The 56,770-nt window shown below is 74.1% G+C and carries 49 protein-coding genes and 2 pseudogenes; 28 read left to right on the forward strand and 23 right to left on the reverse strand.

Translation table 11 applies throughout. The features are described from left to right. Positions 1-895: 895 nt before the first annotated feature. From AB0442_RS20965 to AB0442_RS21000, 8 genes are all read left to right on the forward strand, one after another. Positions 896-1,372: an SRPBCC family protein gene (locus tag AB0442_RS20965; protein ID WP_366164438.1), complete on the forward strand. Its 477-nt coding sequence runs from the start codon at positions 896-898 to the stop codon at positions 1,370-1,372. A gap of 816 nt (positions 1,373-2,188) precedes the next feature. Next, complete coding sequence (locus AB0442_RS20970; RefSeq protein ID WP_366164439.1) at positions 2,189-3,370, forward strand: polyprenyl synthetase family protein; 1,182 nt, start codon at positions 2,189-2,191, stop codon at positions 3,368-3,370. Positions 3,371-3,397: 27 nt separating this feature from the next. After that, positions 3,398-4,954, forward strand: a complete 1,557-nt coding sequence (gene crtI / locus AB0442_RS20975) for a phytoene desaturase family protein (RefSeq protein WP_366164440.1) — start codon at positions 3,398-3,400, stop codon at positions 4,952-4,954. Next, on the forward strand, positions 4,951-5,901 hold the full coding sequence (locus tag AB0442_RS20980) for a phytoene/squalene synthase family protein (protein ID WP_366164441.1): 951 nt from the start codon (positions 4,951-4,953) through the stop codon (positions 5,899-5,901). The genes crtI and AB0442_RS20980 overlap by 4 nt, the downstream gene beginning before the upstream one ends. Continuing rightward, positions 5,898-6,920, forward strand: coding sequence for a DUF5914 domain-containing protein (locus tag AB0442_RS20985; protein ID WP_366164442.1), 1,023 nt, complete (start codon positions 5,898-5,900; stop codon positions 6,918-6,920). The genes AB0442_RS20980 and AB0442_RS20985 overlap by 4 nt, the downstream gene beginning before the upstream one ends. Beyond that, on the forward strand, positions 6,917-8,101 hold the full coding sequence (locus AB0442_RS20990; RefSeq protein ID WP_366164443.1) for a lycopene cyclase family protein: 1,185 nt from the start codon (positions 6,917-6,919) through the stop codon (positions 8,099-8,101). The genes AB0442_RS20985 and AB0442_RS20990 overlap by 4 nt, the downstream gene beginning before the upstream one ends. After that, on the forward strand, positions 8,098-8,817 hold the full coding sequence (locus AB0442_RS20995; RefSeq protein ID WP_366164444.1) for a methyltransferase domain-containing protein: 720 nt from the start codon (positions 8,098-8,100) through the stop codon (positions 8,815-8,817). Before AB0442_RS20990 ends, AB0442_RS20995 begins: the two co-directional genes overlap by 4 nt. Beyond that, positions 8,814-10,349, forward strand: a complete 1,536-nt coding sequence (locus AB0442_RS21000; RefSeq protein WP_366164445.1) for an NAD(P)/FAD-dependent oxidoreductase — start codon at positions 8,814-8,816, stop codon at positions 10,347-10,349. Before AB0442_RS20995 ends, AB0442_RS21000 begins: the two co-directional genes overlap by 4 nt. Before the next feature lie 362 nt (positions 10,350-10,711). On the opposite strand, the gene AB0442_RS21005 is transcribed toward AB0442_RS21000, so the two are convergent. Together AB0442_RS21005 and AB0442_RS21010 are read right to left on the reverse strand one after the other, a co-directional pair. Then, positions 10,712-11,377, reverse strand: a complete 666-nt coding sequence (locus tag AB0442_RS21005; protein WP_366164446.1) for a TMEM175 family protein — start codon at positions 11,375-11,377, stop codon at positions 10,712-10,714. Next, positions 11,374-12,192 (reverse strand): MarR family transcriptional regulator, encoded by an 819-nt coding sequence (locus AB0442_RS21010; protein ID WP_366164447.1) that lies wholly within the window; start codon positions 12,190-12,192, stop codon positions 11,374-11,376. The genes AB0442_RS21005 and AB0442_RS21010 overlap by 4 nt, the downstream gene beginning before the upstream one ends. Positions 12,193-12,283: 91 nt before the next feature. Between AB0442_RS21010 and AB0442_RS21015 the strand changes: the two genes are divergently transcribed. Continuing rightward, positions 12,284-13,066, forward strand: coding sequence for a type 1 glutamine amidotransferase domain-containing protein (locus tag AB0442_RS21015; RefSeq protein ID WP_366164448.1), 783 nt, complete (start codon positions 12,284-12,286; stop codon positions 13,064-13,066). Positions 13,067-13,163: 97 nt separating this feature from the next. On the opposite strand, the gene AB0442_RS21020 is transcribed toward AB0442_RS21015, so the two are convergent. From AB0442_RS21020 to AB0442_RS21045, 6 genes are all read right to left on the reverse strand, one after another. Next, on the reverse strand, positions 13,164-14,048 hold the full coding sequence (locus AB0442_RS21020; RefSeq protein WP_363547120.1) for a MurR/RpiR family transcriptional regulator: 885 nt from the start codon (positions 14,046-14,048) through the stop codon (positions 13,164-13,166). A gap of 143 nt (positions 14,049-14,191) precedes the next feature. Beyond that, on the reverse strand, positions 14,192-15,499 hold the full coding sequence (locus AB0442_RS21025; protein WP_366164449.1) for a cyanophycinase: 1,308 nt from the start codon (positions 15,497-15,499) through the stop codon (positions 14,192-14,194). A gap of 145 nt (positions 15,500-15,644) precedes the next feature. Further along, entirely contained in the window at positions 15,645-16,871 is a 1,227-nt protein-coding gene (locus tag AB0442_RS21030) for a M20/M25/M40 family metallo-hydrolase (protein ID WP_366164450.1), read from the reverse strand. After that, complete coding sequence (locus AB0442_RS21035; protein WP_363547127.1) at positions 16,868-17,632, reverse strand: amino acid ABC transporter ATP-binding protein; 765 nt, start codon at positions 17,630-17,632, stop codon at positions 16,868-16,870. Before AB0442_RS21035 ends, AB0442_RS21030 begins: the two co-directional genes overlap by 4 nt. A gap of 4 nt (positions 17,633-17,636) precedes the next feature. Then, positions 17,637-18,602, reverse strand: coding sequence for an amino acid ABC transporter permease (locus AB0442_RS21040; protein WP_366164451.1), 966 nt, complete (start codon positions 18,600-18,602; stop codon positions 17,637-17,639). Between the two features lies 1 nt (position 18,603). After that, positions 18,604-19,557, reverse strand: coding sequence for an ABC transporter substrate-binding protein (locus tag AB0442_RS21045; protein WP_366164452.1), 954 nt, complete (start codon positions 19,555-19,557; stop codon positions 18,604-18,606). A gap of 355 nt (positions 19,558-19,912) precedes the next feature. On the opposite strand from AB0442_RS21045, the gene AB0442_RS21050 reads away from it, so the two are divergent. Beyond that, positions 19,913-21,187, forward strand: a complete 1,275-nt coding sequence (locus tag AB0442_RS21050) for a cyanophycinase (RefSeq protein ID WP_366164453.1) — start codon at positions 19,913-19,915, stop codon at positions 21,185-21,187. 88 nt (positions 21,188-21,275) lie between these two features. On the opposite strand, the gene AB0442_RS21055 is transcribed toward AB0442_RS21050, so the two are convergent. Next, on the reverse strand, positions 21,276-22,724 hold the full coding sequence (locus AB0442_RS21055) for an aspartate ammonia-lyase (RefSeq protein ID WP_366164454.1): 1,449 nt from the start codon (positions 22,722-22,724) through the stop codon (positions 21,276-21,278). A 257-nt stretch (positions 22,725-22,981) separates the two neighbouring features. Here AB0442_RS21055 and AB0442_RS21060 point away from each other — a divergent pair, with 257 nt between their 5' ends. Further along, positions 22,982-23,974: an ABC transporter substrate-binding protein gene (locus tag AB0442_RS21060; RefSeq protein WP_366164455.1), complete on the forward strand. Its 993-nt coding sequence runs from the start codon at positions 22,982-22,984 to the stop codon at positions 23,972-23,974. A 286-nt stretch (positions 23,975-24,260) separates the two neighbouring features. Next, complete coding sequence (locus AB0442_RS21065) at positions 24,261-24,632, forward strand: MarR family winged helix-turn-helix transcriptional regulator (RefSeq protein ID WP_366164505.1); 372 nt, start codon at positions 24,261-24,263, stop codon at positions 24,630-24,632. Positions 24,633-24,695: 63 nt separating this feature from the next. Here the strand turns inward: AB0442_RS21065 and AB0442_RS21070 are convergent, their stop codons facing one another. From AB0442_RS21070 to AB0442_RS21080, 3 genes are all read right to left on the reverse strand, one after another. Continuing rightward, a complete protein-coding gene (locus AB0442_RS21070) occupies positions 24,696-25,400 on the reverse strand; it encodes an SDR family oxidoreductase (RefSeq protein ID WP_366164456.1) in 705 nt (234 codons plus the stop codon). A gap of 138 nt (positions 25,401-25,538) precedes the next feature. Further along, positions 25,539-25,829 carry a DUF3040 domain-containing protein gene (locus tag AB0442_RS21075; RefSeq protein ID WP_366164457.1) on the reverse strand — a complete coding sequence of 97 codons (291 nt, stop codon included), beginning with the start codon at positions 25,827-25,829 and terminating at the stop codon, positions 25,539-25,541. A 217-nt stretch (positions 25,830-26,046) separates the two neighbouring features. Beyond that, positions 26,047-27,375: a glycosyltransferase gene (locus AB0442_RS21080; RefSeq protein WP_366164458.1), complete on the reverse strand. Its 1,329-nt coding sequence runs from the start codon at positions 27,373-27,375 to the stop codon at positions 26,047-26,049. A gap of 533 nt (positions 27,376-27,908) precedes the next feature. Between AB0442_RS21080 and AB0442_RS21085 the strand changes: the two genes are divergently transcribed. Next, positions 27,909-29,597, forward strand: coding sequence for a glycosyltransferase (locus AB0442_RS21085; RefSeq protein ID WP_366164459.1), 1,689 nt, complete (start codon positions 27,909-27,911; stop codon positions 29,595-29,597). Between the two features lie 230 nt (positions 29,598-29,827). After that, positions 29,828-30,515, forward strand: a pseudogene (locus tag AB0442_RS21090) (IS5 family transposase). A gap of 22 nt (positions 30,516-30,537) precedes the next feature. Here AB0442_RS21090 and AB0442_RS21095 read toward each other — a convergent pair. From AB0442_RS21095 to AB0442_RS21115, 5 genes are all read right to left on the reverse strand, one after another. Beyond that, positions 30,538-30,921 (reverse strand): hypothetical protein, encoded by a 384-nt coding sequence (locus AB0442_RS21095; protein ID WP_366164460.1) that lies wholly within the window; start codon positions 30,919-30,921, stop codon positions 30,538-30,540. A gap of 488 nt (positions 30,922-31,409) precedes the next feature. Further along, the gene (locus AB0442_RS21100; RefSeq protein WP_366164461.1) at positions 31,410-31,649 is read right to left on the reverse strand and encodes a hypothetical protein; all 240 of its coding nucleotides are present in this window, start codon (positions 31,647-31,649) and stop codon (positions 31,410-31,412) included. Between the two features lie 12 nt (positions 31,650-31,661). After that, positions 31,662-32,138, reverse strand: coding sequence for a class I SAM-dependent methyltransferase (locus AB0442_RS21105; RefSeq protein WP_366164462.1), 477 nt, complete (start codon positions 32,136-32,138; stop codon positions 31,662-31,664). A gap of 240 nt (positions 32,139-32,378) precedes the next feature. Then, positions 32,379-34,850 (reverse strand): FtsX-like permease family protein, encoded by a 2,472-nt coding sequence (locus AB0442_RS21110; RefSeq protein WP_366164506.1) that lies wholly within the window; start codon positions 34,848-34,850, stop codon positions 32,379-32,381. After that, positions 34,847-35,581, reverse strand: coding sequence for an ABC transporter ATP-binding protein (locus AB0442_RS21115; protein ID WP_366164463.1), 735 nt, complete (start codon positions 35,579-35,581; stop codon positions 34,847-34,849). Before AB0442_RS21115 ends, AB0442_RS21110 begins: the two co-directional genes overlap by 4 nt. Positions 35,582-35,666: 85 nt before the next feature. Between AB0442_RS21115 and AB0442_RS21120 the strand changes: the two genes are divergently transcribed. Then, on the forward strand, positions 35,667-36,275 hold the full coding sequence (locus AB0442_RS21120; protein WP_363547160.1) for a response regulator transcription factor: 609 nt from the start codon (positions 35,667-35,669) through the stop codon (positions 36,273-36,275). Here AB0442_RS21120 and AB0442_RS21125 read toward each other — a convergent pair. The 3 genes from AB0442_RS21125 to AB0442_RS21135 form a co-directional block, all read right to left on the reverse strand. Further along, positions 36,171-38,447 carry a histidine kinase gene (locus tag AB0442_RS21125; RefSeq protein ID WP_366164464.1) on the reverse strand — a complete coding sequence of 759 codons (2,277 nt, stop codon included), beginning with the start codon at positions 38,445-38,447 and terminating at the stop codon, positions 36,171-36,173. The two genes, AB0442_RS21120 and AB0442_RS21125, sit on opposite strands and share 105 nt — an antisense overlap. Positions 38,448-38,571: 124 nt before the next feature. Further along, complete coding sequence (gene murF, locus AB0442_RS21130; protein ID WP_366164465.1) at positions 38,572-39,945, reverse strand: UDP-N-acetylmuramoyl-tripeptide--D-alanyl-D-alanine ligase; 1,374 nt, start codon at positions 39,943-39,945, stop codon at positions 38,572-38,574. Between the two features lie 217 nt (positions 39,946-40,162). After that, on the reverse strand, positions 40,163-40,645 hold the full coding sequence (locus tag AB0442_RS21135; protein ID WP_366164466.1) for a hypothetical protein: 483 nt from the start codon (positions 40,643-40,645) through the stop codon (positions 40,163-40,165). Positions 40,646-41,062: 417 nt separating this feature from the next. Between AB0442_RS21135 and dacB the strand changes: the two genes are divergently transcribed. Continuing rightward, positions 41,063-42,643 (forward strand): D-alanyl-D-alanine carboxypeptidase/D-alanyl-D-alanine-endopeptidase, encoded by a 1,581-nt coding sequence (gene dacB / locus AB0442_RS21140; protein ID WP_366164467.1) that lies wholly within the window; start codon positions 41,063-41,065, stop codon positions 42,641-42,643. 290 nt (positions 42,644-42,933) lie between these two features. On the opposite strand, the gene AB0442_RS21145 is transcribed toward dacB, so the two are convergent. Both AB0442_RS21145 and AB0442_RS21150 read right to left on the reverse strand, forming a co-directional pair. Further along, positions 42,934-43,680, reverse strand: a complete 747-nt coding sequence (locus tag AB0442_RS21145) for a hypothetical protein (RefSeq protein WP_366164468.1) — start codon at positions 43,678-43,680, stop codon at positions 42,934-42,936. Positions 43,681-43,974: 294 nt separating this feature from the next. After that, positions 43,975-44,343: a metalloregulator ArsR/SmtB family transcription factor gene (locus AB0442_RS21150; RefSeq protein WP_366164469.1), complete on the reverse strand. Its 369-nt coding sequence runs from the start codon at positions 44,341-44,343 to the stop codon at positions 43,975-43,977. A 256-nt stretch (positions 44,344-44,599) separates the two neighbouring features. Between AB0442_RS21150 and AB0442_RS21155 the strand changes: the two genes are divergently transcribed. From AB0442_RS21155 to AB0442_RS21200, 10 genes are all read left to right on the forward strand, one after another. After that, complete coding sequence (locus tag AB0442_RS21155; RefSeq protein WP_363548606.1) at positions 44,600-44,950, forward strand: zinc ribbon domain-containing protein YjdM; 351 nt, start codon at positions 44,600-44,602, stop codon at positions 44,948-44,950. 298 nt (positions 44,951-45,248) lie between these two features. After that, positions 45,249-45,440 (forward strand): hypothetical protein, encoded by a 192-nt coding sequence (locus tag AB0442_RS21160; protein ID WP_344627071.1) that lies wholly within the window; start codon positions 45,249-45,251, stop codon positions 45,438-45,440. Beyond that, a complete protein-coding gene (locus AB0442_RS21165; RefSeq protein ID WP_366164470.1) occupies positions 45,440-45,787 on the forward strand; it encodes a metalloregulator ArsR/SmtB family transcription factor in 348 nt (115 codons plus the stop codon). The genes AB0442_RS21160 and AB0442_RS21165 overlap by 1 nt, the downstream gene beginning before the upstream one ends. Positions 45,788-45,867: 80 nt before the next feature. Beyond that, entirely contained in the window at positions 45,868-47,499 is a 1,632-nt protein-coding gene (locus AB0442_RS21170; RefSeq protein WP_366164471.1) for a SulP family inorganic anion transporter, read from the forward strand. 1,125 nt (positions 47,500-48,624) lie between these two features. Further along, a complete protein-coding gene (locus AB0442_RS21175; RefSeq protein ID WP_366164472.1) occupies positions 48,625-48,987 on the forward strand; it encodes a hypothetical protein in 363 nt (120 codons plus the stop codon). A gap of 377 nt (positions 48,988-49,364) precedes the next feature. Further along, positions 49,365-50,594: a DUF4132 domain-containing protein gene (locus AB0442_RS21180; protein WP_366164473.1), complete on the forward strand. Its 1,230-nt coding sequence runs from the start codon at positions 49,365-49,367 to the stop codon at positions 50,592-50,594. A gap of 167 nt (positions 50,595-50,761) precedes the next feature. Continuing rightward, a complete protein-coding gene (locus AB0442_RS21185; RefSeq protein ID WP_366164507.1) occupies positions 50,762-51,574 on the forward strand; it encodes a class I SAM-dependent methyltransferase in 813 nt (270 codons plus the stop codon). A 212-nt stretch (positions 51,575-51,786) separates the two neighbouring features. Next, positions 51,787-52,272: an Imm1 family immunity protein gene (locus tag AB0442_RS21190; protein ID WP_366164474.1), complete on the forward strand. Its 486-nt coding sequence runs from the start codon at positions 51,787-51,789 to the stop codon at positions 52,270-52,272. Positions 52,273-52,611: 339 nt separating this feature from the next. Beyond that, positions 52,612-53,265, forward strand: coding sequence for a GPP34 family phosphoprotein (locus AB0442_RS21195; RefSeq protein WP_366164475.1), 654 nt, complete (start codon positions 52,612-52,614; stop codon positions 53,263-53,265). A gap of 229 nt (positions 53,266-53,494) precedes the next feature. Continuing rightward, positions 53,495-53,866 (forward strand): hypothetical protein, encoded by a 372-nt coding sequence (locus AB0442_RS21200; RefSeq protein ID WP_366164476.1) that lies wholly within the window; start codon positions 53,495-53,497, stop codon positions 53,864-53,866. Between the two features lie 1,350 nt (positions 53,867-55,216). On the opposite strand, the gene AB0442_RS21205 is transcribed toward AB0442_RS21200, so the two are convergent. Beyond that, positions 55,217-55,798: a hypothetical protein gene (locus tag AB0442_RS21205; RefSeq protein WP_366164509.1), complete on the reverse strand. Its 582-nt coding sequence runs from the start codon at positions 55,796-55,798 to the stop codon at positions 55,217-55,219. On the opposite strand from AB0442_RS21205, the pseudogene AB0442_RS21210 reads away from it, so the two are divergent. Together AB0442_RS21210 and AB0442_RS21215 are read left to right on the forward strand one after the other, a co-directional pair. Further along, positions 55,755-56,075: pseudogene (locus AB0442_RS21210) on the forward strand (transglycosylase SLT domain-containing protein); the annotation flags it as partial. The gene AB0442_RS21205 and the pseudogene AB0442_RS21210 overlap by 44 nt on opposite strands. 280 nt (positions 56,076-56,355) lie before the next feature. Further along, positions 56,356-56,727: a hypothetical protein gene (locus AB0442_RS21215; RefSeq protein ID WP_366164477.1), complete on the forward strand. Its 372-nt coding sequence runs from the start codon at positions 56,356-56,358 to the stop codon at positions 56,725-56,727. Positions 56,728-56,770 lie beyond the last annotated feature (43 nt).

Genomic DNA, 56,770 nt, shown 5'->3' on the forward strand with positions numbered 1-56,770 from the left:
GCCGTATCGGCCTCGTACTGGACGTACTCGGGCGATGCGGCGGTGCGTCCGGTCGGGAGATCCGGCGTCGCGCGCGCGGCGGGAATCGTCAGACAAGCCCTACGCCACGCGGCCGACCACGGCGGCACGGGAACGGCGGGAACGGCGGGGACGGCGGGGACGGGGGAAGCGGGCTGCGTCACCGTGACCCCGCCGTACCCGCCCTGCCTTCCCGGACCGGGCCCGGTCGTTACCCTCCGGTGCGGCCGGCGTGCCGTCGAACGCCGCCGTCGGACCGGGCCGGGCGCAGCGGAGCGGGTGGTCACGAGGGATCGGACCACCGGGGGGACGGGGTACGCCTCCGTCTCACGGCCGGCGGCCCGACGGGGGACGGGGGTCGGGCCCGGAGGGATGCGGCCCCGTACCTGCGTGGACCGGCCGGCGGGCACGTGTGGCCCTGCTCCGGCCACGGCGGGGTGGCGGGGCAACGCGTCCCATCGCCTCGGCCAGCCTCCGCAGGAGGGTCTCGTCGGCAACGGCCTCCAGCACCGCCAGAAGCACATCCAGCATGAAGCCGTCCCCGGCGGCCACCGCCCGGCAGATCCGTTCCACCAGGTCCTGCGGCCCCGGACCGTGCCCACGGGTGGAAGTCATCCCGTTCCCCCCGGTGTGGTCCGCCGCCCCCGGCGTCCCGGACCGGCCCGGGAAGGCGGTGCCCGACGGCGGACCGTCGGTCACGGCCGACCGGTCGGGGGCGGTGGTGCGCTTCACGCCGGTCATCGGTACTCCTCCTCCGCCTCCGCCTGTCGCACACGTGGCCGTGGCACCCCTGCTTCGTCGCCGGCGCGCCTTCGGATGGCGCCACGCGGTCCTGCGCGGCGAAACGGTCCGCGCCGGACGGCATCTACCCTGAGGTATGGCTCGCATCGTGCTGACCCGCCGGTCCCCGCTCACTCCGGCGGTCTGTTGGGAGCGCCTGACCGACTGGCCCCGGCACGGTGACCGGGTGCCGTTCACGGAGGTCTCCGTCGTCCACGGCTCGGGCCGGCAGGCCGGCGACACGATCCTGGCCCGAACGGCCGTGGGACCGGTGACGTTCGACGACCCGATGGAGATCGTCGCGCTGGAGTCTCCGGGGCCCGGCCGGCCGGGGTTCTGCCGCTTGGAGAAGCGCGGACACGTGGTGCGCGGATGGGCCGAACTCGGCGTCCGGCGGACGCCCGGGGACAGCGGCACCGACGTGACCTGGGCCGAGGAACTCACGATCGCCGCACTCCCCGGCGCCCTCGAAGCGGTCGTCGCTCCGGTGGGGCGGGTGGTCTTCGGCCGTGTGCTGAACCACCTGCTCAGCCCGACGGAAGACGGCCGCAGAAGGCATCCCGCCCACCCGTAGGAGCCGAGGGGCGCGAGATCGCCCACCGCCTCGGCCCTCCGGGTGACCGACGGGCCGATCATCCGGCGGATCCGGGCGGGCCGACCCGGCGAGCCGCCCCACCGGCGTCCCCCGGCACCGCGGCCGGCGGAGGAGGTCGTCCTGCGCGACCGTGCTGGGCGTGGTGCCGCCGGACCCGCCCACGCCGGTTCCGTCGAGGGCGATGACGCACCGCCCCCGGGCCGGGGTGTCGGTCCACTCCTGCACCCGGGACGGTGTCACCGTGGTGCGCCACCTCGTCCGACACTCCGTCAGGACCCGTCGGTCCGGGCCGATCCGTGGTCCGGCCTTGTCCCGACTCGTTTGCCCGCAGACTCCGAACCGCCGGGAATACGGCCGCATGACGCCCCGCACCACATGCTCGAGCGGCTCACCGTCCAGCGCCTCTTCGACCCGCTTCCCGCGGCCCGCCGTGCCGGTGTCGATCAGGGCCGACCCGTCCCGGTCCCGTCGCAGGCGGGCCGGACCCACCGCGAAGCGGAGCGTGCGCGGCCCCGGCACCACCTCGGCCGCGTTCACGCGTCCCCCGTCCGCGTCCCGCGGCCTTGCGCCGGGCCTGCGTCCACCAGGTCCGCGTCCGCTGACGGCCCACGCCTGCGGCAGCGATGCAGGACCGCTGCGACTGTGCCCGGAATGCCACGGCACCGAGAGTGGGATGCGCCGCCTCCGGGTCGGGCACGTTACGGCCCTGGTCGGAGGATCGGGGTCGGCGTACCGGGGAGGCGCCGAGAACACCGCGTCCGGTCCGTTCGACCGCCGCACGATGGAGGTGCCGCGATGCGAGCCGCAGGACTTTGCCGGGCGCTGCGCGCCGCCCCCTCGTCGAGGCCGTCCACGGCCCTGCCGGACGACGCTGCCTTCTGCCGCGAGGTGACGGACGCGATGGCCGGCTCCCTGCGGCCCGAACGCCACGGCGAGGACGGTGCGACCGCCGTGCAGCCGTTCACGGACTCCCTGGTGACGGGCGGGAAGCGGATGCGGGCGCGACTGCTGCGACACGCCTGGCTCGCCTGCCGGCGGCGGGGACGGAGCGCGGACACCCACCCCCGGGTGGTCGAGCTGGCCGCCGCCCTCGAGCTGATCCAGGCCTGTGCGGTCGTCCACGACGACGTCATGGACGCGTCCGCGCTGCGGCGCGGCGGGCCTGCGCTGCACGCCTCCGCGAGTGCGCAGCACCGCGCGGGCGGGTGGAGCGGCAGCAGCGACCGCTACGGGATCTCCATGGCGATCCTGGCGGGCGATCTTGCGCTGGCCCGCGCGGACGACCTGGCCGCCGCCGTGGCCCGGGAGATCGGAGGGCGCGGAGGAGCGGTGCTGGAGACCTGGCGGCGCATGCGGGCCGACATGGTGGCGGGCCAGGCGCTCGAACTGCGGCTCCAGGCGGAGCAGTGCGGATCGTCCGAACTGGCTCTCACCGTGGCGTCGTTGAAGAGCGGCGGCTACAGCGTGCAGCGGCCGCTCGAACTGGGCGCCGACCTCGCGGGGGCGACGCGCGGCCGGAAGGCCGCGCTGAGCGGGTTCGGGCAGCGCGTCGGGCTGGCGTTCCAGCTGGCCGACGACCTGCGGGACCTGTTCGGCGACGCGGCGGAGCTCGGCAAGGACCCCGGCGGTGACATCGCGGAGGGGAAGCGGACCTACCTGGTCCTGCGGGCCCTGGAGACCGCGGCGGCACGCGGCATGCGGCACGAGGAGGAGCTGATCCGCTCGGCCCTGGCGTCGGGCCGCGCCGACGGCGCCGTCGTCGAGCGGGTACGGGCCGCCGTGTCGGAGACCGGCGCCGACCACGAGGTGTGCGCCCTGGTGGCACGGCTCCGCGACGAGGCGTGCGGGTTCCTGTCCGCGGAGCGCTTCGACGACTGCGCGCGCGGCCGGCTGCTGGCCGTCGCCCGGCGGCTCACGGCGGTACCGCAGGCGCTCGGCCCCCGGCCGGCGCACGCGGCCGCCGCTCCCCCGCTCTGACGCATCAGGTCCGGAAGGGACAGCGCGATGAAGACCGTCAAGACCGTCACGGGCAGGACGGACCACGTGGTGGTGGTCGGTGCGGGCCTCGCGGGCCTCTCCTGCGCCCTCCACCTGCTCGGCGCGGGCCGGCGCGTCACCGTGCTCGAACGCGGCACGCAGCCCGGCGGCCGTGCGGGCGTCCTGCGGAGCGGGGGCTACCGCATCGACACCGGGCCGACCGTCCTGACCATGCCGGACCTGCTCGACGAGGCCCTCGCCGCCGGGGGGAGCTCACTGCGCGAGCGGCTCGACCTGGTCCGGCTCGATCCCGCCTACCGGGCGGAGTTCGCCGACGGGACGGCGATCGACGTCCACAGCGACCCTGACCGGATGGAGGCCCAGATCCGGTCCGTCGCCGGCCCGGCGGAGGCGGCCGGCTACCGGCGGTTGCGGTCGTGGCTGGAGAAGGTGTACCGGGCGCAGATGCACTCGTTCATCGACGCCAACTTCGACTCGCCCCTCGGCCTGCTGGGCGCCGACCTGGCCCGGCTGGCCGCCCTCGGCGGCTTCGGCCGGCTCGGCCCGAGGATCGGGTCGTTCCTGCACGACGACCGGCTGCGGCGGATCTTCTCCTTCCAGTCGCTGTACGCCGGTGTGGCACCGGCCCGGGCGCTCGCGGCCTACGCCGTCATCGCGTACATGGACACGGTGGCCGGGGTCTGGTTCCCGCGCGGGGGGATGCACGCGGTGCCGCGTGCGCTCGCGTCCGCGGCGGCGCAGGCCGGCGCCGGGCTGCGGTACGGGCGGGCGGTGGTGTCGCTGGAGCGCGGCCCGTCCGGCCGGGTCGTCGCGGTGCGGACGGCCGACGGCGGTAGGACTCCCTGCGACGCGGTGGTGATCACCGCCGACCTGCCGGCGGCGCACCGGCTGCTGGGCCGCCGGCCGCGCAGGGCCGTTCCGCTGCGCTGGTCGCCGTCCGCGTTCCTGCTGCACCTCGGCACCGACCGGCGGTGGGACCGGTTGACCCACCACACGCTGTCCTTCGGCGCTGCCTGGGAGTCCACGTTCACCGAGCTCACGCGCAGCGGACGGGTGATGAGCGATCCGTCCCTGCTGGTGACCAATCCGACGGCCACCGACCCGGCGCTCGCACCCCCGGGCCGGCACCTGCACCACGTGCTCGCGCCCTGCCCCAACCTGCAGACGGGACCGATCGACTGGGCGCGGACGGCCCCGGCCTACCGCGACAGCCTCCTCCGGGAGCTGGAGCGCCGGGGACTGGAGGGGCTCGGGGACGCTGTCGTGTTCGAGCGGGTGGTCACGCCCGCGGACTGGCTGGCGCAGGGGCACGGCGCGGGCACGCCGTTCTCGGCGGCGCACACCCTCGCCCAGACCGGGCCGTTCCGGCCGCGCAACCTGGTGCCCGGCGAGGAGAACGTCGTCCTGGCCGGGTGCGGCACGACACCGGGCGTGGGGGTGCCCACCGTCCTGGTCTCGGGCAAGCTCGCCGCCGCCCGGATCACCGGCGGCACCCGGGCCACCGGCGCCCGTACGCTCCCAGGGGACGCCGGGCGGGGCGTCCGGAGCGGGGCGAGGCCATGAGGTCGCGCGAGCCCGTTCCGGCGGGTGTCCGTGAGCCGGCCGTGCGCGAGGCGTACCGGTACTGCCGGGCGATCAACGCACGGTACGGCCGTACCTACTTCCTGGCCACCCGCATGCTCACGCCCGACCGCCGGCCCGCCGTGCACGCCCTGTACGGGTTCGCCCGGTGGGCGGACGAGATCGTGGACGACCGGACGCGGCGGGTACCCGTGGAACAGCGGGCCGCGGCGCTGCAGCGGCTGGAGGACGACCTGCGCGCGGCGGTGGCGACGGGGTGGAGCGGGCAGCCGGTGTGCCTGGCCGTCGCGGACACGGCACGCCGCTACCGCATCCCGTACCGACACTTCGCGGACTTCCTCGCCGCCATGCGCCAGGACCTCGCCACCACCGACTACGCGAGCTTCGCCGACCTGATGGGGTACATGCACGGGTCGGCGGCGGTGATCGGCCTGGAGTGCCTGCCGGTGCTCGGCACGGTCACCGACCCCCGGACGGCCGCGCCGCACGCGGCGGGGCTGGGGGTGGCGTTCCAGGTGACCAACTTCATCCGCGACGTGGGCGAGGACCTCGACCGCGGGCGGATCTACCTGCCCGCCGACCAGCTCGCCGCCCACGGTGTCGACCGGGAGCTGCTGGTCTGGTGCCGGCGCACCGGCCGGGGCGACACCCGGGTCGTCGCGGCACTGCGGGAGCAGATCGCCCACGCCCGGGGGCTCTACCGGTGGGCGGCGCTGGGGGTGCCGATGCTGGCCGACGAGTCCCGGCCGTGCGTCCGGACGGCGCTGGTGCTGTACCGCGGGATCCTCGACGAGATCGAGCGGGCCGGTCCGACGGCGGTCCTCCACCGGCGGGTGTCGGTCCCCACCCGCCGGCGTGCCCGGGTGGCGGCCGCAGGGGTCTACGGGGCGATGGCCGCCCGCCTGGCGCACGGAGGTGGTGCCGCATGAGCGGCCGACGGCGGACGGCCCGGAGCCTTCCCTTGCGGCGGGTACGCCGACAGCGGTGGCTGGACCAGGAGCCCACGTGGAAGGAGGCCGGCGTCGCGACGATCGAGGCCGCGGCCGACCGCGCCGCCCGGCGGCCGACCGGCAACTGGTACGTCGTCGGCTCCTCGGGGGCGGTCCGTCCGGGCCGGGCCGTCCCCCGCCGGGTCGCCGGCCGGGAGCTCGTGGTGTGGCGCGCTCCCGCGGGCGACGTCCACGCGGGACCGGGTGGCTGCCCCCACCTCGGCGCCCCGCTGTGCGACGCTCCCGTCGACGGGCACGACCTGGTGTGCCGGTGGCACGGGATGCGACTCGGCCCCGCCGGCAGCCCGGCGTGGCCGACGAACCCGTGTCACGACGACGGGGTGCTGCTGTGGGTGCGGCTGGACGACCTGGGCGGCGAGGAGGCCACGAAGGCTCCCCCGGCCGGGCACCGCCCGGACCCGCGGACGGCACTGACCGCGGTGGTCTCGCTGGCGGGCAGGTGCGAGCCGCGGGACGTGGTCGCCAACCGGCTCGACCCCTGGCACGGCGCCTGGTTCCACCCGTACTCCTTCGGCGCCCTGACCGTCCTGGAGAGCCCTCCGGCGACGCTCCCCGTGACGGAGCCCGCCGACGCGGACCGCTTCCTCGTCCGGGTGGACTTCCGGCTGGGACGGCAGCTGGCCGTACCGGTCACCGCTGCCTTCACGGCCCCGGGGCCGCGCACGGTGGTCATGGAGATCGTCGAGGGCGAAGGCGTCGGGAGCGTGGTCGAGACGCACGCCACGCCCGTGTCCGGCCCCGGCGAACCGGCCCGCACGATCGTCACCGAGGCGGTCGTCGCGGCCTCCGCCCGGCGCGGCTTCGCGGTGGCGCGCGCGCTCGCACCGCTGGTGCGGCCCGCCGTCCGCAGGGGCTCGGCCCGGCTGTGGCGCGACGACCTCGCCTACGCCGAGCGGCGTCACGCACTGCGGACCCGGCAGGGGGGCACGGAAGCGTGAGGACCGTCGACATCGCCGTCATCGGCGCCGGCGCGGCCGGGCTGGCGTTCGCCCACCACCTGTGCGCGGGGCCGGGCGGACCGAGCGTGGTCCTCGTCGAACCGGACACCGGCGACCCGCGCCGGCCGGCACCCCGGACCTGGTGCTACTGGGAGGACGGGCACGGCGCCTTCGACGACCTCCTGACCGCCAGCTGGGCGTCGGTGGACGTCTGCTCCGGTGACGGAGTGCGCTCCCGGCACCCCCTAGGGCCGGCGCGGTACAAGATGCTGGGTTCGGAGGTCCTGGCCGGGGCCGTCGAGGAGCGGCTCGCCCGGACCCCGGGCAGCGGGCGCCTCGTCGGAGCCGTCTCGCACGTGCGCGCGGGGCCGGCGGGTGCCCGTCTCACCCTCGAAGGCGACAGGACGGCGCTGCGCGCAGGGTGGGTGTTCGACTCGCGTCCGCGGCCGCCCGTCCGGGCTCCCCGCACCGCGCTGGTGCAGCACTTCCGCGGCTGGACCGTGCGCACCGAGCAACCGGCCTTCGACCCCGCCGCTCCCCTGCTCATAGACTTCCGGGTGCCGCAACCGGACACGGGCCTGGCCTTCGGGTACGTCCTCCCGACCGACAGCCGTCGCGCCCTCGTCGAATACACCGTCTTCGGCCGCGAGCCGTGGCCGGAGGACGCCTACGACCTCCCCCTCACCGGCTACCTGCACGACGTCCTCGGCGTGCGCGCACACCGCGTCGAGGCGGTGGAGGCCGGGACGGTGCCGATGACCGACGCGCGGCACCTCCGCGTCGAGGGGCCCCGGCACTTCCGCATCGGCGCGGCCGGCGGCGCCGTCCGCCCCTCCACCGGCTACAGCTTCGCCGCCAGCCAGCGCCAGGCCCGCGCCGCCGCCCGCGCCGTCCTGGCCGGCCGCCCTCCGACGCCGCCGCGGCCCTACCCCCGGCGGCACCTGCTCATGGACGCCGTCCTGCTCCGCGCGCTCGACCGGGGCCGGATCGGACCGGACTTCTTCACCGGCCTCTTCCGGTCCAACGGCACCGGCGACGTGCTGCGGTTCCTGGACGGCACCTCGACCCCCGCCCAGGAGCTCGCCATCGGCCTGCGCAGTCCGCTCCGGGCGATGCTGCGCAGCTCGCTCGACACCGCCCGCCCCCGCCTCCGCGGCCCGGCCACCCCGGAGCCCCCATGACCGTCCTCCACGGCACCGACCTGGCCGCCGCCTTCGACCGGTCCGCCGCCGCCTACGACCGGCTCACCGCCCTGAGCCCCGGCTACCACCGCCAACTCGCCTCCGCGGCCGCCCTGCTGAGGCCGGCCACCGGTCGTCCGGACCGGGTCCTCGACCTCGGCTGCGGCACGGGAGCGTCGACCCGCGCCGTCCTCGCCGCGGTCCCGGAGGCCACCGTCACCGCGGCCGACGCCTCCACCGGCATGCTGCAGCGGGCACGCGCCAAACCGTGGCCGGTCGCGGTCGGCTTCGTCCACGCCCGGGCCGAGCACCTCGGCACCCCGCCCCTCCGCGGCCCCTACGACGCGGTCCTCTCCTGCTACCTGCTGCGGAACACCGCGGATCCGGACGGCGTGCTGGCCGGCATCCGCCGCGTCCTGCGCCCGGGCGGCCGCCTGGTCGTGCACGACTACACCCTGCGCGGCAGACGCGTCGACACGGTGGCCTGGAACGCGCTGTGCTACGGGATCGTCATCCCCCTCGGCGCCCTCGGGCCCGGCGGTCCGCGACTGTACCGGCACCTGCGCCGCAGCGTCATCGGCTTCGACCCGGTCGGCGTCCTGGCCGCCCGGATCGCAGCGGCGGGGTTCACCGGCGTGCGCGTCCACCCGGCCCGGGGCTGGCAGGCAGGACTCGTCCACACCCTCACCGCCGACCGTCCGGAGGACCGGCCGTGAACCGCCCTCTCCCACCGGGCGCCCGCGACCGCCGCGCCGTGCTGTGGCCCGCCCACCCGGGAGCGCCGTGCGCGGCTTCGCCGGCGCCCCGCGCAGCCGTGGTCGGCAGCGGGATCGCCGGCCTGTCCGCCGCCACCGCACTGGCCGAACGCGGCATCGGCGTCGACCTCTACGAGCGGCACCCGCACCTCGGCGGGAGGCTCGCGGGCTGGCCCACCCGGCTCGCGGACGGCACCGGCGTCACGATGAACCGCGGCTTCCACGCCTTCTTCCGCCAGTACTACAACCTCCGGGCGCTGCTCAGGCGCATCGACCCCTCCCTCGGTTTCCTGAAGGCCCTGCCCGACTATCCGCTGCGGCACCGGACGGCCGGCACCGACGGCTTCGCGGGGCTGCCCCGGACACCTCCGTGGAACGCGCTGGCCTTCGCCCTGCGCAGCCCCGCCTTCGGCCTCCGGGACATGGCGCGGATCGACGCCCGGGCGGCCCGGCAGCTGGCCGGCGTCACCGTTGCGACCGTGTACGACGCCCTCGACCACATCAGCGCCGACGACTTCCTGGCCGCCGTCAACTTCCCGCCGCGGGCTCGGCACCTGGCGTTCGACGTCTTCTCCCGGAGCTTCTTCAGCAGCCCGGACGCGCTGTCGGCGGCCGAGCTCGTCCTGATGTTCCACATCTACTTCCTCGGCTCCGCCGAAGGGCTCCTCTTCGACGTCGCCGGCGAGCCCTTCCCGGTGTCGCTGTGGCACCCCCTCGCGGCCCGCCTCGCGGGGTCGGGTGTGCGGATCCACACCGGTGCCGCCGTCGAGGGCGTCCTCCCCCGCCCCGACGGCCGCTTCGAGGTCTCCGCAGCGGGCGGCACCGTCCGCTGCGACGCCGTCGTGCTGGCCACCGACCCGGGCGCCCTGAGCGCTCTGGTCGCCGGCTCGCCCGGCCTCGGCAGCACGGCCTGGCGCTCCACCGTGACCGGCGTCCGCACGGCCCCGCCCTTCCTCGTCAGCAGGCACTGGACCGACACCGCCGCCCGCCCCGACCGGGCCGGGTTCCTCGGCACCGCGGGCTACGGGCCGCTCGACAACGTCAGCGTCGTCGAACGGTGGGAGGGCGAGGCGGCGCGCTGGGCGGCGAAGAGCGGGGGTTCCGTGATCGAGCTCCATGCCTACGCCGTCCCGCACACCGCCGACCGCACGCAGACGGAGCGGGAGCTCGTGGCCCGGTTGCGCCGGCTGTACCCGGAACTCGCGACGGCCGGGATCGTCGACAGCCGGCACGTCTGGCGGTCGGACTGTCCGCAGTTCGCGGTGGGCGGGTACCGGCAGCGCCCCGACATCGGCACCCCGTACGAACGCCTCGTGGTCGCGGGCGACGGTGTCCGCTGCCCTCTGCCGACCGCACTCATGGAACGGGCCGCGACCACCGGGTTCCTCGCCGCCAACAGGCTGCTGCGGTCCTTCGGCCTCCTCGGCCACGACCTGTGGTCCGTGCCGGTACGCGGCCGCAACCCGCTCCTCCGTGCCCTGTCGCGGGCCTGACCGGACGTCACCCGCGGCGAGGCCGCCGTGCTCCGCCGGGTCCTGGACCCTTACGAGCGCGCTCCGCCGACCGGTGCCCGCCGCACCGAACCGCCAACGACACAGAGGGGGTCTTCGCCCGCGGCACCGCCCACGCCCTCGGCTCGGACGACCAAACCGCCGTTCACGTGACCACGCCCCGATGGATGGCCCCCGGGGGTCACGGGGCGTTCGGCAGGGGGACGTCATGTGGATGCTTGCCGTGGTCGCCGGGCCCGCCGCGTCGGGGTGTGTCCCGCCGTGCCCGCCGTGTCCGTCGATCACCGGATACTGCCGGTGCGCCTCGCCTGCGCCTCGGGCCTGCGGGTCGTGTTCGGTGCTGGTCAGCGTGTGGCGCGGGCGGGTGCGAGCTGGTCGAAGCAGTAGTAGACGGCGAGGAGCGCATGGGTGGCGAGCATCGCGACCGGGCTGACGTAGGCCAGGCCGACGGTGGCGAGGTAGCCGAGCCCGCCGATGCCGAAGCGACGCAGCGCGGCGCGCAGTGCCTCCGGCGGGATGGGCCGGTGCAGCAGCCGGGCGTCCCGGGTGAAGGCGAGGAAGAGCAGTGAGAAGGCGATGCCCATCGCGACCATGGTGCCGGCGTAGATCGCGGCGGCGGTGTGGGCGTCGCTGTCGTCCGCGGTGAGGTACGTGGCGAGCAGCCGTGTGGGGAAGGGGATGACCGAGACGGTGAGCAGCAGGAAGAGGTTGGCGAACAGGGTGCGCCGGTCGACGCGGCGCGCGAGCGCGCACATGGCGTGGTGGTTGATCCAGATGATGCCGATGACGAGGAAGCTGACCAGGTAGGCGAAGTAGGAGGGCCACTGGTGGGCGAGGGCCGCGGTCAGGGACTCGCCGTGGAGGCTGTCGGGTTCGGGCACGTTCAGGTCGAGGACCAGGAGGGTGATGGCGATGGCGAAGACGCCGTCGCTGAACGCTTCGAGGCGGTTGGTGCTGAAGTCCGCTGCCTGCGCCGGTGCGTCGGTCGCGGGCAGGTCGTCGCCGGTCATGGGTTCTCCGAAGCGGACTGGTCCGGGTCGATGGTGATGTCGAGGGGCTGCTCCGCGCGCAGGATTCGCAGGATCACGGGGCCGCTGGTGGTGGGGTTCAGGTCTTCGCAGGTGCGGATTTCGACGGTGTCGCGGTGGGTGAGGAGGTCTCCGGGGCGGATGCCGGCGTGTGCGGCCGGGCCGTCGGGGGTGATTGCGGTGACGAGCAGGCCCGGGTGGTCGCTCAGGCCGACGGCGGTGCGGCGTCGGCGGGCGATGCGGGCGGGTTCGAGGGTCATGCCCCACAGCCGGGTGGCGTGGGGCCCGGTGTGTTCGAAGGAGGTGAGGAGTTTGCGGAGCAGTGCGGCGAGTCGGGTCTGCTCGTCGGGGGTGAGGGCGGAAAGGAGGAGTTCTTCGCCGGCGAGGTGCAGGGGTGCGATCCGGTCGAACAGCTCCAGGCCTTTGCCGGTGAGGCGGACGGTGTGGCTGCGCTTGTCGTCGGGGTCGGGTTCGCGGATGACGATGCCGCGCTGTTCGAGGCGGGTGAGGCGCACGCTCACGGTGCCGGAGGTCAGGCCCAGTGCGGCCATGAGCCGTGCTTGGCCGAGTTGGTAGGGGGCGCCGGCGCGGCGCAGGTTGACCAGGGCCTGGAAGTCGGCGGGGGTGAGGTCGAAGCCTGCGAAGACCTCGGCCAGGGCGGTGTCCAGGTGGGTTCGCACGCGGGCCAGGCGTGTGATCACTCCCACCGGGGCCACCGGCAGGTCGGGGCGTTCCCGCCGCCACTGCTCGAGAACGGCGTCGACGCTGTCGTGGATGCCCTTGTCCGTGTCCGCCACCCGTTCAGGATAGAGGAATACTTCCATTGGCAGGATTGCTTGGACTCAAGCAGTATTGCTCGGGGGCCCGTTCCGTTCGGAGGTTCTCGCCATGTCCGACACCACGGCCGGCGTCGCCGCGATCTCGTCCGACCACCACGTGCGGGTCGACTCCCGCACCGACCTGCCGCGGGAGGTCCTGATCGTCGTCGCCAACCCGACCGTCAGCAGCAACAACAACTGGCCCGTGGGCTTCTGGGGCGCCGAGCTCACCCATCCCCACTACGAGCTGACCGAGGCCGGCTTCCGGGTCACCGTCGCCTCCCCGGACGGCGGGAGGGTCGAGATGGACGCCCTCTCGGACCCCCGCGACCCCTCGAAGTGGGCCGCCGAGGACCTGATCACGATGGGCTTCGTCCACACCCCCGAGCTCGCCGCCCTCCTGGCGGACACGCCCGCCCTGGACACCCTCGACCCGGGCCGCTACGAGGCTCTGCTGATCGCGGGCGGCCAGTCGCCGATGTTCACCTTCCGCGACAACAAGACGCTGCACCGGGCCATCCGCACCTTCTGGGACGCCGAGAAGATCGTCGCGGCCTACTGCCACGGCGTCGCGGCCCTCGTCGACTGCACGCTGGCCGACGGCACCCCGCTCGTCGCCGGACGCACCGTCACCGGCTTCTCCAACACCGAGGAGGACTACGGCGACCGTGCGGCAGGCGTCCGGATCATGCCGTGGCGCGCCGAGGACGCCCTGCGCGAGCGCGGCGCCAACTACATCAGCGCCGGCCTGTTCAAGCCCTTCGCCGTCCGCGACGGCCGTCTCGTCACCGGCCAGCAGCAGTACTCCAGCCGCAAGGTCGCCCAGGCGGTCATCGCCGCCATCGGCGCCTGATCCCTCGCCCCGAAGGAGACCAGCCGTGAACGTCGACGGCGTCGCCGACCTCCGTTCCGGGACGGCGGTCTGCTGAGCACCCGTGAACGTGCGGCCGTCAGGTCAGACCGAGCCGGCGGGCGGTCTCCTCACCGCCCTGCATGTGGCCGTGCGCCTTGTCCCCGAGCTCGGCGACGATTCCGGCGACCACGGTCTCCACCACGGCGAGCGTGGGCACCAGGCTGTCGTAGGGCGAGGGGGCCCCGACCTGGCTGGAGAGCACCACCTCCGCCTGGGTGCTCACGGGCGAGAGCCAGGTGTCCGTGAACAGCACGACCCGCCCGCCCGCCTCGCGGACCAGCTCGGCGATGGTGACCTTGTCCTCCTCGTAGCGGCGGTAGTCGAACACGACGAGGACGTCCCGCCGGCCCAGGGAGGACAGCTGAGCCGTCCGCTCCACGGGCCGGTCGGGCAGGATCCTTACCTCGTCGCGCATCTGCATCAGGTGCAGGCCGAGGTACTGGGCGAACAGATGGCTGAAGCGGCCACCGACCAGCGTGATGCGGCGCTTGGGGTCGGCGAGGAGTTGCACGGCCCGCTCCAGGTCGTGCGGGGTGACTTCGGCCAGGGTGCGGTCGACAGCCGAGGTGAACACCTCCCTGCCGTGGGCGAGCAGGCCTGCCGGTCCCGTCCGGTCCACCGAGTCGTCCTCGGTGGGGGCGCCGTAGCCACCCGCCGTGTAGAGGGTGAGCGGGGAGGCGTTCCGCTCGTCGAGCTCCGCGCGCAGCGCCGCCTGGAAGTCCGGGAAGCCCCGGTAGCCGAGTCGGTTGACGAAGCGGATGACCGTGGGGGCGCTGACGTCGGCGCGTTCGGCGAGGGTGGCGATGGTCTCGAATCCGGACGCGGGCCAGCCTGCGAGCAGGACCCGGCCGACCTTCCGCTCGGCGGGGCTGCATTCGCCGAGTCGCTGCCGAATGTCCTCGGCGAGGGTGACGGGGGCCATGGGGGTCCTTTCCCGGTCTGCGGCTCGGAGAGGCCGGCGGTGGCCGGCCGCCCCGTGCGGCCTGGGCGGCGGGAGCTTGATCGTGATCCCCGCAGCCTAGCGAAGTGCCGGGCTGCGGGGAGGTGCTCGGGTGGTTCGGGCGGTCAGTCGGTGGCGGGGGCGATGCGCACGTCGAGGTCGCTGAAGGAGGCGGCCGTGGTGCCGTCGGCACTCCAGGCGCGGCTGTCGCCCCGCTTGCGGAAGGTGATCTCGAAGGCCGGTCCGGTCTCGAAGGTGGTGGCGGTCGCTGTGCGCCGGTCGGCGGCGGTGAGGGCCCGGGCGGTGCCGGAGAAGGAGTAGGGGGTGCCGTCCGGGTCGTCGACGGAGTGGAAGACGTCGTGGTTGGCCGGCACGGTGTTCTGCGGGCTCGGCGTGAGCGGCTTCTTGCCGTCGGCCGGCTCGGTGTGCCAGGTCCGGGCGTCGTACCGGTCGCCGTCGGTGAGGTAGCTGTAGCGGACGCCTTCGATGGTCCACCGACCACCGGTGGTGCCGGTGCGGGCGCGGCGCAGGTCGAACACGGAGACGCCGTGGGTGCCCAGGACGCGCAGGGACTCGTCGGCGGATCCGGCGTGCTCGACCTCGAGGGCGGTGTTCTCGTCGAGGGCGAACACCCGGGTGTGTCCGGTGTCGGCCGCGAGCCGGATCGCACGGCCTTCGCGGCCGTAGGTGCCGGTGTGGGTGTCGATGAGGCCGGAGCCGAAGAAGCCGAAGCCGCCCTCGGGGATGTAGCCGAGACGGCCGGGGTCCTCGAAGTAGCCGGGTGTGCTGCCGTCGCGCAGGGCCGGATAGCTGTCGCCGCCGCTGACCATGTCGGGGCCGGAGGCGATCTGCGCGCCGGCGCTGGAGCCCGCGACCACGGCGCCGGCCCGCAGTTTGGCGCGGATCGCGGCGAGGACCTTGGAGTCGGTGTGGGCGTCACCGTGCAGCAGGCCGGTGATGTAGCGGTACTGGTCGCCTCCGCCGAAGAAGAAGCCGGTCATGGCGTTCACCCGGGCGACCACGGCGTCGGAGTCGGCGGCGTCGACGTGTTCGATGTCGATCGGGATCCACTGGGCGTCGGCCGCTCCGTGGCGCCTGAACAGGTCGGCGTAGTACCTGCCGTTGCACACGGAGTTCGAGCAGCGGTCGGGGTCTGCCGCGTCGGGGTCCTGGCTCTCGGGAACGGAGGCGGCGGTGAGCACGCCGATGCGGGCCCGGCCGGCACCGCCCGCCTTGGTGATGATCTCGTGGTAGATCTCGGTGTTGTCGTCCTTGAGACCTCCGCCCACCAGGATCAGGGTGCCGCCGCCCCGGTGGTCCGGGCGGGCCGGGGTCTGCGGGGCGGCGGAGGCGGTGGGTGCGGCTGCTGCGACGACGGCCAGGGCGGCGGCCGCGGCGATCGCCGCGCGCGGGGGCAGGTGGTGTCGGTTCATCCGGGTTCTCCCGTGGGGGTCGAGGGGGTGGGAACCGTGCGGTTCCGGGTGCGCGCGGCCCGCCGGCTGCGCGCACCCGGTGCCGGCGGCCCGGCCGGCCGGCGGGTGCCGCTGCGTCCGGCCGGGCCTGTCCTTGGGGGCGTGCTCAGGTGCGGCGCAGGCGTTCGATCAGGGATGCCAGCAGGGCGATCCGGCCGGGCACGCCGGCCACGTCGAGCCACTCCTGGGGGGTGTGGTCGGCGCCGCCGACGGGGCCGAGGCCGTCGAGGGTGGGGATGCCGAGGCCGGAGGTGAGGTTGGCGTCGCCGACCCCTCCGGTGGAGGCACCGTCGATGTCCAGGCCGAGTTCGGCGGCGGCCTCCCGGGCGAGGGCCAGGACGGCCTGCGCGGCGGGGGTGTTCTCCATCGGCGGGCACAGGTCGACCTGGTGCACCCGGGCGGTGGTGCCGTCGACGACGGTGCGGGCGGAGGCCTCGCGGATTCCGGCGATCGCGGTGTGCAGCCCGGCGGTGGTCGTGGCGCGGACCTCGATGTGCAGTTCGGCCTCGGGGCAGACGATGTTGGTCCGGGTACCGGCCCGGACCACGCCGACGTTGAGGGTGACACCGGGCCATCGGCCGTTGAGCGCCTGGAGGGCGACGACGAGGTGGGCGGCGGCGAGGGCGGCGTTGGCACCGCGCTCGGGTTCGATGCCCGCGTGCGCCGCGCGGCCGGTGACCGTCACCAGGAGGTCGGCCACGCCCTTGCGTTCGACGACCAGGTCGCCGTTCTCCCGGGCGCACTCGAGCGCGAGGGCGTAGTCGGCTCCGGCCGCGACGCGTTCGGTGATCGGGCGGCTGGCGGGCGAGCCGATCTCCTCGTCCGGGGTGGCGAGGACGATCAGCTCGGCGAACGCGGTCCGCCCCTGCCGGACCAGGAGGTCGGCGGCGGTGATGCCGGCGAGCAGTCCTCCCTTGTCGTCGCTGACGCCGGGGCCGTGGGCCAGGTGGCCGTCGGTGCGGAAGGGTCGGGCCGCGGCCGTGCCGTCCTCGAAGACGGTGTCCATGTGGCCGACGAGTACGATCCGGGCCCCGCCGTCGGCGGCCGGCAGCGTGCCGGCGAGACGGCCGATCAGGACGTCGCCGCACGGTCGGCCGTCGGGCAGACGGGTGGGGATGCGCTCGGTGGTGAAGCCGATGCGGTCCAGCCGATGCTCGACCCAGTCCGCGACCCGGTTCACGCCCGCGGCGCTGTAGGAGCCGGAGTCGAGGGCGACGAGGTCGGCGAGGTCGGCGAGGTAGTCCGGCAGGGCCGCCTCGGCGGCGGCCCGCAGGACGGCGGGGCCGGCCGGTCGGCGGTCCGTGGTGGGCGCCTGCTCGGCGGGGGCGCTCACAGGACCTTGGACAGGAACGCCTTGGTGCGTTCCTGCTCCGGGTCCACCAGGACGGTCCGGGGGTCGCCGGCCTCGACCACGACGCCGTCGTCCATGAACACGGCGGTGTCGCCGACCTCACGGGCGAAGCCGATCTCGTGCGTGACCACGACCATCGTCATGCCGTCGGCGGCGAGGTCCCGCATGACGTCCAGGACGTCGCCGACGAGCTCCGGGTCGAGCGCGGAGGTCGGCTCGTCGAACAGCATCAGTTTCGGCTTCATCGCGAGCGCGCGGGCGATCGCGACGCGCTGCTGCTGGCCGCCGGACAGCTGGGAGGGGTAGTGGCCGGCGCGGTCGCCGAGGCCGACCCGGTCCAGCAGGCGCTGCGCCTCGGCGCGGGCGTCGGCCTTGTTGACGCCGTTCACCCTGACGGGCGCCTCGATGACGTTCTCCAGGGCGGTCATGTGCGGGAAGAGGTTGAAGCGCTGGAAGACCATGCCGATCTCGCGGCGGCGTTCGGCGACCTCGGACTCGCGGAGTTCGTGGAGGCGGGTGCCGGCCTGGCGGTAGCCGACCAGGTCGCCGTCGACGGTGAGGCGGCCGCCGTCGACCTTCTCCAGGTGGTTGATGCAGCGCAGGAACGTGGACTTGCCGGAGCCGGAGGGCCCGAGCAGGCAGCACACCTGGCCGCGTTCGACGGTGAGGTCGATGCCCTTGAGGACGTCGAGCTTCCCGTAGTGCTTGCGCACGCCCTCGGCGTGCACCATGGGCTGGGCCATCGGTTCAGCCCTTCCGTTCGCGGTTGGTGGTGAGGAGGTCGGTGACGCCGACGAACATCCGGCGCAGCGGTGAGACCTGGGCCATGCGGGTGGTGCCGCGGCCGTAGCGGCGCTCCAGCCAGGCCTGGGGGACGGACAGGACGGTGGTCAGCGCGAGGTACCAGAGGGCGGCGACGACGAGCATCGGGATGACCTGGTAGTTCTGGGCGTAGACGTCCTGGATGTTCGACATCAGGTCGTGGGCGGCGATCACCGAGACGTAGGCGGTGGTCTTGAGCATGTTGATGGTCTCGTTGCCCATCGGGGGGATGATGACCCGCATGGCCTGCGGCAGGACGATGCGGCGCATCGTCAGGGCGGGCTTCATGCCGAGGGAGTGGGCGGCCTCGGTCTGGCCCGGGTCGACGGACTGGATGCCGGCGCGGACGATCTCGGAGGCGTAGGCGGCCTCGTTGAGGCCGAGGGCGAGCAGGGCGGCGATCGACGGGGTGAGCAGGCTGTTGGTGTCGAACTGCACGAAGGTGACCGTGGTGAACGGGATGCCGATCATCACGTGCTTGTACAGGGCGGCGGCGTACGCCCAGAAGATGATCTGCACCAGCAGCGGGGTGCCGCGGAAGAGCCAGACGAACAGTGAGGAGAGGGCGTACAGCACGGGGCTGGCGGACAGTCGCATGACGGCGACGAGGGTGCCGAGGGCCAGGCCGATCGCCATGGCTGCGGCGGTGAGCCACAGGGTGGTGACGAGGCCGTCGAAGATGAGGTCGGCGAAGAGGTAGTGGCCGACGACGTCCCAGTGCAGGTTGGGGTTCTTGGCGAGGGAGCCGACGAGTCCGACGAGGGAGAGCAGGGCGAGGGCGGTGGCGGTCCAGCGGCCCCAGTGGCGTACGGGGACGGCGGTGAGTTCGTCGGCGCGCACGGCGGCTTCCTCGGTCCGGGTCGCGGGTGCGGAGGCGGGAGAGGCGGTCATGTCAGTCCACCGCGCCGTTCTTGGTGGCCTGCTTGACGGCGATGGACGCGGCGCCGTACTTGGCGTGGATCGTGGCGAGGGAGCCCTCGTCGATCAGCTGCTGGAGTGCCTTCTGGACGGCGTCGGTGAGCTGCGGCAGGTTCTTGGCGATCGCGATGCCGTTGGGTGAGGCGTTGTAGCCGCCGAGTGCGGCGGGGTCGTCGACGACCTCGAACGCGGCGCCGTCGTCGGCGGTCTTCGCGGTCCATCCGGCGGCGGGCTTGGTGAGGACGTCGGCGACGACCTTGCCGGAGCGCAGGGCGAGCTGGGCGTCGGAGTCCTTGGGGAAGGCCTGGAGGTGGATGGCGTTCCTGCCGAGCTCGCGACACCTCTCCTGGTGCTTCTCGAGGAGCTTCTGCTGGTTGGTGCCGGTCTGGACGGCGACGGAGCGGCCGCACAGGTCGTCGAGGGTGACGATCTTCTGCGGGTTGCCCTTGGCGACCATGACGCCGGTGCCGGAGGCGGAGTAGTCGACGAAGTCGACGACCTGCTCGCGCTCCTTGTTGTCGGTGATGGCGGAGATCGCGGCGTCGTACCTGCCGGCCTGGATGGCGGGGACGATGCCGTCGAACTTCTGGGCCTGGAACTCGAACATGACGCCGAGCTTCGCGGCGAGGGCCCGGCCGAGGTCGAGGTCGAGGCCGGTCATCTCCTTGCTGCCCTCGGAGACGTACATCTCGAACGGGGGGTACGGGATGTCGGTGGCGACGCGGACCCTGCCGGACTTCTTGACCGCTTCCGGCAGCGAGGCGTGCAGGGCGGCGTCGGGGGCGATCGTGACGCCCGCGATCGTGACCGGGGCGGCCGCGGGGGGAGCCGGCTCGCCGCCTCCACCGGTGCAGGCGGACAGGGCGAGGGATCCGCACAGGGTGACGGCCGCCAGCAGGGCCGGTCTGCGGAAGACGAGGGAGTTCACGTCGCTACCTTTCGGGAACCTTGGCGGCGCCCGTGGGGCCGCGCCGCGAGCCATGACGTTACATCCAACGTCGGATGATGAACAGATGTAACACAAGATACAAATGCATAACGGCCCGACCCTCGGGTCGCCGCTGCATCGTTTCCGCACCGCAAGGCCAAGATTTTCCCCGGACTTCCGTTACATCTACCGTCGACCACGCAGGATCTGTATCTTCCGTTCCCGAGCGCCGTTCGGCGCGCCGCCGCTCCCCCGTCGGCGGCCCTCCCCTGCCCCGGGCCGTACGCCCGGGGCAGGCCCCCACATCGCCGGCCCCGCCCCACGACTCCGGGGCCGGCCTCCCCGAGGAGCACGCATGTCCGTGTCCGCACGTCCCGCCGTCCGCACCGCCTCCCTGGCGGGCGCCGCCGCGCTCGCCCTGGCGCTGCTCGCCCCCGCCCAGGCCGCGCACGCCGCCCCGGTCACCGGCAGCCTGGTGCTCGCCGGCGGCGCGGTCGCCCCCACCAACTCCGCGGTCTACGGAACGTTCCTCACCAAGGCCGGCGGGAGCGGCGCACGGATCGGCGTCATCACCGCCGCCTCCGACGTCCCCGCCAACGACCCCAACGCGGGCGACCCCGCCACCTGCAGCAACTCGGTCTGCAACGGCACCTACTACGTCGACCTGCTGAAGAACACCTACGGCGCCGCGGACGCCCAGTGGATCCCCCTCGACCTGGACCACATCGCCAACAACTCCAGCCAGAGCGTCATCAACCAGATCAACTCGATGACCGGCTTCTTCTTCGGCGGAGGCGACCAGAGCCGCCTGGTCACCACCCTGCTCAAGAGCGACAACAGCGACTCCCCCGCCCTGGCGGCCATCCGCGCCAGGTTCACCGCCGGCGCCGCCGTCATGGGCACCAGCGCCGGCACCACCATCGCCAACGGCCGCGACATGGTCACCGGAGGCGAGAGCTGGGACGCGCTGCGCTACGGCTCCTACACCACCATCAGCAGCAGCCACCCCGACGACCTCACCTACCGGCCCGCGGGCGGCTTCAACTTCTTCACCTCCGGCCTGCTCGACACCCACTTCGCCGCCCGCGGACGCCAGGGACGCCTCACCCGTCTGGCGGCCGACACCGCCCACACCCGTGCCTTCGGCATCGACGAGGACACCGCGCTCGTCGTGACCAACCCCGGCTCCGCCGACGAGACCGACGCCGTCGTCGGCACCAACGGCGTCTCCGTCTTCGACCTCCGCACCGCCGCCGTCGGCACCCACAGCGGCTACTGGTCGATCGACAACGTCAAGTGGAGCTACCTGACCAGCGGCGACACCTACACCCCCGCCACGTGGACGGCGTCCTCCACCAAGCCGGGCCACGCACCGGGCACCGGCAGCGTCGGCAGTCGCTGGAGCGACGTCTTCTCCTCGCCCGACTCCTCCACCGACCACCCCTACCAGATGGTCAACATGGCCAAGGAGCTCGTCAACGCCGGCCGCAGCACCTACCAGTACGGCATCAGCTACGAGAGCGGCCCCACCTTCGAGGCCGACCTCACCAAGGGCACGGGCTACCAGGCGTGGAAGAGCGGCACCGCCGTGTCCTTCACCAACCTCAACACCCACCTGTACGTCTACTGAGCTTCCGCGGTCCGACCGCGGAACCGGGCCGGTGCGCCGTGCGGCGCGCCGGCCCGGCCCGTTCGGCGCCCCGGCGTCCGGCGTGCCGTCAGCCCGGCTGGAGCCCGGTCAGGCGGCGCGGATCGAGGATGCCGTCGAGTTGCTCGGAAGGCAGCACGCGCGCCTCTGCCGCCAGATCGCGCACCGTGCGGCGCTCCACGACGCAGCGGCGGGCGAGTTCGGTGGACCTGCGGTAGCCGATCACCGGGTTCAGCGCGGTGGCGAGGACCGCGGAGCCGCTGGCGTGGGCGTAGGTGCGCTCCGCATCGGCCTCGATGCCGGCCACGCAGCGCTCGGCCAGCAGCCTGCAGGCGGCGGTCGTGCGTCGCAGGGCGGTGAGGAGGGCGTGGGCGATCAGCGGCTCGAAGGCGTTGAGCTGCAGCTGGCCGGCTTGGGCGGCCATGGCGACGGTCGCGTCGGCGCCGATGGCGTCGAAGCAGACCTGGGTGACGGCTTCGGGGATCACCGGGTTGACCTTCCCGGGCATGATGCTGGACCCCGCCTGGAGTTCGGGCAGCCGTATCTCGGCGAAGCCCGCCTGCGGACCGGAGGCGAGCAGGCGCAGGTCGTTGCAGACCTTGACCAGGCGGAGCGCGAACCGCCTGAGGGCGCCGGAGAGTTCGATGAACGCTCCGACGCCCTGGGTGGCCTCGACGAGGTCGCGGGCCGTCCGTACCGGTATGCCGGTGACGCGGGCGAGGTGGCCGGTGCACGCCTCGGCGAAGCCGGGATGGGCGTTGAGACCCGTGCCGATGGCGGTGCCGCCCATGTTGATCTCGCACAGGGCGCGGGCGGCGTGCTCGATCGCCGCCGTGTCGTCGCGCACCCCGAGGGAGAAGGCCGCGAACTCCTGACCCAGTGTCATGGGGACGGCGTCCTGCAGCTGGGTGCGCCCGAGTTTGACGACGTCGGCGAACGCGTGGGCGCGGTCGGCGAGGGTGTCCGCCAGGACGCCCTGGGCGAGGTTCAGTCCGCGGGCGGCCGCGTACAGCGCGGTCTTCACGGCGGTGGGGTAGGCGTCGTTGGTGCTCTGCCCGAGATTGACGTGGCCGTTGGGGCTGAGGCGGGCGTAGTCGCCGCGCGCCGCCCCGAGGAGGTCCAGCGCGCGGTTGGCGACGACCTCGTTGGCGTTCATGTTGGTCGAGGTGCCGGCGCCGCCCTGGAGGACGTCGACGAGGAAGTGGTCGTGGAGGGCGCCTTCCCGGATCTCCTCGCAGGCGCGGGCGATGGCCCCGGCCCGTTCCGGGTCGAGGACGCCCAGATCGCGGTTGGCGAGGGCGGCGGCCTGCTTGACGGAGGCGAGCGCGCACACGAGTTCGGGGTGGGCGGAGAGCGGGATGCCGCTGAGGGGGAAGTTCTCGACGGCTCGCAGGGTGTGGATGCCGATGTAGGCGTCGGCCGGGAGGTCGCGGTCGCCGATCAGGTCGTGCTCGGTTCGCAGGGATCCGCGGCCTTCGAAGGAGGGTGGTGAGGAGGCGGGGCCGCTGGTGCTGGTCATGAAGGGGAGTCCAGGTGGGGTCGGGAGTCGAAGGGATGTATCGCACGTTACAATATTGGATGTACTGAGTCCATATGTAACGCACGGGGCGGCGAAGTCACCGCCCACGCCAGGTCGAGCGCCACTCCCACTCGCAGGAATGCACCGTTGCCGGAACGTAACGTTCGATACATTCACGCACTTCATCGCATGGATGTAACTTTTGCTTCGCGCCGATGACGGCGCGCCCCCCTTCCTCCTTCGACAGAGGGCGCCCCATGACCTCCTTCCGCTCCCCCCTGCTCCGCCACGCGGCCGTCACCCTCGCGCTGGCCTCCTCCGCGCTGTCGCTCAGCGCCTGTTCCAGCTCCTCCGGTTCCAGCTCCTCCGGCAGGTCCTCGGACGCGGCTCCGGCCGCCGCCGCACCGTCCGCCCCGGTGACGGTCAAGGGCGTGCCGATCTCGGCGGACGGGAAGCTCACCGCCACGCTCCCCGAGGCGATCCGCAAGGCCGGCAAGGTGCGGGTCGCCACCGACGTGCCGTACCCGCCGTTCGAGATGTACGTCTCCGAGGGCAGCAAGGAGATCACGGGCATCGACCACGACCTCGGCCAGGCCATCGGCGCCCGGCTGGGCGTGAAGTTCGAGTTCACCGGCCAGAAGTTCGACGGCCTGCTGCCGGCCGTCCAGGCCGGCAAGTTCGACGCCGTGATGTCGGCGATGACGGACAAGAAGGAGCGTCAGCAGGCGGTCGACTTCGTCGACTACGTCAACGCGGGTCCCGGGTGGCTGGTGCGCAAGGGCAACCCGGACGGCATCAAGGTCGTCACGGACGTCTGCGGCAAGAGCGTGTCGGTCCAGACCGGCACCAACCACCAGAAGATCCTCGAGCAGCGGCAGGAGCTGTGCAAGCAGCAGGGCAAGCCGGCCATCACGGTCCTGGCGTTCCCGAAGGACTCCGAGGCCCAGCTCGCCCTGCGCTCGGGCAAGGTCTCCGCCGACTTCCTCGACGAGGTCACCGCGGCCTTCGTCGCCGACACGGCCGACAACGGCACCGCCTTCGACACCGTCACGGGCAAGGAGGCGGTCGGGCCGACCAGCGCGTCGCCCATCGGCATCGGCATCTCGAAGTCGGTTCCCGGCCTCAAGGAGGCCGTCCGGGCGGCACTCCAGTCCCTGATGGACGACGGCTCCTACAAGAAGATCCTCGAGGCCTACCACGTGCCGAACATCGCCATCCCGCAGGCGACGATCAACGGCGCCCTCGACTGATCGGTGCAGCGGATTCTGCCGAGGGGGCGCACGGCCCGCCTGTGGCCGGCAGCCGGTCGCGACCACGGCCGGGGCCCGGGTCCAGGACCACGGCCCCCCCCCCCGCCCCAAGCCCCGCCACCCCGCGGGGGGCCCGGCCGAGGACACCCCCCGGGGCGGGGGCGCGTTTCCCCCCCCTCGCGCCGCCCCCCGGCCGTATCGCGCGCACGGACGGGGCGTGCCGGTGCAGGCACGCCCGGAGGTTGTTCGGTCGAGGTGGTGCTCGGTCCTCGACGGGGCACCGGTGGTGGCCTCGGGGCGGCCGGGCCACCAGAAGCGACGGCCGGTCGGCAGGACGAGTGCGGGAGAGCCGATCGGCCCGGTCGAGCTCTCGCGGCGCCTCGGCATCACCGGCGCCGCCGGGACCCGGTCGGTCAACCGGCTCGTCGCGGAAGGCCACATGACCCGCGGTCCCCACCCGCGGGACGGCCGCCGCCAGGTCCTGGACGTCACCGACAGCGGCTTCACGCACGTGATGGACGAACCGGCCCCTCTGCCGGGTCTGCTCCACCAGGCTTCCGCAGGTCTGGACGAGACCGAACGCGCCGCGGCGAAGCGGTGTCTGCTCAGCGCGTGCGACGCCTACCGGGCCTCCCTGTCAAGCGAAGTGAGGCGGTGACGCCCCGATCGCGTCCGGCCGCCCCGGCCGATCGTTCCTCACGACGCCGACCCTGGCCTTGCCTCAGCGGCGCAGCGTGGGTGCGCCGTGGACGGGGTGGGGCATGAGGACGGACGCTCCGGAGATCATGCCTTCGAGGAGGGCGGCGACCCAGGCCGGAAGGTCCGCGCCCGGTGGTGTCGGCGGTGGGGTCCCGGCCACCGCGCGGTCGACGAGGCCGGTGTCCATGTGCGGCAGGCGCGCGTCCAACACCGAGATCCGGTTTCGTCCCTGCTCGGTCCGCACCGCATCGAGCCACGCCGACAGGGCGGCCTTGGAGGCCTGGTAGGCGGCCATGCCCTTCACGGGCCGGTCGACGATCGCTGCGGTGATCGCTCCGACGGCACCGCCCGAGCCGATGACGGCGAGCGCTCCGCGCAGCACCGCCATCGGTGCCAGTGCGTTCACGGCCATCAGGTGCTCCTCGATGACTGCCGACGTCCGCTCCGCGGGGCCGAAGGCGACGGTCCCGGAGGTCACCAGCACGGCGTCGAGTCCCCCGAGTCGATCGGCCGCCCGGGCAGCGAGGCGGGTACAGCCGTCCGAGTCGTAGGCGTCGAATCGAAGCATCGCCGGGCTTCCCAGGCGACCGGCGACCTGCTCCAGTCGGTGCGGGTCGCGGCCGGCCGGGACGACACGGGCGCCTCGCTCTGCGGCCAGTACGGCCACTGCACTCCCGAGTGCGCCGGTTGCCCCTGCGACGAGGATTCTCAAGTCGGCGTCTTCCATCGCCGGTTCTTCTCCACAGGTCGGGCTCCGGGTGCTTCGGACCGCTGCCGGTCCGGTGCGGGACCGGACGGGTGCTTGCGCAGCTTGCGGGCTTCGAGAAGGTGTCCGCGCCGTGGTGCGTCGCGCGGGTGGCACGTGTCAGGGGCGGTTGAGTCGGCCCAGTCTGCGGAAGACGGCGGCGAGCACCGCGGTCGCGGCGGCGGCGGGGACGGCGGCTGTGTGCGTGCCTGCGGCGGCCCAGAGTGCGCAAGCGGCGGCGGCGAGGGTTGACAGGCCGACCATGAGGACCAACACCTTGGGGTGCCAGGCGAGCCGACGCGCCGTGTTCCACGTGCCGAGCACCCTGTCGAGCCCGGGGTCGGCGAGTCGCAGCTGTTGTTCGATCTCGTGGAGCGCCCGCAGTTCGCCGGCGGTCAGTGGCGCGGTCACGGTGAGCACCCCCGTTCGTGGTCGTGGGTCCAGCGTCTCCGCCCGGGGGTCTCAACGGCAGTCGCAGCGTTTGCGCATCTCGGTAGGCGGGTGCTGTCCTGCGGTAGGGCTTCGGCCGGGCCGCCGGTGGCGGGGCATTCGTGCAGGTCGTCGGCGGCTTCGGAGCCCTGCAGCGCCCCACACGCACACGCGTGGCGGAGCGGGCCCGGGGGCGGCGTCACGTCATGAGGTGCATCAGTCGTGCTGCGGCCCAGCGCGGGCCGCGCAGGTGGAGTTCCTCGCGCACCGCTCTGCTCGCTGCTCCGTCGTCGGCCAGGAGCCGGGCGACAGCGGCGCCGGCGGCGGCCGGCGCGAGGGTGTTCGGGTCGAGGCACAGGCCGAGGGCAGCTCGTTCGAGGTCGTGGGCGATGGCGAACTGGTCGCTGGAAAAGGGCAGGGCGAGGGCGGGCACGCCCGCCGCGAGGCATTCGGTGAACGAGTTGTTGCCCGCGTGGTGAACCATGGCGGACGCTCTGGACAGCAGGGCGTGCTGCGGGATGCGCGGTGCCACGTGGAGGCGGCCGGCCGGCGCGCCGGAAGCGGTGAGGGCTGCCGACACCTCGCGCACGCGGTCTCCGGCCGCGACGATCACCGCGGCCGAGGTGTGTTCGAGCACCCCGGCCGCCGCGGTCGCCAGGACGTCGTGGCGGGCGGACAGGAAGGTGCCGAGGGCCACGAGGACGAGTGGTCGGCCGTCGGCGGTGAGGCGGTCGACCACGGTGGTCCAGTGATCGTCCAACGGCGGCGTGTCAGGTGTGCAGTGGCCGCAGTGGACGGCGGTGCCCGCGGGTGCGGCGGGCAGCCACGGCAGGTCGGGGTAGTTGTGGACGACCGCGCGGGAGGACGTGAGCGCGAAGGCCCGTTCGGGGCGGGGCCGATGCGGGGCGTGGCGCTCGATGACCCGGTGGAAGGCGGCGGTGAAGGCGCGGTCGTTCTCGGCGACGGCGCGGGTCAGGCGGGCGAGGTCTCGGGGTGTGGGCCGGACGGTGTCCGGCCACGCGTAGGGCAGGCCGAAGTAGGCGTCGGGGCCGGCCGGGACGTACGTGGGGTGACCGGGGCAGAACGTGGCGTACGGCAGGTCGAGGCAGTGCAGGGCGAGAGTGGCCGAGTAGGCGAGCTGGTCGACGAGGTACCAGTCGGGCCGCAGCCGTTGGTGGAGGTCCCGGACGTCCGCCAGAACCCGGTCGGGTTCGGCGAGCATGTCGGCCCGGCGGTGCGCGGCCTGGGTGAGCAGCGCAGCGGCAGGGCCGTCGGCGGTGGCGGCGAGGAACTCGCGCAGGCGGGCTTCCTCCGCGGGGTCCTGTCGGGTCCGTTCGGCGATTCCGTGGTTGGCGTTGCGGGTGACCGACAGGTCGAGGAAGCCGAGGCCGGCCTGGGCGGCGAGCGGGGCGAAGGGGCGGGTGCAGGCCAGGTCGACGCGTGCTCCGTGGCGGTGGAGGGCCGCGCCGAGGACCGCGAGCGGCGCGGCGTGCGAGGCGAACGGCGGGCTGATGACGACCACGTGCACGACGGATCCTCCCTCGGCAGGCATCGCGGCTGCCGTCGATGATGCCAGGCCGGCCCGTGCGCGGCAGGCGACGGAGCACGACCAATCCGTGCCGGCCCACGCACCGAACCGTCCCCCGGCAACCCGCCGTGCATGGGAGGCAGGAACGGATGCAGTCGCAGCCGGGGTGGTACGAGCAGCAGGAGGAACGCGCGCGGGCGTCGGGCGTGGCCGACGAACTGCAGGCGTGGCGCCGCCACTTCTGGGCAGGCCATGCTCCGCCCGGCGCGCCGCGGGGCCTTCTCGGCATACTCGCCGGCGCCGAGTACCGCCGTGGCGGACGGCCCGGCCGGGACCTGCCGCGGACCGCTGACCGCGACGGACGGGCCGTGGCCTTGGCCGTCGCGGCGGTCCGCGGGCTCGCCCGGTGCCCCGGGACGGCTCCTCGGCCGGATCTCCTTCTGCTGGCGCCCCGTTCACCGGAACTGGGGACGGCACTCACGGAAGTCTGGACGCGGTACGCCGCCACGCACCCGGAGGCGGCGACCGCCCAGGTGCGGACGCGGCTCCTGTCGGGCCCGCCCGCGGCCGAGGCCGCCTTCCTGCTGGACCTGTCCGAGGCGACGGGGCTGCGCCCGCTGCGGCCGGTCGAATGCGCTCCTTGGCTGCGTCCGGACCGGCGGGTGCGGCACGCGGCGTGGCGCTACCTGGCGGGCGTCCCCCGTGGGTACGAGGTGCTGCCGTCGACCGCACCTCACCCACCGGACGCGTACGAGGTCCTGCTGCTCGCGGCGTGCTGGCACCGGGCCTGCCCCCGGGCGCCGCAGGCCGCCGCATTCCGGAACACCGTGCAGGCCCTGCCCGGCGCGGAACCGGGCCCGGTGGTGGCACAGTCCGTGTTGCTGGGGAATCCGGCCGAGCCGGGGGTCGGCATGAGCGGCGGGATGGGCGTTCTGCTCGCCGCCCTGGGTGGGGCGCTCACCGGCACCGGCCGGATCGGTCGGGTCCTCACCCTGGTCACTGCCGACCGCGCCGCCCTGCGCGGCGGGCGGGTCGGCCTGGTGTCCCTGCTCGGCCCGAGCCACTGGCAGGTCGGCATCCCCGTGGACGCCGACGGTCCCCTGGATCCGGCAGTGATCGCGGAGCACCGCTCCGCTCTCGCCTGGTGGGCGGCTCGCCTGCTGGAACTGCCGGGAGCCCGACCGCGCCTGGTCCACGTGCGGTTCGCCGACGACGGGTCACTCGCGGTCGCGGACGCGGCCCGACGGTGCGGGGCCGGGTTGGCCTTCACCGTGACGCCGGACCCGCACCGCACGATGGCCGAGCGCCACGCCGGCCTGCCGGCCCTGCCGGACGTCGACGTCGGCGGGGCGCTCCGCGCCGACCTGCACCGGGTCTTCGTCGCGGACCGCCTGGTCGCACGCGCGGACCTCCTGGTGGGGATCCCGGGGCGCGCGGGAAGTCGTGAACTCGCCGCCCACTTCCCGCAGCTCTCCGGCCCCTTGTCGCGGCGTGTCGTCGAGGTGCCGGAGGGGATTCCGCCGTTCGTACCGCAACCGGGTGACGACGGACTTGCGCAGGCGATGGCAGCCCGCCTGTTCGCCGACGGCCGCCGACCGGACGGCCTCGACCCGGCCGACCGCGGATTGCGGCTGCTGCTGAACGTCGGGCGGCTGCACCCCGTCAAACAGCAGGACCGGCTGGTCGAGGCATGGCTGCAGGCCGGACTGCACCGATCGACAACGCTCCTTCTGGTCGGCGGCTCCCCGGGCGAGCCGACACCGGTGGAGAGCGACATGCGGGCCGCGATCGGCAAAGTCCTCGCCCCCCACCCCGAGGCCCGTCGCCGGGTGGCGTTGTGGCCGGCCGTGCCGAACCGGCAGGTGCGCGTGCTGGAACGGATGCTCGCGGCCGAGAAGCCGGGCGGGGTGCTGTACGTGTGCCCGAGCGCCAAGGAGGAGTTCGGCCTCGCGATCCTCGAAGCCATGGAGGCCGGGCTCGCCGCCGCGGGCCCGCTGCGGGGCGGCGTCCCGCACTACATGAGGCACGGGCTGAACGGCTTCCTGCTTCCCACCGGAGCGACAGCCGAACTCGCCGCGGCGCTGGCATCGGCGTGCGACGTCTCCGACGCCGGCCTGGCCGCGATCGCGGCGCGCGGCCGGAGCACGGTACGGCGCAGCTACTCCGTCCGTGCGATGGCCGATGCCCTGGCCGAGGCCTACGCGGCCTCGTTCGGAGGTTGACCCTCGCTGCCGCGCGGGGCGGCGGGCACGGTCTCCGGGCGACTCTGCCGGGTGGCCAACGGCAGCGACGGCCGGACTGGGGTGTCGGCAGCTGTGGCGGGGTCTGCCGTCAATGCCGCACGTGCGGCTTCTGCCGCCTCCGCGCACTGCCCTCTCCTCGACAGCGCCGCGGCAAGGGGCGACGCACGGTTGTGATCTTCGTGGACGAGGTGACCGCGAAGATCGCCGTCATGTGTGCCTGTTCGTGCAAGCCGTCCTGTGACTCGTCGTTGACGGATGCTCAGTGGGCGGTGATCGAGCCGTTGCTTCCGGAGCGGGATCCGCGTAGGGGTGGCCGTCCGCCGAGGTTTCCGCGTCGGCCGGTCGTGGACACCGTGCTGTACGTGCTGGTCGGCGGTTGTGCCTGGCGGCCGGTGCCGCACGATCCGGTGCCGTGGGACGCGGCCCACCAGTGGTTTCGTGCCCGGAGGCGGACGGGACCCGGGACCGGGTCCACGACGCGCTGCGCGAGCGGGTCCGGGTGGCGGACGCCCGGGATCCGCAGCCCGGGCGGCGGTGCCGGACTCGCAGTCCGCCCGCAGCCACCAGGGCGGACGGGCGATCGGCTACGACGCGGGCGAGCGGGTGCGGGGCCGCAGGCGGCACCTGCCGGTGGACACCTGCGGGCTCGTGCTGCGGGCGGTCGTGCACTCGGCCTCGGTGCAGGACCGGGCGGGCGCGAAGTCGGTGCTCGCCGGGATCCGGTCGGTGTTTCCGCAGGTCGGGTTGGTCCGGGTCGACCGCGCACGCCGAGGCGATGATCAAGCCGCGATGATCCGGCTCATGGCCGCCCGCCTCGCCGGCGAGGAGGTCGAACCGCACGGCCCCGTCGAGACCGAAGCAGCCCGCCGCCTCGCCGACGACCTCAAGAACGAGTGACCACTCGATTTCCCAACACTTCCTATGGCGTGCCGGCCTGTTGGCGGCCCATCCAGTCGGCGATGGCCTGCTCGGTGCGGGCGAGCGCGTCGGTGGGGCTGAACTGCAGCAGCTCCGTCCCGGCGTCGACGTACGGACGGTGGCCCGGCGGCTGGTAGAACGCGTCGCCGGCCTCGTACACCTCCTCGTGGTCGGCGAAGACGAAGCGCATGCGCCCGGCGATGACGTAGCCCCAGTGCGGGCACTGGCACTTCCCGTCGGGCAGCGCCTGCAGCGGCCCGTCCAGGTCTGCGTCCGCCCCGAAGGAGACGAATTCGACGGTGTAGCCGTTCATCTCCTCGCGGCGGTCGGTCACCGGACCGAACTCCTGGACCTTCGTCGCGGACCGCTTGGATACCTTCGGCATCGCTCGGCTCCTCTCCGTGACTGCCTCCGAGACTTCCCGTCGTCTCGAGTCGACCACTCGGTGCGGCCGGGTGCATCCGGGCGGTGGGGCAGGTGGCGTCAGACGCTCGCCGCCGGGTGGCCGCGGGGCGGCGGTCCAGCGCGTCGGAGACCTCGGCCGTGGCGTACGGCGAAACGGCCAGGGCGAGGACCGGCGCGGCGCCGACGGCGACGACTCTGCCGGAGGAGACGGCCTTGGCGCTGCCGGACTCGGTGCGGGCGGACCCGGCGAGGAACGGCATCACCACGAGGACCGCAGCCCCGAGGAGGGCCTCGCCCCGGGCCGCCCTCGGGAAGTGGCGCAGCGCGAGGTGGAGGAGAGAGGCGGTGTCGTCGGCGCGGCGGGCCCGGTCGTCTCCGCCGACCACCAGAACGGGTCCGGCCGCAGTGTTCTCCACCGGGACCAACGAGTGCAACTGCCGTGAGCGCGTCGGGGGCTCTGGCCGGGTATCAGGCGTGCCGCATCCGGTAGACGCAGGTCCGGTAGGGCATCTCGACGCTGTCGCGGCCGGCCAGGGCCGGGTCGGTGGCGGCCAACTCGTCGATCTCCCGGTCCGAGCGGGCCTGCTCGGCGGCGTCGGCGGTCAGGTAGGAGGAGCGGGACCGCACCAGGTCGATCAGCCGGTCCGTCGGGACGGTCACGGTGTGCTCGATCAGGCCGCGTTCGGGTTCGGTGAACCATGGCGTCACCGGCCCGTACTGTCAGGCGCTCTCCAGGCCGTGTCCCTCGCTGCCGACGATGCCGGAGAGCGCGGCCACCCGCGGGGTCCGGTCGTCACGGATGTTCCACAGCGCGGCGAAGACGCCGTCCTCGCGCAGCACCCGGTGGATCTGCAGCAGCGCGTCCTGCGGGGTGAACCAGTGGTGGGCCTGCCCGACCACGACGGCGTCGACGGACCCGTCCGGCAGTGGGATGTCCTCGGCGCTGCCGGCGACCACCCGCGCGCCCGGGTGGCGTTCGGCGGCCACGGCGCGCATCCGCTCGTCGGGCTCGACCGCGACCACCTCGTGGCCGGCGGCGCGCAACGCGCCGGCCAGTAGCCCGGTGCCCGCCCCCAGATCCAGGACGCGCATCGGTGTGGCGCCGACGGCCCAGGCGACCGCCCGCACCGGGTAGGTGGGCCGGATCGAGTCGTACAGCCGGGCGGCCGACCCGAAGGACAGGGCAGAGGTGGACATGCCGGTGCACGTACCCCGATCCGGTCGGCAGCACCCGCACGGCGGCAGCCCGAGCACGCGCCGATGGCTGCGGGCCGCGTGCCCCGTCACCCGAGCAGTTCGGCGGTGGAGCACCGGCACGACCTGCACCCGGGCGGAACGACCTCACGACTTTGCCGAGGCCCTGACGAGTCGTCTCCCAGCCGTACAGGCCCAGCCGGGCGACCCGGCAGTTCGCCCCACCGGACCCGGGGCCGGTGGTCATGAGCGGCGGCGGAGGCTGCGGAGGGTGGTGCGGGCCGGGAGCCAGGTGCCGACGGCGGCGAGGGTGGCGGCGCCGGCGAGGACGAGGGCGAGGCCTTCGGTGGGGGCGCTGACGCCGGCGGTGCCGCGGGTGATGCCCTCGGCGTAGCTGGTGAGGACCGCGAGGGCGACGGCAAGGCCGAGGACGGTGGCGAGGGCGAGGGTGGTGGCCGTCTCCCAGCCGAGCATCCGACGGATCTGCCGGCGGGTGGCGCCGGTCAGGGCGAGTGCCGCGAACTCCTGGCGGCGGTCGCTGATGCTCATGGCCAGGGTGTTGAGCACGGCGACGGCCACGAAGGTGGTGATCAGCCCGAGGGTGACGTAGCCGACCTGGGCGCCGACCCGGGTCTGCGAGGCCTGTGCGGCGGCGCGGTCGAGCACCCCGAGTCCCGGGTCGCCGTGCAGGGCGGCGGTGAGGGCGTGCCGGGTGAGGCCGTCGCCGCGCACCAGCAGCTCGTCGTCGAGCGGCACGTCCACGTGGGCGGCGACCAGGTGGTGGGCGAGCGTCAGGTCGCCGAACCCGAGGCCGCGGCCGTACAGCGCGACCACCGTCACCTCGGTCGGGGTGCCGTCGGCGAGGGTCAGCCGGATCCGCTGGCCGAGCCGGTAGCCGAGCCCGTCGGCGGCCGCCGCCGTGCCGTCCGCCAGCTGTCCGGCGTCGCCGGCGGTGATGCCGAGGTCGAGGGTGTCGGACAGCCCTTCGGGGGTGACCGCCTGAACGCTGCGCCTGGTCAGCCCGTCGCGGACCCGGGTGTGCAGCACCCGGGTGACGGTCCGGACGCCGGGGACGGCGGCGACCGCCCGGGCGGCGGTGGCCGGGACGCGCGGGCCGACGACGAAGTCGGCGACGGTGCCGCCGTCCCGCTGCGCCGTGGCGGCGTGGTCCACGGTCGTGCCGGTGAACAGGATCGTGCAGGCCATCGCGATCAGCAGGGTGAGCGGGGTGACCACCGAGGCCAGCCGGTGGGCGCCGGCCCGGAGGCTGTGGGCGGCGAGGTAGCCGCCGACCCGGAACGCCCGCAGCGGCAGGCCGAGGACGGCGGTGCCGACCCCCACCAGCAGCGGGCCGAGCAGGGCGAACACGGTGCACCACAGCAGCACGGTGATGAAGCAGACCGGTGTCGCCGCCTGGTCCGAGTGCAGCGCGGTGAGCAGGACGGTGAGCACGACGGCGCCCGCGGCGGCGAGCACGCCGGCCCCGGTCCTGGTCCACGCCAGGCGCGGCGGCGTGAGCTCGGCCTCGCCCAGGGCCTCGACCGGCCTCACGGCGGCGGCCCGCCGGGCCGAGATCCGGGCCGCTCCCCAGCCGGACAGCAGGGTCGCGGCAGCGGCGGCGAACACCGGGAAGGGCGAGTGGACGACGGGCAGGTTCGCCGGAATCACGTCCAGGGCCACGAAGCGCCCGTGCAACCAATCGCCCAGCGGGAGACCGGCGATGGCGCCGAGCGTCCCGGCGGCCAGTCCGACGACGAGCGCCTCGCCGCCGATCATCCGGCGGACCTGCCGTCCGGTCGCCGCCACCGCCCGCAGCACGGCGATCTCCCGCTGCCGCTGCTGGATCGACAGACCGAAGGTGCCGACCACGACCAGCAGGGCGACCAGCAGTGACGTCCCCGCGAGGACGGCGCCCGTGCTGACCAGGCGGACCCGGGCGCCGGCGGCCCCGGGGAACTCCAGCGGCCCGCGGTCGTCGCCGGTGCGGACCACGGCGGCCGGGACGGAGGGGAAGCCGGCGAGCAGCGCCCGGACGTCGGCCGCGGCCGACGGCGCGGCCGGGAACACCCCGATCGCACCGACCAGGCCCTCGTGGCCGGCGAGCAGGCGGGCCCGGTCGGAGGAGAAGAACACGGCGCCCTGGCTGTCGAACCGCTGGGCGGTGACGCCGACCACCCGGAGGGCCAGCGTGCCCGAGGCGGTACGGGCGGCGGTGGTGGCACCGGGCGGCAGGTGGGCCCGGTCCGCGGTGGCCGCGTCGAGCACGACCTCGTCGGGGGCTGCGGGCGCCCGGCCGGAGGCCAGGGTGAGGCCGGCCAGCGGCGCCGACTCCCAGCCGTGTCCCCAGGAGCCGTCGGTGGGGCCGCCGGGCAGCAGCACCGGGAAGGTCACCTCGGTCGCCACTGCCTTCACCGAGGGCAGGGCCTTGATGCGGTCGGCGAGGACGGCCGGCACCCAGGCCCGGTCGGCGAGCGGCTTGGCCTTCTCCTTGACCCTCCCCTTGCCCTTGTCCTCCACGGTGTGGACGTTCTGGTCGCCGGACACCACGATCGGCGCGGCCGCGTAGCGTTCCGGCCTGACGGTGCCGGTCAGGCCGGTGACCAGCAGGGTCCCGCACCCGCAGACCAGGGCGGCGGCGCAGAAGAGGGCGACGAAGGCGCCGGCGGATCCGGCCCTGCGGTGCCGCAGGGTCGAGAGGGCGAGTCCCAGCATCATCGCTTCCACGCTCCCAGGCGGATCATGCGGTCGGCGACCGCGGTGGGGGTCGGAGCGGACAGGGTGTCGCAGATCCGGCCGTCGGCCAGGAACACCACCTGGTCCGCGTAGGACGCGGCGACGGGGTCGTGGGTGACCATCACGATGGTCTGGCCGAGGTCGTCGACGGTCTGCCGCAGCAGGGTCAGCACCTCGCGGGCGGTCATGGTGTCCAGCGCGCCGGTGGGCTCGTCGGCGAAGACCACCTCGGGGTCGGAGATCAGCGCCCGGGCGATGGCCACCCGCTGCTGCTGACCGCCCGAGAGCTGGCCGGGCCGGTGCCCGGTGCGCTCCTGCAGCCCCACCCGGCACAGGAGTTCGGCGAGGCGTCCGGCGTCGGCCCGTCGGCCCGCGAGCCGCAGCGGCAGCGTGACGTTCTGTTCGACCGTCAGCGAGGAGATCAGGTTGAACGACTGGAACACGAACCCCGCGCGCTCCCGCCGCAGTTCGGTCAGTCTGGTCTCGCTCAGCCGGGACAGGTCGGTGTCGCCGAGCCGGACCGTCCCCGAAGACGGGCGGTCCAGGCCCGCCGCGCAGTGCAGGAAGGTGCTCTTGCCCGAACCCGACGGCCCCATCACGGCCGTGAAGCCGCCCTTCGGCAGCCGCACCGTCACCTCACGCAGGGCGGCGACCGCGCCCCGCCCCTTGCCGTAGACCTTGCTCACGGCGTCCAATGTGATCGCTTCGCTCATGCCTCCACCCTGCCGATCCGCGAACTCCCTTCCCAGGGAGGCGATCACGCGGCACCCGTGACATCGTCACGGGTAGGGTCGGGACATGATCAGAATCCTGCTGGCCGAGGACCAGCACGTGGTCCGCGGCGCGTTGGTCGCGCTGTTGGAGCTGGAGCCGGACCTCCAGGTCGTCGCGGAGGCGGACTCGGCCGACGACGTGCTGCCCCGGGCGATGGTCTTCGCGCCGGACGTGGCGGTGCTGGACATCGAGATGCCGGGCCGGACGGACGGCCTCCAGGCGGCCGCGGCACTCAAGGAGAAGCTGCCGGAGTGCCGGACGCTGATGCTGACCTCGCTCGGCCGGCCCGGGCTGCTGCGCAGGGCGCTGGACGCCCGGGTCGACGGCTTCCTGCTGAAGACCGTCCCGCCGCCGGAGTTGGTCGCGGCGATCCGCCGGGTGGCCGCCGGCGGGAGGGTGCTGGACCCGGCCCTGGCCGTCGCCGCCTGGGACCTGGCGGACAACCCGCTCACCCCGCGCGAGAACGACGTGCTGCGGGAGCTGGCCGGGGGCGCCGAGCCGCCCGAGATCGCCGGGCGGCTGCACCTGTCAACGGGGACCGTGCGGAACGTGCTCACCGCCGTCGTCGGCAAGCTGAACGCGCGGAACCGGACGGACGCGGTGCGGATCGCGCGGGAGGCCGGCTGGCTCTGACCCGCCCGGCGCCGGCCCCCCGCCGGTCACGGATCCGGTGTCCGCGGACCGGTCCAGCGGTACCTCGGCGCGCAACAGGTACCAGCCGTCGTCGGGCCCGGCGGTCAGGGTGCCGCCGGCCCCGGCCAGACGGACCGACAGCCCGCCGATCCCCGAGCCGGGCGCGGTGACGCCGTCCGGGGCACCGTCGTTCTCCACCTCCAGACGCGCCGCGTCCCCGGCCGCCGCGACGGCGATCCGCACGTGCCGGGCGCGGCTGTGCCGCAGGACGTTGGTCACGGCCTCGCGCAGGACCACGCTCAGCACCGTCCCCGCGGTCTCCGGCACCGGCTCCTCCTCCAGCTCCACCGCGATGCCGGCCGCTCCCAGCACCGCGGCAGCCGAGGCCAGTTCGGCGGCCAGGGACAGCCGGGGGCCGTCCTCGGCCACCGCCCCGAGCTCGGCCCGCCCGCGGTCGGCCAGCCGCACCACGTCCGCCAGCTCCTCCCGGCAGCGGCGGGGGTCCGTCTCCGCCAGCCGCCGGGCGAGTTCGGCCTTGAGCAGGATCGCCGCCAGGCCGTGCCCGAGCAGGTCGTGCAGGTCCCGGGCGGCGCGCAGCCGCTCGCCCACGACGGCGGCACGGGCCAGCCCGGCCCCCGCCCGTTGCAGCTCCCGCACCAGCCGGACCAGGCGCAGCACCCCGAAGACCACCACACAGGTGATCAGCACGTCGACCGCGGTCGACACCACCGAGGCCGCAGGGCCGCCACTGATCGCCCCGGCCGCCACGGCCATCAGCCCGGCCAGGGCCGCACCCGCGCGCAGTGGCAGCGCGATCACCAGTGACCCGGCCAGGATGCCCGCCGCACCGATCCAGTTGGCGCCCAGCCAGGGCAGCGGCAGCAGGGCCAGTACCGCCGAGGCGACCAGCGCGAGGCGCGCGTGGCGGGTCGCGTCGTGGATCGAGAAGCGGATCTGGAAGGCGCAGAAGGCCAGCGCGCACGCCGCCCCGAGGCCGAGCCGCGGCAACGGAACGAACATCAGCGACCTGACGCAGAAGGCGGCGAGCAGGAAGTGGTACAGGCCGAGCGCGGTCCGCAGCTCCGGCGGGTCCGCGGCGGCAGTCGGTGCGGGGGTGGCGGCCACCGCCGCCTCCACCGCGAACCGTCCGTCCGGCTCCAGCCCCGCCGTCAGCCGGCCGTCGACCGCGCGTACCCGCTCCGCCAGGTCGTCGAGGACGTCCGCGCCGAGGGCGGCCGTCGGCACACCGTCGCTGACCACCCGAAGCATCACCCGCCCGGCCCGTTCCTCGGTGCCGACCTCGCACCGGCGGGCGTCACCGATCCGGACGACCGCGGTCACCGCCTCGCGCAGCACCGTCGCCAGCACCGTCCCGGCCGGTCCGAGCGGCTCGCGGTGCCCGATCCGGATGTCGGCCGCGACACCGGCCGACACCAGCAGCGCGCGGGCGCTCGCCGCCTCCGGGGCCAGCGACAGGCTGCGCAGCTCGGCGGCGGTGGCCCGGGCCGCCGCCAGCGTCCGGCGGGCCACGGCGATCAGCGGCGCCAGCGCCTGCGGGGTCTGCCGGGCGGCCAGGTCGTGGATCTGTGCCAGCCCCGCGGACAACTCGCTGCGCAGGTCGGCCGCGATCCGCAGCCGCTCGTCGGTGACCGCGGACGCCACCAGGGTCAGCCGGGCGGCATGGACCCGGCTCGCCAGCAGGGCGAGCGTGGTGACGGCGTAGAGCATGACGCCGCCGAGCGCCACCGTCACCAGCAGGTCGACCGCCTCCCGGACGCCCACGGCCCGTTCGGCCTCCACCAGCACGGCGCCGGCCGCCGCCAGGGCCAGCAGCACCCGGCGGCGCTCCAGCAGCAGTGAGGCGGCCGGCAGGCAGAGCAGGCCGATCGAGGCGCCGAGGCCGACGGCGAGGAAGCCGACGGCCAGTTCTGCGGCCGTCCAGCCCGGGTGTGCGGGTGCTCCTGCCGGACCGGTCCGGGCGGGCCGTAAGTGCCGCAGCTGCAGCGCCACCAGGGCGAGGCAGGCCGCCACGACCGCCGTCCCGCTGCCCGGCTCCGCCGGTGTCCGTGCCACGCCCTTCAACAGGTGAACCGAAGCCAGCGCGGCGGCCACCGCGATCACCAGCGCCCGCGCCGGACGCAGCCCGACGCCCCCTCCCCGTTCCCCCACCACGGGCGCATCGTACGCGGTGGACGATCACGGGCGGCGGCCGGACCGGCCGTCCGGTATCAGCGGTGCAGGTGGCTCGGCAGGACAGCGCACGGGGTCGCCCCACAGAAGTGAGACACCCTGGTGGTCAGGCCGTGAGCAGGTCCTTCACCAGGGCCTGCAGGCCTGCCGAGAGTGACGCCTTCACGATCACCAGGTCGCCGGGGCGCAGCAGCTTCTCCAGGAGGCCGGTGGCGGCGGCGCGGTGCGGCACGAGGTGGGTTTCGGCGCCGCCGTTCTCGGCGCCGGCCGCGAGAGCGGCGGCGTCCTGGTCGCCGATGGCGACGACCACGCTCGTGCCGAGCTCGGCGGCCAGGGCGCCGATCGCGCGGTGTTCGGCGGCCGCGGCGGCACCGAGTTCGCGCATCTCGCCGAGGACGGCGACGGTGCGGCGCTCGCCGCGCATCGCGGCGAGGGCGCGCAGCGCGGCGGCCGTGGAGTCGGGGTTGGCGTTGTAGGCGTCGTCGATGACGGTGACGCCGTCGGGGCGGTCGTGACGCTGCATCCGGGAGCCGGTGGATGCGAGCGCGTCGCCGAGGGCGGCGGCGATCTCGGCGGGGGCCATGCCGATGTGGTGGGCGACGGCGGCGACCGCGAGGGCGTTGGAGACGTGGTGCTCGCCGAGCAGTTGCAGCGCGACGGGGGCCTGGCCGGCCGGGGTGGTCAGCACGAAGCGGGGCCGGCCGTCCGGGTCGAGGGTGACGTCGGTGGCGCGGATCTGTGCGGCCTCGGCGCGGCCGAAGAACAGCACCGCCGCCGCCGTGCGGGCGGCCATCGGGGCGACCAGCGGGTCGTCGGCGTTGAGCACCGCGAGCCCGTCGGCGGCGAGGGAGGCCACCAGCTCACCCTTGGCCCTGGCGGTGTCCTCCTTGCTGCCGAACTCGCCGACGTGCGCGGCCCCGACGTTGAGGACCACGGCGACGTGCAACGGCACCATGTCCGTCAGGTGGGTCAGGTGGCCGGCGCCGCGCGCACCCATCTCCAGGATGAGGAACTTCGCGTCCGGCGGGCAGGCGGCGACCGTCAGCGGGACGCCGATCTCGTTGTTCTGCGAGCCGGCCGTCGCGCTGGTGCCCCCGGCCCTGGAGAGCGTCTGCGCGAACAGGTCCTTCGTACTGGTCTTCCCCGACGAGCCGGTCACCCCGATCCGCGTCACGCCCGGCATCCGCGCGGCCTGCCAGCGGGTGAGCTTGGCCAGGGCCTCCATGACGTCGTCGACCAGCACCGCGGGGGCGCCGCACGGCCGCGACCCGAGCACGCCCGCCGCCCCGGCGGCCACCGCCGCCGCGGCGAAGTCGTGGCCGTCCACGTGCTCACCGGCGAACGCCACGAACAGCGCGCCCGGGGTGACCTTGCGGGAGTCGACCACCAGCGGGCCGTCGACGACCGCCGCCGGGTCCGGGACCTCGTCGAGCCGACCGTCGACCACCTCGGCGATCAGGGCCAGAGTCATCGGCTGCATGTACGCCACTCCATCTCGTCAGCGGACCGTGCACTGACGGTACCGCTCGTGCTACGGGGGACCGAGCACCCGCGCGGCTCCCGCGGGGCACTTGTCGGTGGCGAGGAGGAATCCCGCCGCCCGCTCGGTGCTGCCGAGGCGGGCAGCACCGAGCGGTTCTTGCGGTGACTCCCTCGTGAGGACGGCGTTGGGCCGTTCCGGCTACGGCACCGGTGGGTCAGGTCTCGACGGCGAGGTAGTCGGTGATTCCGACCTGGTCGATCATCTCGGTGACGAGGCCCGTGGTGGCCGCGGCGACGGCACCGCCGATCGCGCCGAGGACGGCCTCCGTCGAGCGGTCGTCCGGCTGGTCGGGGCCGAGCCCCGCGTGGGCGCCGAGGACCGCACCGAGCATCACCTGACCACGGGCGTCCGGAGGGCCGGTCCGTTCGACGACGTCGACGATCGCGACCGCGAGGCGGCTGGCGTCGGCCCGGCGGCGGATCGTGTCGGCCTTCGCGGTGATGCCGGCGTTCGCGAAGGCGAGCGCCGCGTACTCCGTCAGGTCGTCGACCTCCGGACGGGTGAGGCCTGCCGGGGTGAGGCGCAGCACGTGGTAGCGCAGTCGCCGCAGCCCGGCGTCTTCGACGACGAAGTCCCGTCCGGTGCGGGACAGATCGCCCGCCCGGTGTGAGACGTCCTGGGTGCTGCCCGTCGGCATGGGGTGCTCCTTGTCCTGTGGTGGGCGATGCCCGCCTCCGGTCCCGGCGCCGTGCGCCGGTCGGGGCGGCTCGTCCGGTGGACCGGCTCGGTGGGGACCGGTCGCCCTCCTCGGCGGGGCTCGGACGCGAGGCGGTGCAGGGCGGTCCCGGCCCGGCCGCGGCCGCTTCCCCGGAGGCCGTTCGGAGCGTCGGCCGGCCCGTGCGCAGCATCTCCCGGTCACGGCCACGGGCGCCACCCGGATGCCGACCTCGGGCACCCGGATGGCGCGCACGGGTGCCCCGCCGCCGAGCGGGCGTGCGACCGTCGGTTCGACGACGGCCGATCACCGCGGCGCCGGATGCCGTCTCCCCGACCCGGACCCCGCGTCGGGCGTGTCCCCCGGCGCCGGACCGGACATCCAGAACTGGTGGGCTGAATGGCGACCAAGCGCCACGTACGACGAATAGGACGAACCGGACTCGCCGGCGGCATGCTGGCCCTGGCCGCGCTGACGATCGCCGGCGGAGGGCCGCCGGGCGGCGGAGCCGGAGGGGACACGCAGGACATCCTCGGGCGGATCCTCGACAAACCGATCTACGCGCACGCCCAGTGGGGTGTCCTGGAGGAGGACCCTCAGGGCGGGGTGCTGCACGAGCTCCAGTCGGACAAGTTCTTCATCCCCGGTTCGGTGGCCAAGCTGTTCACCGTCTCCGGCACGTGGCACGCGCTCGGCGGCGACCACCGCTTCACGACCCCCGTCCACGCCGTCGGCACCCGCGACGGCGCCGGCCTGCACGGCGATCTGGTCCTGGTGGCGCAGGGTGACCTGGCGCTCGGCGGCCGGGTCACGCCCGAGGGCACCCTGGACTTCACCTCCCTCGACCACACGTACGCCAACGACCTGCCCGGTGCGACCCTCACCCCCGAGGACCCGCTCGCGGGAATCGACGACCTCGCGCGGCAGATCCGGCAGTCCGGCATCAGCCGGGTGGACGGCGACGTCGTGATCGACACCCGGCTGTTCGAAACGCCGGCCCTCGATCCGACCCCCACCCCGCTGATCATCAACGACAACCTGATCGACCTGCTCACCACACCGACCGCCCCGGGCCGCCCGGCCGAACTCTCGTGGCGCCCCCAGGTCGCGCCCTACAAGGTCGTCTCGCAGGTCACCACGGTGGCCGCCGGGGGCACCACGGACATCCAGGTGACGGCGTCCGAGGACGGGACGCAGATCACGCTGTCCGGCACGATCGCCGCCGACGCGGCACCCGTGCTGCGGGTGAGCCCGGTCGAGGACCCCGCCGCCTTCGGGCGGACGGCCCTGATCGAGGCGCTCGCCCGGGCCGGCGTGACGGTGACCGCCGACCAGGTCGGCGCCAACGACGAGGACGGCCTGCCCGCCGCGTACGCGCCCGGCTCCGACGTCGCCTCCTACGTGTCGCCGCCGTTCAGCCAGTACGCCCGGCTGGTGCTCAAGGTCAGCCACAACCTCGGCGCCAACCTCGACCTCTGCCTCATGGCGGTGACCGCGGGCAGCACCGACTGCGAGGCCGGATTCCCGGTGCTCCGGGCGTTCCTGGAGGCCGCGGGGGTCGACAGCACGCAGGTGCAGCTCGCGGACGGCCGCGGCGGCGACCCGGTCGACCGGGCCACCCCCGTGGCGGTCAACCAGCTGCTCCGGTACTGGCTGCACACCCCGGACGCCGAGGTGTTCCGCGACACCCTGCCGGTCCTCGGCGAGGACGGCACGCTGGACGGCTTCTGCACCGGCTGCGGGGGCGTCGGCAAGGTGTTCGCCAAGACCGGGACGGTCGCCGGCTTCGACGCCCTGAACGGGCGGTTGGCGGTGGGTGCGGAGACCGTCGCCGGCTACCTGGTGACCCCCTCCGGCGAGATCCGGACGTTCTTCGCCGGGGTCAACAACCTCGCCGTGGCCGACCTCGACGCCTTCATCTCCCAGGTCATCGAGGACGTCGCCGAGGCCTCCTCGATCCTCCAGCAGCAGGGCGGCTGATCCCCCGTCGCCCGGCCCCCGGCCCCCGGCCCCTAGTCACGCCGCCCTCGGCGTCCGGAGGCCGGGGGCCGGCGTGCGGCCGCTCAGGGCGGGTGACGGCCCGTTCCAGGAGCCCGAGCCGGCGTTCGCGCAGTGCGGTGCCGTCGGCGGCGAGGACGAGGTGCGGCTGCGGCCGCCGGACCTGCTCCCGGGCCCGTGGCTTCTGCGGGCCACGGATGCGGCACACCGCTTTCGTTCCGAACACTCGGCCGGCCGCACCTCCTTGGGCCGGTGGGCCGTTCGCCCATCAGTCAGAAGGGAGGTTCGAGATCGCCGCGGCCATCGCTGTGCGGCCCGCAGTCCCAGGGCTCCTCCTGGAAAGGGTCGATGTCGGTGACGTCGTGACCCCATGCTTCGAGGGCCTTCCGGGCAACGCGCCGGTTAGGGGCGTCGCTGCTGGTGTCCAGGATGCGGCGCGCGTGCACGGCGAGGTGATCGCGGCACTGGGCAAGCGCGGGGTGTTCGGCGAGGATGAGCGCGGCGAGGCCGGCGGCTTCGCGCACGTCCTCGTGACCGTCCTGCAGGAAGGGCGCGACGGCTCGATAGAGCATCGGGCGCAGGTCCCGGAAGACCGCCACGATGGTGCCGGGGGTGAGGAAGCCAGGGAAGTACTGCTCGGTGCGGTCGACGATCTCGTCGGAGGCGTCGTAGGCCGTGGAAACCAACCAGTTCAGCAATGTCGCGCGGACGGGGACGTTGCGATACGGCCGGAGGGTCATGGCCGCCGGGTGGGCGAGGATGCCGGCGACGTACATGGCGGCGGGGGCGGTGGCTTCGTAGATGCAGTTCTGGTGGCCGACCAGCTCACTCAGTTCCGACAGAGCGGTGACCTGCACCTTGGGATCAGGCTCCAGCAACCGTGCCAGGACTTCGGGGAGGCACTCACCGTTCCCGAAGGCCGTCTGGAGCGAACCCCAATCAGTCTCCGCCAGGACTACCTGGTAGGGCGGCAGGTCAGGCTCGCGGGGCGCCCCGGCCTTGGAGCTGCTGTGGTTCACGGGCCAAACCTAGACCGGACTTCTGACACGATTCCCGTCCGGGCCGGTTGGAAGCCGCTGCCCTTCCGCGAGTGACGGGTGCGTTTGCGCCGGTCAGGCATAGGGGCGGTGTTTCGGCGGGCAGAGCCGCCACATTCGAACCCGTGCTCAGCAAGGTCGGTACGACAACGGCCTCCTGCACCAGTACGTGCGCGCCCGACCCGGCACGCCGCGAAGGGGGCTGGCGGAGACGACAGTTCGCCTGGTGGCGCGGTGCTCGCCGGGACGCCGAAGCCGGTGGCCGTGGCGTCGCGGTCAGTCGGCCGGACCCGGGCGGAGGTCTCCGAGGAGTTCGGCGCGGTCGGTGATCACGCGGGTGAGGATGGAGCGGGCGACCGCGAGGAGTTCGGCGACCTCGGGGCTGGTGATCCGGTAGATCACGGCGGCGCCGTCGCGGCGGGAGGTGACCACACCCGCGCGACGCAGGACGGCGAGCTGCTGGGAGAGGTTGGAGGCCTCGACGCCGACGTCGGCGAGGAGTTCGGCGACGGCGTGCTCGCGCTGGCTGAGCAGTTCGAGGACCCGGATCCGCACGGGATGGCCGAGGGTTTTGAAGAACTCCGCCTTGACCTGGTAGAGCGGCACCGCGGTGACGGAGGGTTGCCGCGAGGGATCGGCAGGCATGGGGTCACCGTCCGTGTCGGGGTCGGGGCGCTGGTTCGACTGTAGCAATGCCGGTGGGTGCGCCGGGCTGTGCGCGCAGGGTCGGCGCAGGGCTACGACCATGGGACTTGCGGAGATTCTCAAATGCTAAACTCGGACTCTCGGCAGCTCCCCGGAGGCGCTGCCGGAGCGGGCCTGCTGCGCCACGGGGGTGCGGCGGGCCCGCATTCTTTCCCGACACAGTGCGACAGATGCGACAGGCGGAGGACCCGGGCCCATGAGCGAGAACCTTCCCCCCTGCCCGAAGTGCTCCGGCGAGTACACCTACGCCATGGACGCGCTGGTGGTGTGCCCCGAGTGCGGACACGAGTGGGCCCCCGGCGACAGCGGCGCGCAGGCCCCCGGCGAGCGGGTGGTGCGGGACGCGGTCGGCAACGAGCTGCACGACGGCGACACGGTGACCGTGGTGAAGGCGCTGAAGGTCAAGGGCAGCCCGTCGGGCATCAAGGCCGGGACCAAGGTGCGCAACATCCGCCTGGTCGACGGCGTGGACGGCCACGACATCGACTGCCGGATCGAGGGTTTCGGCGCCATGCAGCTCAAGTCGAGCGTGGTCAAGAAGGCCTGACCCCGGCCACGGGGCCGGCCGCCCACCCGCGGCCGCACCACGCCACGCCCACCCCGACGGCGGGGACCGGCGTCGGGGACCGGCGTCGGGGCGGGCTGCGAGTCGTCCGGCCCGCCGCCTCCAGCCGCCGCTGCATGCGGAAGCCGGAACGACGGGTGATCGACAGGCGGATCGGCCGGACTCCCGGCCGGGGCTCACACCAGTAGCCATTTGAAGAATTCTTCATGTTCGAAGATGATGTATTCGTGTACCGGTGGGCTCGGCAGGGACGCGGGGCCCAGGCGGAGGGACAGCGGCGATGAGCGGCGTGTTCGACGCGGAACTGCACGAGCAGCTGGCCGAGGCCCGCCGACTGCGGGCCCGGGCCCGGGAAGCCGGTGACGAGGAGAAGGCGCAGGCGTACGCGGGGCGGATCACGCAACTGCTGCGGATCGCGGCCCACCACGGCATCGCGCTGGACCGTGCGGCGGACGAGGAGGAGCAGGACTGATGGCGATCCCGCTGTATCAGGCGAAGGCGGAGTTCTTCCGCACGCTCGGCCATCCGGTGCGGATCCGGGTGCTGGAGCTGCTGCAGGACGGCCCGCGGCCGGTGCGCGAGCTGCTGGCGGAGATCGAGATCGAGCCCTCGAACCTGTCCCAGCAGCTGGCGGTGCTGCGCCGCACCCAGCTGGTGTCGGCCACCCGGGACGGCAACACCGTGGTGTACGCGCTGAGCACGCCGGACGTGGCGGAGCTGCTGCAGGCGGCACGACGGATCCTGTCCACGATGATCACCGTCCAGTCGGACCTGCTGGCCGGGCTCGGCGGGCACGGGACGCAGGCGGCGGAGGCATGAGCGGCGCGTCCGCTTCGTCCGCGAGCCGTCCGGGCGGCCGGCTGCGGGCGGTGCTTCCCGATCGCACGACGTGGGCGACGATGCGGCGCTCACCGCGCAAGGACCTGCTCGCCGGGGTGACGGTGGCGATCGTCGCGCTGCCGCTCGCGCTGGGCTTCGGTGTGGCGTCGGGCGCGGGCGCGGCGGCGGGTCTGGCGACCGCGGTGGTCGCCGGCGCGCTGGCAGCGCTGTTCGGCGGTTCGAACCTGCAGGTCAGCGGGCCGACCGGGGCGATGACGGTGGTCCTGGTGCCGATCGTCCACCGGTTCGGCACCGATGGTGTGCTGACGGTGGGTCTGCTCGCCGGTGTGCTGCTGGTCGCGACGGCGATCGGCGGTGCCGGGCGCTTCATGGCGTTCGTTCCGGCGCCGGTGGTGGAGGGGTTCACCCTCGGCATCGCCGCCGTCATCGGCCTCCAGCAGGTACCGGCGGCACTCGGTGTGAAGCCTTCGGGTGCCGAGAACGTCGCCGTTACCGCGTGGGACGCCCTGGCCGACTTCGTCGCCGATCCGCAGCTCGCGCCGCTGGTGCTGGCCGGCGGGGTGGCGGCGGTGATGCTGCTCGGTGCCCGGCTGCGGCCGGGTGTCCCGTTCTCGCTGCTCGCCGTGGTCGCCGCGACGCTCCTCGTCTCCGGCGCCGGTCTGGACGTGGCGACGATCGGGCACCTGCCCTCCGGCCTGCCCGCGCCCTCGCTCGGCTTCTTCCACCTCGCGGACGTGCCGAGGCTGGCGACGGCCGCGGTCGCGGTGGCGGCGCTCGCCGCACTGGAGTCGCTGATGTCCGCCACCGCCGCGGACGCGATGAGCGTCTCCCAGCGGCACGACAGCGACCGGGAGCTGTTCGGCCAGGGCCTGGCGAACCTGGCCGCGCCGCTGTTCGGCGGTGTCGCGGCCACCGGCGCCATCGCCCGCACCGCCGTCAACGTCCGTTCCGGAGCCGTCTCCCGGCTCGCCGCACTCGTCCACGCGGCCGTCCTCGCCGCCGTGGTGTTCGCCGCCGCCCCGCTCGTCGAGGGCATCCCGCTCGCGGCGCTGGCCGGCGTACTGATCGCGACCGCGGTACGGATGGTCGAGGTCGCCTCCCTTCGGGCGCTGGCCCGCGCCGGACGCGGCGAGGCCGCGATCCTCGCCCTGACCGCGGCCGCCACCCTCGCCTTCGACCTGGTGACCGCCGTCATCGTCGGGCTGCTCGTGGCCGGTGCCCTCGCGCTGCGCCAGGTCGCCCGCTCCGCCGCCCTCACCCGCGTGCCGCTGCACGACGGCCTGCCGCCCGCCGACCACCACGCCGAGGAACAGGCCCTGCTGGCCGAACACATCGTCGCCTACCGCATCGACGGGCCGCTGTTCTTCGCCGCCGCCCACCGCTTCCTCCTCGAACTCGCCGAGACGAGCGACGTGAAGGCCGTCGTGCTGCGCCTGTCGCGGATCACCGCGATCGACGCCACCGGCGCCCTCGTGCTGGGCGACGCCGTCGACAAGCTGGAGCACCGCGGCGTCCTCGTCCTGGTCTCCGGTGTCCGCGAGGACCACCGCAGGACCCTGGACGCCCTCGGCGTCCTCGACCGGCTCCACGCCGAGCACCGCGTCTTCGCCGCCACCCCCGACGCGATCGCGTACGCCCGCACCCACCTGTCCGGGGTCCTGGCCGACACGGCCGGCGGCGGCCACCGATGACCTCCCTGCCGGGCATGGCGGCGGTGAGCCGAGGCTGATGCCCGTTCGGGCGCCGATCGACCCCGCAGCCGCCGGTGCTGGTCCGCTGCGGGGGGACGCGGGGGGTCGTGGTGGGTCATGCGCAGTCCTTGAGGTGCGCGGGGATGGGGTCGGGTTGTGCGCGGTGGACGTGCAGGCTGTCTGCCGCCCCCGGTCGGGGGCCGCGACCGGGGACGGCAGCGGCGGTGGGAGGAAGCGGAGCGGTGCGGTCAGGCGGTCCCAGTCGGGGTCGGCGCGGCCGGGCACGGTGAGGCCGGCGGCGGTCCACAGTGCGGCCAGGTGGGCGAAGATCGGGGTCTCGCGGAGAATCGTTTCGGCGGCTCCGCCGCAGGTCCGGAGGTCGGAGGTCATGCCGGGCACAACGAGTGAATGTGCCGATGGCAACCTCGCCGACGGGTGGGGCGTTCCGGCTCGGGGCATGTGTTGACGGTGGTGGCCCGGCCGTGGGGTCCGCGCGTCGGCGTTCGCCTCGGCCACCTGCGCGGTTTCGTCGACGGGCCGGGTGACCGGCTTCGGAGGCCAGGGGCCGGATGCACCGCGTCCCTCTGCGGCGGTCGGGGCTCGTTGACCCGCGCGGGAGGGGCGGCGGCGCCGCTCGGCCGGGGAGTCACTCCCCCGTCATGCCCTCGGCCCGTGCTGGTGCAGGGGCGGCGTCCGGTGCCGCCGGCCGATCGCCGGGACTCTTCCGGCAGGCCCGGCAGGGGACGTAGGCCCCGCCGTCGGGCGTGGACACGGTTCCCCACCCCTCGCAGATCCGGCACGCCCGCGCGCGTTCGAGGTCGACCGCAGGCAGGAGGGCCGTCGGCAGTGCTCATGGGCTGGCTTCCTCGTGTGGCCGGAAGGGCGGCGCGCCACCGCGCGCAGCTCGCCGGTGGGTGGCGCCACGCGGTCCAGGATCTATCAACATGAAGAATTCATCAACTCAACATGTCATGGATTGCTGCCGAGGCAGCGCCTCCCCGGCAGGAATCGATCGCTTACGGTCAATTCGGCGAGCGAGGCCGCCCGATTTCCTAGGCTCACCCGACAGAAGCGGACACCAACGCGCCGGGACGCCTCCCTGCGCCCGAACGGTCGGAGGAACACATGGCCGGGATCGAGACCTCGCTCAAGGAAGCGATGACCATCGAGGGCGCCATCGGGGCCGCCCTGGGCGACTACACCAGCGGCATGGCGCTCGGGACGGCCGGCCCGAGCGAGACCCTGTCGGTCGCGGCCGCCGCCACGACCGACATCCTGCGCGCCGAACTGCGCGCGCTGGGCCTGGCGGGCCAGGGCGACCAGAAGCCGGAGGACATCCTCATCAGCCTGACCGGCCAGTACCACCTGATCCGGCCGCTCACCCGCCACCCCGGGCTGTTCCTCTACCTGATGCTCGACCGCAGCCGGTCCAACCTGGCCATGGCCCGCCACCAAGCCCGCCGCATCGAGGCCGATCTCGAGCTCTGACGCCCCCTCCAGCAGTCCCCCCGCAAGGGCACGCCGGCGACCGGGGCCGGGGGCGGCACCTGCGCGGCTACGGTCCGGGTCGGGCCGAGGCCTCGGGTCCCTCCCCCGAGCCGCCGGAGGGCTGCGAGGACGGCCTCGACCGCTCCGGGTTTCCCCGCCGAGGCGGAAAGGGGCACGGACGGCCAGCCGGGTAGCCCCTGGCGCGCTGCGTCGCCGGCAGTGCGTCCAGGGCGGGGATCCGGGGCAGCCGCCCGGAGCCGACGCCACTACTCGCAGCACGAGAGCCCGTCCCGAGCCTCCCCGGTTCCCCGGAGCCGCTCGCACCGGAGGTGACGCTCCGTCGGCAGACTGTCTGCGTCGTCTGCCAAGATCACCGCATGGACGAACGCGTGGACGAGCTGCTGGATCCGGAGAACGCCTGGGTCCAGCGGATACGGGTCCGGTTGGCGGCACTTTCGCCCGAGCTGACCGAGCTGGTGCTGCACCTCGCGGCGAGTGGTGAGTTCTGGGACTGGCGGGGCAAGACCAACGGCGTCTGGAAGCGCCGGACCAAGGCACTGCTCAAGGCCGACGGGGCGCCGGAGCTGGTCCGCGAGGCCGTCATGGCGCTCGCCGAGGGCGGTTCGCTGCACAACCGCACCGACCCGAACACCGACTACGGCTGGCTGCGGCCCTCCCCCACCCGTCACCTCGCCAACGGGTTCGCGCTGGCCTGCGGCCTGCTCGGCGGCAAGGGTGCCGACCCGGCGTCCACCGATGCCCTGGTCGAGGTCCTGCTGACCGTCGCCCGGAAGAACGCCTCCGTGCTGGACGGTTACTTCGTGCGCGACGACGACCTCTCCGGCGCGGTCTTCACCGCTCTCGGCGATCTCGCCGCCATGGACGCGCTGTGGACCCTGCACCGCGAGGTCCAGCCCGGCGCCCACTGTCACCTCGTCCTCGTCAGGGTGGTCAAGAAGACGGCGACGCGTCTGGGACTCCTGCCGGAGCAGCTGGCCGAACGGACCGTGCCCACCTGCGGCCTGGACCCCGATCGGACGGTCCGGCTCGGTCCGCCGGCCTGCGGAGCGCCATGGGTGAACCTCTCCTATCAGTCCGTCGTCACCCTCGAGAGCAGCGGCGAGGTAACCGTCGACTGGATCCACTCCGACGGAAGCGATGTCCGCACCCGGTCCCCCTTCCGCTCCCCTAAGGGCTTCAAGGCCCGCCACGGTGACGAGCAGGTGCACATGACGCGGTGGCTCGCCCGGCACGTCGAGTCCACGCTGAGCGCCGAACGCTCCCGGCTCCGCGCCATGCTGCCCCTGGACCGGACCTGGCCGTACGCCGAGTGGGCCCGCCACTACCGGGACCACCCCGTCACCGGGCTGCTCACCCGCACCCTCATCTGGGAGCACCGCAACCCCGACGGCACCTGGACCGCCGGGCTGCCGGCCGCGGACCACGGCCTCCACACCCCGGCCGGCCCATCCGCCGGGGCCCACGACGACACCCTCGTGCGGCTCTGGCGGGCCGACCGCGCCCCCGCCACCCAGCAGCAGGCCCTGGCCGAGTTGTTGGAGAGCCGTGGAGTCGAGCCGTTGGTGCCGCAGTTCGCCGGCTGCTGACTGCCGGCCGAGGCCGACGAAGCCGGGCACCTGCCCCCCGGTCGCCGCTCGTCCGGGGAGATCGGTCCACGCAGGTCGCCGGACCTGGCCGCGTAGGTGAGGCGTGGGAATCCCCCGTCTAGGCTGGCGTGGTGACTGATGAGCAGGAGCGGGTGCAGCCGTCGGGAGTGTGGGCCACGGCGGTGGGGGTGGCCAGGGTGCGGGCGCTGGAGACGGAGCGGGAGGACGCGCTGTTCCGCGACCCCCTGGCGAAGGCCTTCGCCGCCGCCGGCGGCCTGTGGCCGGCCTCGCCGCCGCCCGAGGACGAGGCCGCACGACGCCGTCGGCTGGCCGTGGCGTTCTCCATCGTCATCAGGACGAGGTTCCTCGACGATCTGTTGCTGGAGGCGTCCGCGGCCGGGGTCCGGCAGGTCGTGCTGCTCGGCGCCGGCATGGACAGCCGGGCCTTCCGGACGGACTGGCCCGAGGGCACCCGGCTGTTCGAGGTCGACACCGCCGCGCCACTGGACTTCAAGGCAGCGGTGCTGCACCGGGAGCGGGCCGTCGCACGCTGCCGGCGGATCACCGTCGCGGTGGACCTGCGTGAGGACTGGCCGGGCGCGCTGGCCGCCGCGGGGCACGACCCGGCGCTGCCGACCGTGTGGATCGCCGAGGGACTGCTGATCTACCTGCCCGAGGAGGCGGTGGAGCTGCTGCTCGCCCGGATCGGCGCGCTGTCGGCGGCAGGCAGCCGGATGGGGCTGACGTTGGGCTCGCGCGGCGTGATCGAGCGCTTCGGCGCGGACGCCGTGCCGGGATCAGCGGCGTTCCTGTGGGTCTCGGAGATGCCCGACGACCCGCTGGGCTGGCTGGACGGGCACGGCTGGGACGCCGACGGCCACACCCTGCGCGAGCTCGCTGCCGCCTACGGCCGCCCGATCGGCACCCCGCCGCAACGCGAGGAGCGGCCCGGCGGACTGATCGCGGCCGTCCGCCGGTAGACCCGCCTCCCGACCCCCCGATGATCCCCTGGAACTCCGACGTCGTGGTTGGCGTGGCCGACGAGCATGCGACCACACGACGTGGTCGTGGAAGGGGCCTGTCCGGCGGCGCGTGGCAGTGGCTGTCCGTGGTTTGATCACGAGGCTGCCCGGGCTGACCACCGATGGCCCTGCCCGGCCAGGGGCCGAATTCCGCGGAGGGGGTGTCGTAGGTGGCTGACAGCCGGCTGGAAGCCCGCTATCGCCGTGCCGACATGCACGACCCCGTTCTCGTCTCCACCGAGGAGGACGTCGACGGCCTCATCGACGCCCTCCTGGCAGGGCCGCCGTTCCATGACGCCGCGCATCTCGTCTCAAGGGCCCGGCCCATGACCTGGTCCGGATTTCCGGATCATGAACTCCATGTCGGCGTCAACAGGGACGGCCAGGTCGGGGCCCTGATGCTCTCGGTCCCTGAGACCGGCTTCGTTGCCTCTGTAGGGGCTCCGGGCTCACGAGGTGACGTCGTCCACCACGTCGCCGGCCACTGGACGGAGTTCCCCCTCGGCTCGGAGATCCCGTTGAGTCTCGTCCGAAGCGCCGTCAAAGAGTTTCTGCGCAGCGGTGGCTGTGTCCCTACGTGTGTCGTCTGGAAGCCGGTCGAGGTGGCTGCGGAGGACTTGGACGATGGCCAGGACCCGTGGGGTTCGTCCGGCTGAGCAACACCTGGGCGGTAGTGCCGGTGAACGCACGACGAACCGTGTGAGCCCGCGCGGGTGCAGGTCGGCTGACCGACTGCTCTTCGGCGCGGGTGGTGGCGAGGCGGCAGGCGGCGGTGCCGGTCTCGCTGATGACTCCGCCGAAGGTGAGGCGATCGCCGGGGGCCCTCGGCGATCGGGGACGGCCTCCTGGACGCCGCGGCGGACCGTCCGCTGCCTGCCCGTGGCCCGGTAGGACTCAAGGACGACGGCCGAGCGTACGGGTGCACCCACAGGCGGAGGATCGGTTGGTCCTGTCGGTCGATGGCTGGCGGGAAGGGGCGCCGTATCGTCGGAGCCATGAGCCGAGGACTGCATCTGGCCACCTATCTGCTGGCCTTCGACACCCGCGCCCAGAGCTTGCAGGACCGCACGCGCGCCGGGTTCCTGCTGCGCGCCGCCGCTCTGGCCGAGCTCGCCCACCGGGGTGCCGCGGCCGAGGACGGGACGGGCCGGGTGCAGGTCGTGGACGCCGGCCCCACCGGGGACCGCGTCCTGGACGCGCTGCTCGCCGAACTGGCCGACCGCCCCCGCACCTGGAAGTCGTGGATCAAGCGCAGCCGCGACGACACCCTCGAGGCCGTCGAGGAGCGCCTCGCGGTGCTCGGCATCATGACGATGGCCGACCGCGATCCGTACGGCCCGGTCGCACCGCACCGCACGGTGACGATGGACGACCCGCGCGAAGCCCTGGACCTCCAGGTCCGGGTGGCCGAGCTCGTCCGCGGCGGCGCCCCCGTCACCGAAGCGCCGTACGCCGACGCGGTCCTCGCGGCCCTGGCCGCGCACGGACACCTGAAGCTGGTCCTCACCCGCCACGACCGCAAGGCCAACGCCGGGCGGATCACCGCACTCACCGACCGGCTCGCCGACCGGACCCCGGGCCTGGCCCGGGCGGTGAGCGGGCTGAACCTGACCATGGTCGCCGCCCAGGGCGGAATGGGCGGCAGCTGAGGGCCGTCGGACCGGCTTCGGCGGGAGCCCGCGGGTTCCTGAGGGACTATCCGTGGCGGCCACCGGTCCACGGTGCTGGCGCGCTGACGCGGCGGCAGCTTGGCCGGCGGTGCGAGCAGGCCGGCAGTCGGCGCCGTCGTATACCGAGCCTTCGCGGCATGGGCGAGGACGACCGGTGCCACTCCGGGGGGGTGTGCGGGGTGCCGGTCGGTGCCGACAGTCTTGCCCGGTGCTGATCCACGGATGTGACGATGCCCCGCTGGTGGCCGGGGAAGAACTGCTCTCGCACCCGGGTTCCTGGGCCGCGTACCTGCTGTGGATGTGCGAGTCGGACGACGAGGGCGCCGAACCGGGCGCGGAGTGGTTCGGGGCCGACGAGGCCGATGTCGACGCCGTACACGGGACCCTGCTGAACGCGGAGCTCCGGCCGGTGTTCCGGGTGCCGTTCGGGGGCGGGCACACCGCGGTGGTGGTGAGCCGGAACCTCCCGGACGACGGCGGGGCGGAGTACTTCGTCACCCATCCCGACCGGCGGCGGCACCGCCACCTCGCCACCGTCGACGGCCGCCAGGCGGGCCCGGGCTCTCCTGGCCGGAGCTGACCCACATCGCGAACACCGCCGACCGTACGGCTCCGGGTGTCCACGACCCCCACACCCGGCTGCTGCTCCTGCTGCCCGCGCTCGGCGACGACAGCGCGCCCGGGGACACGGCGGCGGGGCGCAGCCACGCGCGACGGCATCCTGCAGTGCGACGACCCGTACAGCCCGCGCTCGGGCGTGCAGCTGGCCCGGGGCATCAGTGCGGAGCAGTCCGAACGGCTCGCCCTCGCGCTCGGTACCCGGCCCGCCTGACGTCCGGAACCGGCCCACGGCCGGCGGCAGGCAACCCGGGCACCTCCGGGCCGCACGGGACGGGTCCGGCGCCCGCGGCGGTCGACGTCCTGGAGCGGCGCTCCCGGCCGTACGCCGCCCCGGCGGCGGGCCCCGCCAATCACCCAATAGTCCGAAATTGCCCAAATAACCCTAATGGGCGGATGCATTTTGTGAGATGCGCCGCCTTCGGCGCCATTTGCCGGATAAGCCTGGACTCCGGCGCCGCCGGGAGGATAGAAATCCCCAACCCCAGTCGGTCAGTGCACCGACGAACATCCACAGGGGACCTGCACGGCGCCGGTCCGCGACCGCCGCCAAGGCCGTCCGCCCGGTACGCCCTGCACGCCCACCACCCCGACCCTCCTGCCGAGGTGACACCGTGACAGCGATCAACGACCCTCCGCTCGCCGAACCGTCCCGTGCCGCCGGACGGTCCCGGCCTCCGCTGTGCTCGCCGCCAAGGCCCTGCACGGTGGTCGCGACCACCGCCTAGTCGCGGGCCCCGGCCCACGCGCCGAGCCTTTCCGACCCGAGCTCTCCCGATCGTCACCGCCACGACGCCGGGCCCACGGCCGTCCGCCCCTCCCAGCGGACCCGGCCCCCGCCCGCGCGTCCCCCGCCGGCCCGTCCGTCGTGCCGGCTGCCACATCGAGGCCGTCCGCCGTTCGCCGTCCTCCCACGGCCACCGGCACCACGCGGCCGCCCCTCTCCCCGGCGCCCACCACTCTCCCGGCGCCCCTCGATCGCCCCGGTGCGCACCTTCCGTGTCCACCGGGTAGCCCGTGCTGCCCGTACAGGTCTCCCCCGGCCTTCCGTGCAGCCCCCGGCGTGCCCTGCCCCCGCTCGCGCGTCGTGACCGTCCCCCGCCCCCGCCCGTGCGACCTGTCGCCGTCTGTGTACCGGAGTCCCCATGCCGAAGCACGCCCGCCCCCGCCGCGTACCCGCCGTCCTCCTCTCCGGCCGGTGGATCACCACCGCAGCCCTGGCCACCGCGGCCGTCGCGGTCACCACCGCCAACGCCGCCCCCAGCCACTCCAGCGGCGCCGGCACGGCCGCCACGGCCCGGAGCCAGACTCCTCAGCTCGAACCGACGGCCTGGAGCACACATACGTCGGCGCAGACCACCGCGGCGGGCCACCGCACCACCGGCGCCATCCCCGCGCAGCGCACCGGCTCCCACGCCAAGCACTCGGCACTGCCCACCCAGCGCAGCACCAGCCACGCGCACACCGCGGCCCACTCTTCGCACACCGCCCCCGCGACCACCGCGCCGGCGACCAGCACACCGGCCCGCACGGCCCAGGCCCGGACGACGGCCCACCCGACCGCCTCCGCGCCCACCACCACCGCCACCCACAGCACGACGACGCCGACCGCCTCCGCCACCCCGGCCACCACCACCGCCGACCACACGTCCACCCCCACCTGGAGCGGGAGCTCAACCACCGACCGCACCTGGACGGGGTCCTCCGGGAGCAGCACCTGGCAGGCCCACAGCACGTACGGAAGCGGGACCGGCGCCGCCCAGGGGACGTCGCCCTCCGGCACCGCGTCCCCGTCCACCGCGGCGACCGCCCCGGCGACCGCCGCCACCGCGGCCCCGACCACCAAGGCCACCGGCGACCTGGACAGCTGGATCAACCAGGCACTGGCCGTCATGGCCGAGAACCACATCCCGGGCACCTACGACGGCATCTACCGCAACATCATGCGCGAGTCGTCGGGCAACCCGCAGGCCATCAACCTCACCGACTCCAACGCCGCCGCCGGACACCCCTCGAAGGGCCTCCTCCAGGTCATCGACCCCACCTTCCAGGCCTACCACGTCCCCGGCACGTCCACGGACATCTACGACCCGGTCGCCAACATCACCGCGGCCTGCAACTACGCCGCACACTTCTACGGCTCCATCGACAACGTCAACGGCCCCTACTGACGGGCCCAGCACGACGCAGCACGGTGTCACGGCCGTCACGGCGCCGAACCCGATGACGAAGTCGCCGGGTTCGGCGCGGTGGCGCCACGTCCGTCCCCCCGCCCGGCGAGGACCTCGCCCGGTCCGCCGGTGCGGCACGCGTCGGCCGGAGGGCAGTAGCCGTTGCCGTGGTGGGGGTGGCCGTCGACGGACCACACGGCCGGTGCTCGGCAATCGGCCACGCGCGGTCTCCCTTCGCTCTACGCTGGGCGCCTTGCCGGCATGTGGGGAGGGGCTGACGGTGCTTCAGCGTGTGGTGAGGGCGCTCGTGTGTGCGGGCGGCTTCCTGGTGGTGGCGGGCGTGGTGTACGGCGCGGTGAGGGTGGGGGACGGCTGCGGGTCCGGCTTCACTCCCAACTCCGGGCCGATCGTCACGTCGAGCGCGGTGGAGTGCGCCGAGCTCGTAGCCGGCCGCGGGAACCAGGCGTGGATGTTCATCGTGCTGGGCCTGGCCCTGCTGGCCGGCGCCTTCGGGCTCAGCCTCGAATCGACCACCACCGGGCCTGCCGCGGCGACACCTCCCCACCCGGCCGTCCCGGCCGTCGCGCCGGCGCCCCCGGCACCGTCGTCCGCGCCGACCGTCCGGGACGAGGAGCCGAACGACCGGAAGTGACCGCCGGCCATGATGGACGGCGGCACGTCTCAGGTGTCTTCAG

The sequence above is a fragment of the Kitasatospora sp. NPDC085895 genome, from assembly GCF_040702125.1.
Lineage (GTDB): Bacteria > Actinomycetota > Actinomycetes > Streptomycetales > Streptomycetaceae > Kitasatospora > Kitasatospora arboriphila.

Coding starts and splice junctions, on each gene's coding strand:
- crtI (WP_366164440.1), top strand. CDS start 3,398: ATGAAGACCGTCAAGACCGTCACGGGCAGGACGGACCACGTGGTGGTG.
- AB0442_RS21040 (WP_366164451.1), bottom strand. CDS start 18,602: ATGACCGCCTCTCCCGCCTCCGCACCCGCGACCCGGACCGAGGAAGCC.
- dacB (WP_366164467.1), top strand. CDS start 41,063: ATGGCGACCAAGCGCCACGTACGACGAATAGGACGAACCGGACTCGCC.
- AB0442_RS21050 (WP_366164453.1), top strand. CDS start 19,913: ATGTCCGTGTCCGCACGTCCCGCCGTCCGCACCGCCTCCCTGGCGGGC.
- AB0442_RS21150 (WP_366164469.1), bottom strand. CDS start 44,343: ATGCCTGCCGATCCCTCGCGGCAACCCTCCGTCACCGCGGTGCCGCTC.
- AB0442_RS21025 (WP_366164449.1), bottom strand. CDS start 15,499: ATGAACCGACACCACCTGCCCCCGCGCGCGGCGATCGCCGCGGCCGCC.
- AB0442_RS21110 (WP_366164506.1), bottom strand. CDS start 34,850: ATGATGCTGGGACTCGCCCTCTCGACCCTGCGGCACCGCAGGGCCGGA.
- AB0442_RS20965 (WP_366164438.1), top strand. CDS start 896: ATGGCTCGCATCGTGCTGACCCGCCGGTCCCCGCTCACTCCGGCGGTC.
- AB0442_RS20995 (WP_366164444.1), top strand. CDS start 8,098: ATGACCGTCCTCCACGGCACCGACCTGGCCGCCGCCTTCGACCGGTCC.
- AB0442_RS21170 (WP_366164471.1), top strand. CDS start 45,868: ATGCGGCGCTCACCGCGCAAGGACCTGCTCGCCGGGGTGACGGTGGCG.
- AB0442_RS21205 (WP_366164509.1), bottom strand. CDS start 55,798: ATGACGGCCAGTGCCTGGTTGATCCAGCTGTCCAGGTCGCCGGTGGCC.
- AB0442_RS21015 (WP_366164448.1), top strand. CDS start 12,284: ATGTCCGACACCACGGCCGGCGTCGCCGCGATCTCGTCCGACCACCAC.
- AB0442_RS21115 (WP_366164463.1), bottom strand. CDS start 35,581: ATGAGCGAAGCGATCACATTGGACGCCGTGAGCAAGGTCTACGGCAAG.
- AB0442_RS21175 (WP_366164472.1), top strand. CDS start 48,625: ATGGCCGGGATCGAGACCTCGCTCAAGGAAGCGATGACCATCGAGGGC.
- AB0442_RS21095 (WP_366164460.1), bottom strand. CDS start 30,921: ATGCCGAAGGTATCCAAGCGGTCCGCGACGAAGGTCCAGGAGTTCGGT.
- AB0442_RS21055 (WP_366164454.1), bottom strand. CDS start 22,724: ATGACCAGCACCAGCGGCCCCGCCTCCTCACCACCCTCCTTCGAAGGC.
- AB0442_RS20970 (WP_366164439.1), top strand. CDS start 2,189: ATGCGAGCCGCAGGACTTTGCCGGGCGCTGCGCGCCGCCCCCTCGTCG.
- AB0442_RS21165 (WP_366164470.1), top strand. CDS start 45,440: ATGGCGATCCCGCTGTATCAGGCGAAGGCGGAGTTCTTCCGCACGCTC.
- AB0442_RS21120 (WP_363547160.1), top strand. CDS start 35,667: ATGATCAGAATCCTGCTGGCCGAGGACCAGCACGTGGTCCGCGGCGCG.
- AB0442_RS21135 (WP_366164466.1), bottom strand. CDS start 40,645: ATGCCGACGGGCAGCACCCAGGACGTCTCACACCGGGCGGGCGATCTG.
- murF (WP_366164465.1), bottom strand. CDS start 39,945: ATGCAGCCGATGACTCTGGCCCTGATCGCCGAGGTGGTCGACGGTCGG.
- AB0442_RS21035 (WP_363547127.1), bottom strand. CDS start 17,632: ATGGCCCAGCCCATGGTGCACGCCGAGGGCGTGCGCAAGCACTACGGG.
- AB0442_RS21105 (WP_366164462.1), bottom strand. CDS start 32,138: ATGTCCACCTCTGCCCTGTCCTTCGGGTCGGCCGCCCGGCTGTACGAC.
- AB0442_RS20985 (WP_366164442.1), top strand. CDS start 5,898: ATGAGCGGCCGACGGCGGACGGCCCGGAGCCTTCCCTTGCGGCGGGTA.
- AB0442_RS21070 (WP_366164456.1), bottom strand. CDS start 25,400: ATGGAAGACGCCGACTTGAGAATCCTCGTCGCAGGGGCAACCGGCGCA.
- AB0442_RS21195 (WP_366164475.1), top strand. CDS start 52,612: ATGAGCCGAGGACTGCATCTGGCCACCTATCTGCTGGCCTTCGACACC.
- AB0442_RS21005 (WP_366164446.1), bottom strand. CDS start 11,377: ATGACCGGCGACGACCTGCCCGCGACCGACGCACCGGCGCAGGCAGCG.
- AB0442_RS21155 (WP_363548606.1), top strand. CDS start 44,600: ATGAGCGAGAACCTTCCCCCCTGCCCGAAGTGCTCCGGCGAGTACACC.
- AB0442_RS21180 (WP_366164473.1), top strand. CDS start 49,365: ATGGACGAACGCGTGGACGAGCTGCTGGATCCGGAGAACGCCTGGGTC.
- AB0442_RS21160 (WP_344627071.1), top strand. CDS start 45,249: ATGAGCGGCGTGTTCGACGCGGAACTGCACGAGCAGCTGGCCGAGGCC.
- AB0442_RS21020 (WP_363547120.1), bottom strand. CDS start 14,048: ATGGCCCCCGTCACCCTCGCCGAGGACATTCGGCAGCGACTCGGCGAA.
- AB0442_RS21060 (WP_366164455.1), top strand. CDS start 22,982: ATGACCTCCTTCCGCTCCCCCCTGCTCCGCCACGCGGCCGTCACCCTC.
- AB0442_RS20980 (WP_366164441.1), top strand. CDS start 4,951: ATGAGGTCGCGCGAGCCCGTTCCGGCGGGTGTCCGTGAGCCGGCCGTG.